The 57671-nt window shown below is 29.4% G+C and carries 46 protein-coding genes, 1 tRNA gene, 2 rRNA genes and 2 riboswitches (2 of these 51 cut by a window edge); of the genes, 8 read left to right on the top strand and 41 right to left on the bottom strand.

Features of this window, described 5'->3' with window-relative positions:
* The 11 genes from F3K33_RS04430 to polA form a co-directional block, all read right to left on the bottom strand.
* Window positions 1-745 carry the 5' portion of an AAA family ATPase gene (locus F3K33_RS04430; RefSeq protein ID WP_039771872.1) on the bottom strand. The gene continues 1562 nt to the left of window position 1, outside the view, so 745 of the gene's 2307 nt are visible here — the first part of the coding sequence; it begins with the start codon at window positions 743-745; its stop codon lies off the left edge, out of view.
* 311 nt (window positions 746-1056) lie between these two features.
* Entirely contained in the window at window positions 1057-1557 is a 501-nt protein-coding gene (locus tag F3K33_RS04425) for a TspO/MBR family protein (protein WP_023974020.1), read from the bottom strand.
* Between the two features lie 194 nt (window positions 1558-1751).
* Window positions 1752-3767 carry a sensor histidine kinase gene (locus F3K33_RS04420; protein WP_023974021.1) on the bottom strand — a complete coding sequence of 672 codons (2016 nt, stop codon included), beginning with the start codon at window positions 3765-3767 and terminating at the stop codon, window positions 1752-1754.
* 2 nt (window positions 3768-3769) lie between these two features.
* Complete coding sequence (locus F3K33_RS04415; RefSeq protein ID WP_023974022.1) at window positions 3770-5680, bottom strand: sensor histidine kinase; 1911 nt, start codon at window positions 5678-5680, stop codon at window positions 3770-3772.
* Between the two features lie 170 nt (window positions 5681-5850).
* Window positions 5851-8142, bottom strand: coding sequence for a YhgE/Pip domain-containing protein (locus F3K33_RS04410; protein WP_039773440.1), 2292 nt, complete (start codon window positions 8140-8142; stop codon window positions 5851-5853).
* Window positions 8143-8176: 34 nt separating this feature from the next.
* Window positions 8177-10474 (bottom strand): YhgE/Pip domain-containing protein, encoded by a 2298-nt coding sequence (locus F3K33_RS04405; protein ID WP_039773439.1) that lies wholly within the window; start codon window positions 10472-10474, stop codon window positions 8177-8179.
* A 287-nt stretch (window positions 10475-10761) separates the two neighbouring features.
* Complete coding sequence (locus F3K33_RS04400) at window positions 10762-12471, bottom strand: methyl-accepting chemotaxis protein (RefSeq protein ID WP_039773437.1); 1710 nt, start codon at window positions 12469-12471, stop codon at window positions 10762-10764.
* A 396-nt stretch (window positions 12472-12867) separates the two neighbouring features.
* Window positions 12868-12953 (bottom strand) — tRNA-Leu (locus F3K33_RS04395).
* A gap of 97 nt (window positions 12954-13050) precedes the next feature.
* Window positions 13051-13686 carry a lytic transglycosylase domain-containing protein gene (locus tag F3K33_RS04390; RefSeq protein WP_011968147.1) on the bottom strand — a complete coding sequence of 212 codons (636 nt, stop codon included), beginning with the start codon at window positions 13684-13686 and terminating at the stop codon, window positions 13051-13053.
* 14 nt (window positions 13687-13700) lie between these two features.
* The gene (coaE, locus tag F3K33_RS04385) at window positions 13701-14300 is read right to left on the bottom strand and encodes a dephospho-CoA kinase (RefSeq protein WP_023974027.1); all 600 of its coding nucleotides are present in this window, start codon (window positions 14298-14300) and stop codon (window positions 13701-13703) included.
* A 35-nt stretch (window positions 14301-14335) separates the two neighbouring features.
* Window positions 14336-16939 (bottom strand): DNA polymerase I, encoded by a 2604-nt coding sequence (gene polA / locus F3K33_RS04380; RefSeq protein ID WP_039773436.1) that lies wholly within the window; start codon window positions 16937-16939, stop codon window positions 14336-14338.
* Between the two features lie 313 nt (window positions 16940-17252).
* Here polA and F3K33_RS04375 point away from each other — a divergent pair, with 313 nt between their 5' ends.
* Window positions 17253-18479, top strand: coding sequence for an aminopeptidase (locus tag F3K33_RS04375; protein WP_023974029.1), 1227 nt, complete (start codon window positions 17253-17255; stop codon window positions 18477-18479).
* A gap of 53 nt (window positions 18480-18532) precedes the next feature.
* On the opposite strand, the gene F3K33_RS04370 is transcribed toward F3K33_RS04375, so the two are convergent.
* The 8 genes from F3K33_RS04370 to nadA all read right to left on the bottom strand — a co-directional run bounded on the left by F3K33_RS04370 (window position 18533) and on the right by nadA (window position 25253).
* Window positions 18533-18988: a DUF3284 domain-containing protein gene (locus tag F3K33_RS04370; RefSeq protein ID WP_017211756.1), complete on the bottom strand. Its 456-nt coding sequence runs from the start codon at window positions 18986-18988 to the stop codon at window positions 18533-18535.
* A gap of 31 nt (window positions 18989-19019) precedes the next feature.
* On the bottom strand, window positions 19020-20039 hold the full coding sequence (gene trpS / locus F3K33_RS04365; RefSeq protein WP_023974030.1) for a tryptophan--tRNA ligase: 1020 nt from the start codon (window positions 20037-20039) through the stop codon (window positions 19020-19022).
* Window positions 20040-20069: 30 nt separating this feature from the next.
* A complete protein-coding gene (locus F3K33_RS04360) occupies window positions 20070-20315 on the bottom strand; it encodes a TIGR04540 family protein (protein WP_011968141.1) in 246 nt (81 codons plus the stop codon).
* A gap of 314 nt (window positions 20316-20629) precedes the next feature.
* The gene (locus F3K33_RS04355; protein WP_011968140.1) at window positions 20630-21064 is read right to left on the bottom strand and encodes a universal stress protein; all 435 of its coding nucleotides are present in this window, start codon (window positions 21062-21064) and stop codon (window positions 20630-20632) included.
* Between the two features lie 220 nt (window positions 21065-21284).
* Complete coding sequence (locus tag F3K33_RS04350) at window positions 21285-22019, bottom strand: ATP-binding protein (RefSeq protein ID WP_023974031.1); 735 nt, start codon at window positions 22017-22019, stop codon at window positions 21285-21287.
* Between the two features lie 175 nt (window positions 22020-22194).
* The gene (gene nadC / locus F3K33_RS04345) at window positions 22195-23040 is read right to left on the bottom strand and encodes a carboxylating nicotinate-nucleotide diphosphorylase (protein WP_039773435.1); all 846 of its coding nucleotides are present in this window, start codon (window positions 23038-23040) and stop codon (window positions 22195-22197) included.
* Entirely contained in the window at window positions 23015-24322 is a 1308-nt protein-coding gene (locus F3K33_RS04340) for an L-aspartate oxidase (RefSeq protein WP_039773434.1), read from the bottom strand. Before F3K33_RS04340 ends, nadC begins: the two co-directional genes overlap by 26 nt.
* 7 nt (window positions 24323-24329) lie before the next feature.
* Window positions 24330-25253, bottom strand: coding sequence for a quinolinate synthase NadA (gene nadA / locus F3K33_RS04335; RefSeq protein ID WP_338032046.1), 924 nt, complete (start codon window positions 25251-25253; stop codon window positions 24330-24332).
* 223 nt (window positions 25254-25476) lie between these two features.
* Between nadA and F3K33_RS04330 the strand changes: the two genes are divergently transcribed.
* From F3K33_RS04330 to F3K33_RS04315, 4 genes are all read left to right on the top strand, one after another.
* Entirely contained in the window at window positions 25477-25845 is a 369-nt protein-coding gene (locus F3K33_RS04330; protein ID WP_011968135.1) for a GntR family transcriptional regulator, read from the top strand.
* A gap of 74 nt (window positions 25846-25919) precedes the next feature.
* Window positions 25920-26624, top strand: a complete 705-nt coding sequence (locus F3K33_RS04325; protein WP_171787069.1) for an ABC transporter ATP-binding protein — start codon at window positions 25920-25922, stop codon at window positions 26622-26624.
* Window positions 26618-27421, top strand: coding sequence for a hypothetical protein (locus tag F3K33_RS04320; protein WP_017211749.1), 804 nt, complete (start codon window positions 26618-26620; stop codon window positions 27419-27421). The genes F3K33_RS04325 and F3K33_RS04320 overlap by 7 nt, the downstream gene beginning before the upstream one ends.
* Before the next feature lie 256 nt (window positions 27422-27677).
* Window positions 27678-27852: riboswitch (Lysine riboswitch) on the top strand.
* Between the two features lie 151 nt (window positions 27853-28003).
* Complete coding sequence (locus tag F3K33_RS04315; RefSeq protein WP_011968132.1) at window positions 28004-29428, top strand: amino acid permease; 1425 nt, start codon at window positions 28004-28006, stop codon at window positions 29426-29428.
* A 140-nt stretch (window positions 29429-29568) separates the two neighbouring features.
* On the opposite strand, the gene F3K33_RS04310 is transcribed toward F3K33_RS04315, so the two are convergent.
* The 19 genes from F3K33_RS04310 to F3K33_RS04220 all read right to left on the bottom strand — a co-directional run bounded on the left by F3K33_RS04310 (window position 29569) and on the right by F3K33_RS04220 (window position 51108).
* Entirely contained in the window at window positions 29569-31407 is a 1839-nt protein-coding gene (locus F3K33_RS04310) for an APC family permease (protein WP_011968131.1), read from the bottom strand.
* Between the two features lie 297 nt (window positions 31408-31704).
* Window positions 31705-33342, bottom strand: a complete 1638-nt coding sequence (hcp, locus tag F3K33_RS04305; protein ID WP_039773431.1) for a hydroxylamine reductase — start codon at window positions 33340-33342, stop codon at window positions 31705-31707.
* A gap of 491 nt (window positions 33343-33833) precedes the next feature.
* Window positions 33834-34799: a sulfite reductase subunit C gene (gene asrC, locus F3K33_RS04300; protein ID WP_017211747.1), complete on the bottom strand. Its 966-nt coding sequence runs from the start codon at window positions 34797-34799 to the stop codon at window positions 33834-33836.
* Window positions 34800-34811: 12 nt separating this feature from the next.
* Entirely contained in the window at window positions 34812-35606 is a 795-nt protein-coding gene (gene asrB / locus F3K33_RS04295) for an anaerobic sulfite reductase subunit AsrB (protein ID WP_039773430.1), read from the bottom strand.
* Window positions 35599-36609 (bottom strand): anaerobic sulfite reductase subunit AsrA, encoded by a 1011-nt coding sequence (gene asrA / locus F3K33_RS04290; RefSeq protein ID WP_039773429.1) that lies wholly within the window; start codon window positions 36607-36609, stop codon window positions 35599-35601. The genes asrB and asrA overlap by 8 nt, the downstream gene beginning before the upstream one ends.
* Window positions 36610-36621: 12 nt before the next feature.
* The gene (locus F3K33_RS04285; protein ID WP_011968126.1) at window positions 36622-37389 is read right to left on the bottom strand and encodes a formate/nitrite transporter family protein; all 768 of its coding nucleotides are present in this window, start codon (window positions 37387-37389) and stop codon (window positions 36622-36624) included.
* An 80-nt stretch (window positions 37390-37469) separates the two neighbouring features.
* The gene (locus tag F3K33_RS04280) at window positions 37470-38162 is read right to left on the bottom strand and encodes a Crp/Fnr family transcriptional regulator (RefSeq protein ID WP_039773428.1); all 693 of its coding nucleotides are present in this window, start codon (window positions 38160-38162) and stop codon (window positions 37470-37472) included.
* 146 nt (window positions 38163-38308) lie between these two features.
* Window positions 38309-38989 (bottom strand): Crp/Fnr family transcriptional regulator, encoded by a 681-nt coding sequence (locus F3K33_RS04275; protein ID WP_011968124.1) that lies wholly within the window; start codon window positions 38987-38989, stop codon window positions 38309-38311.
* A gap of 54 nt (window positions 38990-39043) precedes the next feature.
* Window positions 39044-39484 (bottom strand): MarR family winged helix-turn-helix transcriptional regulator, encoded by a 441-nt coding sequence (locus F3K33_RS04270; RefSeq protein ID WP_011968123.1) that lies wholly within the window; start codon window positions 39482-39484, stop codon window positions 39044-39046.
* Window positions 39485-39658: 174 nt separating this feature from the next.
* On the bottom strand, window positions 39659-40525 hold the full coding sequence (locus tag F3K33_RS04265) for an NAD(P)/FAD-dependent oxidoreductase (RefSeq protein WP_039773427.1): 867 nt from the start codon (window positions 40523-40525) through the stop codon (window positions 39659-39661).
* 126 nt (window positions 40526-40651) lie between these two features.
* A complete protein-coding gene (locus F3K33_RS04260; protein WP_023974041.1) occupies window positions 40652-41131 on the bottom strand; it encodes a glutathione peroxidase in 480 nt (159 codons plus the stop codon).
* A 132-nt stretch (window positions 41132-41263) separates the two neighbouring features.
* A complete protein-coding gene (gene trxA / locus F3K33_RS04255; protein WP_023974042.1) occupies window positions 41264-41572 on the bottom strand; it encodes a thioredoxin in 309 nt (102 codons plus the stop codon).
* Between the two features lie 270 nt (window positions 41573-41842).
* A complete protein-coding gene (locus F3K33_RS04250) occupies window positions 41843-42610 on the bottom strand; it encodes a hypothetical protein (protein WP_039773426.1) in 768 nt (255 codons plus the stop codon).
* 108 nt (window positions 42611-42718) lie between these two features.
* Window positions 42719-43477, bottom strand: a complete 759-nt coding sequence (locus F3K33_RS04245) for an EFR1 family ferrodoxin (RefSeq protein ID WP_023974043.1) — start codon at window positions 43475-43477, stop codon at window positions 42719-42721.
* An 88-nt stretch (window positions 43478-43565) separates the two neighbouring features.
* Window positions 43566-45341, bottom strand: a complete 1776-nt coding sequence (locus F3K33_RS04240; protein ID WP_039773425.1) for a M3 family oligoendopeptidase — start codon at window positions 45339-45341, stop codon at window positions 43566-43568.
* 179 nt (window positions 45342-45520) lie between these two features.
* Complete coding sequence (yicI, locus tag F3K33_RS04235) at window positions 45521-47878, bottom strand: alpha-xylosidase (protein ID WP_039773424.1); 2358 nt, start codon at window positions 47876-47878, stop codon at window positions 45521-45523.
* Between the two features lie 129 nt (window positions 47879-48007).
* The gene (locus tag F3K33_RS04230; protein WP_023974046.1) at window positions 48008-48835 is read right to left on the bottom strand and encodes a carbohydrate ABC transporter permease; all 828 of its coding nucleotides are present in this window, start codon (window positions 48833-48835) and stop codon (window positions 48008-48010) included.
* Window positions 48835-49713, bottom strand: coding sequence for a carbohydrate ABC transporter permease (locus F3K33_RS04225; RefSeq protein WP_023974047.1), 879 nt, complete (start codon window positions 49711-49713; stop codon window positions 48835-48837). The genes F3K33_RS04230 and F3K33_RS04225 overlap by 1 nt, the downstream gene beginning before the upstream one ends.
* A 66-nt stretch (window positions 49714-49779) precedes the next feature.
* The gene (locus F3K33_RS04220; protein ID WP_023974048.1) at window positions 49780-51108 is read right to left on the bottom strand and encodes an ABC transporter substrate-binding protein; all 1329 of its coding nucleotides are present in this window, start codon (window positions 51106-51108) and stop codon (window positions 49780-49782) included.
* A 170-nt stretch (window positions 51109-51278) separates the two neighbouring features.
* Here F3K33_RS04220 and F3K33_RS04215 point away from each other — a divergent pair, with 170 nt between their 5' ends.
* Window positions 51279-53156 carry a cache domain-containing sensor histidine kinase gene (locus F3K33_RS04215; RefSeq protein WP_023974049.1) on the top strand — a complete coding sequence of 626 codons (1878 nt, stop codon included), beginning with the start codon at window positions 51279-51281 and terminating at the stop codon, window positions 53154-53156.
* Entirely contained in the window at window positions 53134-53904 is a 771-nt protein-coding gene (locus F3K33_RS04210; protein ID WP_011968111.1) for a response regulator transcription factor, read from the top strand. The genes F3K33_RS04215 and F3K33_RS04210 overlap by 23 nt, the downstream gene beginning before the upstream one ends.
* Before the next feature lie 208 nt (window positions 53905-54112).
* Here the strand turns inward: F3K33_RS04210 and F3K33_RS04205 are convergent, their stop codons facing one another.
* Window positions 54113-55402 carry an O-acetylhomoserine aminocarboxypropyltransferase/cysteine synthase family protein gene (locus F3K33_RS04205; RefSeq protein ID WP_017211732.1) on the bottom strand — a complete coding sequence of 430 codons (1290 nt, stop codon included), beginning with the start codon at window positions 55400-55402 and terminating at the stop codon, window positions 54113-54115.
* A gap of 199 nt (window positions 55403-55601) precedes the next feature.
* Window positions 55602-55715: riboswitch (SAM riboswitch) on the bottom strand.
* Between the two features lie 233 nt (window positions 55716-55948).
* On the opposite strand from F3K33_RS04205, the gene F3K33_RS04200 reads away from it, so the two are divergent.
* Window positions 55949-56416 (top strand): peroxiredoxin, encoded by a 468-nt coding sequence (locus tag F3K33_RS04200; RefSeq protein WP_039773423.1) that lies wholly within the window; start codon window positions 55949-55951, stop codon window positions 56414-56416.
* A 69-nt stretch (window positions 56417-56485) separates the two neighbouring features.
* Here the strand turns inward: F3K33_RS04200 and rrf are convergent.
* Both rrf and F3K33_RS04190 read right to left on the bottom strand, forming a co-directional pair.
* A 5S ribosomal RNA gene (gene rrf / locus F3K33_RS04195) occupies window positions 56486-56602 on the bottom strand.
* 274 nt (window positions 56603-56876) lie between these two features.
* A 23S ribosomal RNA gene (locus F3K33_RS04190) occupies window positions 56877-57671 on the bottom strand (it continues 2115 nt past the right edge of the window).

Raw genomic sequence — 57671 nt, 5'->3', positions numbered from 1 at the left:
ATTGTAATAATAAATCATCCTTATGACTCTGCATATTCTTTTTTATAAAATCTTTGTATATACTTTTAAGTTTCTTAATCGATTTTATTTCAATATCTTTTAATGTCTCTAGAATTTCTTCTGCTTCTTTTTTTAATTTTGATGCTTGTTTTTCGATACTTTCTTGAGTGTTACTTTCGAGACTGTCATATTCATTTTGAGTCATCTCATTGCCTTCATCTTTCAAAGGAATAAACACAAATCCTCCGCTAGTTGCTTTAACATCAAAATTCTTATTTTTTGCTGAATCCATAAGTTTTGTTATATAATTATTCCTTTTTTCACTTATTTCTTCAATAATATCTTCCTTTTCCTCATCTGAAGAACTACTATAAAACTCTACTATGCATTCAAAGTATTTCTCTTTTATATCATCAATCATTTCTTTTAATATATTTCCTTTACCATTTGGTAAAAACAATGCAGTAGGATTTAGTTGTTCTTGTGATGTTACATAGCAAATGTCTTTTGGTGCAGGAAGTTTTTCATATATATTTTCAACACACTCTATTAAATTCTCTAGTTTCTCTTTTGAAAATGAATCTACGTAATATATATTGTATCCTTCTTTTTCAACACTCAAGCTCTTTTTAATTCTATTTAAAGTAGATGTAAATTCGGGTACTCTATTAATATTACTTTTTTTAATGTTATCTGTACACGAAGTACAAAAAATAATTTCATTTGGAGTTAATTCTTTCTTCATATCTTATCCCACTTTGAATCTATTATATACTTAATTAAAATATTTCAAAGCAGACCCCTCCCTAAATTGATAGTATATAATATTAATATTCTTTAAATGGCAAAATAGATATATTTTTTTATAAACTAAAACATAAATAATATTAAAAGTCAGAATAAAATCACAGGCAACCATGAAATTCTAAGTTTTTTTATACCTCTGTCTTTTCCAACTCATATGAGAAAAATATAGCATTAAATAAAAAAATGATTACCTAGATATTAATCTTAGCAACCATCTTAAAAATATTAATTACATAGAATATCAACAATTTACATTTCATTTAACATCCAAATAAAAAAATTCAATACTCCTGCATACACTAACCAAGCCAAATAAGGAATTAATAAAAATGCCTTATTTCCAATCTTTTCATAAAACCTCTTTATAGTTAAAATTACAAAGATAATCAAAATAATAAGTTCTAAAAATGCTAACGCATAAAGCTTAAACCCAAAGAAAATTATAGTCCATAAAAAATTTAATAATAGTTGTATGGCATAAACAAATAATGCAGAGCTTACATCTATATTCTCATATTTTAAAATATATACTTTATATGAGCATATTCCCATAATTATATAAAGTATGGTCCACACAATCGGAAAAACCATTGCAGGCGGTGAAAAAGGTGGCTTAATTAAGCTTTCATATATTGATCTCATATTAGGAACTAATAATGTTGAAAGCCACCCTATTAAAAGTGGAATAATTATTGATACAAACAATGGAATAATTCTTATCCTTTTTTTATTCCCTGACTTTTCTGACATAAATTATACACCTCAAATTTAAGTAATTAGTTTAACATAACTAATTTAATATATGTTTATTTATGTAAAACTATGATTAATTAATAAAACTATTTATCACAAGTTTATTTATATCAAATTGTAATTATTTTTAGTACCTATAAATTTATTAAATTCATATCCACTTACTTTTTTCATTTCCTATTAAGTTAATTCTACTCAATATATATATCCGAAAACTCTATATCTATCTTTTCTTCTAATAAATTTGTTTCCCAATCTTCATTGTTGAATTTATCTTCATGTAATTGCTGAGCCATAGGCATAATTATTGTGAATTCATTTCCTCTATTATTTGATGTGAGCCGTATATTTCCTTCTTGAAGTTCAACTAAGGCTTTAGTTAGAAATAACCCTAAGCCGCTTCCTTCTTTTAGTCTATTAAAAGTTTTATTCAGTTTAGTGAATTTATCAAAAATATATGGAATGGTTTCTTTATCAATTTTCAAGCCATCATTTTTAACTTTTATAGCAACTTTGTTATCCATATAAAGCTCTACACTCACATTTATTTTTCCACCTTGCTTTCCATATTTAACAGAATTGGAAAGAATATTTAACATAATTCTTGTTACCATTTCCTTATCACACTTAACATAGATTTCCTCTTCCTGTGCATCAAATGTCAGAGTATTATTTATTAATTTTATGTACTTATTAGACGCCATCGAAACCTCTTCTACAATGTTAACTATATTATGTATTTTTAGATTCGGAATTAGATACCCCTCTGAAATTTTATTAGCATCTATAAAATTATTAATAGTCCTTATAAGCCTTAAACAATTTTGCTTTATAATCTTTCTATTCTTATTTACTCCATCTAGATTATTTTCATTAAAATAAATTTGATTAACCTGCAATGCAGAAAATATAAGATTTATAGGCGTTTTTAGTTCATGAGAAATATTAGAGAAAAATTCTTTTTTTATTTCATCCTCTTGCAAGTATTCTTCAAGAATTTCTCTCATCTTTTTATTTTCTTTAATTTCACTTATATCATGTATGTAAAGAATCTTGCTTATTTCATCTATGGAAGCCAAAAATATTTCAACTTCGAAATCAGTATGTTTCATTTTTATGCATGGAATATAATTGCCTGCTCTCTTAATATCTTCAAGCGTTATATCAAAATACATTTTTATAAAATCATTTATTTCTATTCCTAAGATCTCATCATTAGTTATGTTTAAAGTTTTTAATGTCCTCTTATTTATGTGTCGAAGCCTATCTAAGTAAAATAGAAATACACCACCATAAATAGAATCAATTAGTTCATTATTCCTATCTCCACTCTTTTTGATCATTACACTTATTTCATTTAATATAGAATTCCTTTTCCTTAATATAGAGTTAAGTTCTTTCTTTGTTTTAGTTGCATTTTCGATATTATTATTAAGTTCTTTTAATGAACCATCCACTACTTTACTTATTATGTAATCATAAAATTTATATAAAGTAATACATTTAACAATTAATATAAATTCAGAAACTTTCACATAGCTCATATAAAGGCATATAAATCCCAAATAATTAAATAATATAGAAAAAATATAAAATATTATTTGTCTAAATTCAGCAATGGTAAATTGTTTTCTTTTAGATAGCATATCTTGTGCTGTAGATATGCACAAACCTATGCTTAACAAAACACTTATGGTAATGCTCCATATAAAAAATGATAGTTCATAAGGATTATGTATTCCATTTCCTCCATTAAAGCCAATACCAAGCAGTATGATAATTACTATTTCCGATATACATATTACAAGACTCTTTCTATTATTATTTTTAACCAGGAGTCCTATTTTTATTATGCAATATTCTAAAGTAGCGTGCATGCTATAAAAAAGTATGAAGTAACTTTTAGGAATATCCTTAAATAACATTATTATCTCAGTAACATTTATAGCTAGTATCATAATAAGTATTAAATATATCACTTTGAATCTTGCTACAAAACCTTTACCGACAAACTTCCCCCTTATTATATACACATAAATAAACGCCAAAATCATAGATATTGCAATTATATTATTCAATAGCAAATAAAAATTAACATTATCAGTAAGAATAGAGCATAAAATTATTAGTACCGTTAAAAATGCATACTTCTGAACGTTTCTAATTTTTATCTTTATTTTGTCCAATGCTAAGAAACCATTATACATCTCTATATCCCTTTCATAAATTCAATACTTACAGTTGTCCCTAAATTATTATTTCTTTTTATTTCGATTTTTCCGCCTTGTAGTTCAATTAATTGTTTTACTACAAAAAGCCCTATGCCTGTCCCACTTTTTCTGTCAGGATTACAATTTCCTCCAATTGAATATCTATTAAATGCTTCGTATATAAATTCCTCATCTATTCCAATTCCATTATCTTTTACAGATATATTGACCTTATCATCAAATTCGTTTACCACCACGCATATTTGTCCACCATCTTTAGTAAATTTCACAGCATTAGAAACTAAATTTAGAATTATTCTATACATAAATTCACGATCAATATCCAAGTAACACTCTTCAGTATTAGTATCAAAAATTAAATCTATATTATTTAACTTCACATATTCTACTAATGACATTACATTGTCCTCTATGACCTCAACTATGTTCATATTCTCTAATCTTGGCGTTAAATAATGGGAATTTATCTTTGAATTATCTATTAAATTGTTGGTTAATTTAATTAAAGAGATACAGTTTTGCTTAGATATATCATTATATTTCTTTAATATATCAAAGTCTTCTTTTTCAACATATATTTTTTCTACCTGCATTGCCGAATATATTACATTTATCGGCGTTTTCAAATCATGACTTATATTTGAAAGAAATTCTCTCCTAATACTTTCTTCAATTTGTTTATTCTCAACTTCTTTCCTTATTTCATCCACAAGAACTTTAGAAGTTCTATCTTTAATCAATAGCAATTTCCATGATACATTTTCATAATAAGGCAAAAATTCTGCCTTTATAAATTTTTTTTGATTTCCTATATAGAGAATTGCATCATAATCTTTATTTTCTGCATTATTATTTACAAAATCAATATAATTGCTTATTTTTTTATTTATTATTTCTCTTTTTTTTGAGATTCCCGAAATCTTTAAAAATTGTTTATTCACAAATAATATTCTATCATTATCTGCATTCAGAATTATAATTGGATGGGGCATAAACCTAAATAATGTTGAATATAAATACTCTTTACTTCTTAATAAATTTATTGAACTCTCTAACTTAGCATTTCCTAATTCTATTTCATGATTTAGTTCATCTAGTTCCCCATTTTTATCATTCAACGAACGTGATAAGGCCTTATATGGATCTTTAACCAACCTAGATATAATAAAATTCCAAAGCATTGTAAAGTTTGCAAAATGTATGACTTCAATTAATGCATCTTTTATATATTGGCTATTGTTAAATGCATATATATTAATTAAAAATATCAGAACCGTTGAGGATATGTAAACTTTTATGATGCTCCATCCATGTTCCCTTAAGTAGTTTGATTTTTTTAAATTCATAACTATTTTTATAAATGCTGGTATCTCAATAACCGTATATATAATTTTCACAAAGAGTATAGTCAAATTAGAAAAATAACTCAGTAACGTACATGTAATAATTAAAATTAATATTCCGTAACTTTCTATCTTTAATTTTCTTCTTTCCAAATAATATTCAGTTAATACATAACTAGCAAAAGTTTCTATTAGTAATATGCTCTCTCTGCTTAAATTTATATAACTTTTAATTTCTATTAAGCTATTTGCATCATAAATTTTCATTATAAATCCAAACGATGATATAAATATCATTAATGAGAAAAATATTATTATTATCTTCGAAACATATCTTTTGTAAAATCTTCTCACTTGCTTTAATAATACAAATAAAATTATACTTAGGGTTATGTAATAAATTCTAAAAATTAAAGGTATATGTGCACTAGCATCATTAACAATAAATTTTAATATAAAATATAAAAATATACTTATCATATAAATATATATGATTATAGATTTACTCATAACAAAATCATTTGATAGTCTTTTATACTTTTCCATTTTTCCCCCTATTTTATGAAACTATAACCTTATTATATCATTTTCTTCTATTATGCCACCTTACTTTTATAAATAAATGTATACAATTAATTTTTTGCAGAAAAAAATAGCCAGCAATCAGTTGTGTTGACTATTTATTCCAATTAATAATAATTTTATTTTAACAACTATTAATGTCTCAATATTCCACTCTTTTTTAATTTCTCCATAAAATTATTTGTAATACTGTTCATAAATCCTTTTAATAATATTCCAGCAATTAATGAAACAAACATGTATATAGACAAAACTGCTATGTCTTTAATCAATATTGAATACACTATTCCCGCCATAATCTGTCTCATACCACTAATTGCATATGTAAAAGGCAAAAAAGGAAACAATTTTTGAAAAAATACTGGTGCAACTTCAATCGGAAAGTTACCACTTGCTCCTGCCATCTGAAGTACTAATATTATAACAATTGCGGCTTTCCCTACATCATCTAGTATACTTGCTGCAGTATATATAACAATTACAAATATAATACTTATAAATATACTATAAAAAATATACATTATAGGATGAACTGCATAAACCTTTAGCATAATTAAGCTACCTATACTTGCAACTAATGCTTGGCATACTCCAACTGTCAAAAATAATAATAGTTTTCCTAAATACATTTCATATGGTTTAATCCTTGTTCCATCATCAAATTTAGGTGCTTCAAGCGATAATAAAGCCGATGCCAACAATCCCCCAACCCATAAGCAAAGTACGGTATAAAATGGAGTCGTAGCTGTGCCGTAATTAGGCCATGGAAATAATCTATTATCTTCTATTTCAACTGGACTAGCTACAAAATCACTTTGATTTTCCCAATTGCTTGTCATCATGTCTAATAATTCATCAATTTTATCTTCTTCATCCATGTCCTTGATTTTATCTGACAATTCATGAATCTTATTTTTAGCGTCTGGTAACTTGCTTTTCAAACTAGTTAATTCATCGTTAGTTAAGTTGGTTGCATCCTGTGAAACACTTAGCAATTTTTCTACTTCTGGTAATGTATTTCTCCCTTCATCAATAATAGATAAGCTATCATCTAAAACCTTTCTAGTTGAATTAATGCTCTTTTCTACTCCTGGTACAATTTCTGAATCATAGTTGTCTGTAATATCTGCCACCAAACTATGTACTTCATCTACAACTTTTATAATATCCTTAAGTGTTTGCACATTTAATCCATCATTATCTATTTTCTTAATTTCTTCATCCGATATATCAGCTACTATTTGTAATTTATCTTCAATCGTATCTAGCTTATCAATATTATCTGAAATCACTTTACTTATATCTTTCAAATCATCTTGCATATTTTTTACTGAATTTAATTGTTTATCTAGTTTGTCTGTAATTAATTTTATCGAATCTATATTCGGAACATTATCACCAAATGAAGGTATTTTGATTTCTATATCACTTAATTTATCAATGAGTTTCTTTATATTTCTAAGTTTATATTTAACATTATTAATCGTCTCTTCTGTTGCAATAGCAGAATCCCTTACATTTAATAACACCTTTTTAGATACTTCTGGTAATACATTCTCATCTAGATTTTTAAGTTCTACACTTGAATTATCGAGTACATTTTCTGATTTTATTAAGTCCTGCTTTACTGTTGGAGAAATATCTGATAGTTTTCCCTGAGTATCATCTAAAACCGATTTACTATTATTTAAAAAATCACTTGATGAATCAATAGCATTAGATATTGTTGGAAGCATATCATTAGTTTTAGTTAACACATTTTTCAAATTAACTGTTCCGTTGCTTGCATCATCTAAAAGTGTTTCGATTTCTGACACATTATCATCTAACTCATATATGTTATCAACTATTTTTCTAAGCTTAGGTCTGTTGTCTTGTATATCAACTCCTCTTTCGTTACATATCCTAAACAATATTCCTGAGACTGTCTTAATTACATTTTCATCTAACTCATTTTTTACTGTTTTTACACCTGAATCTGTCATCTTGGGAGCAATCGCATTTTTCTTTTCATTTACCGTGTATATTAACTTTGGTTTATTAATATTTTTTTCTAACAATGTTGTAATGTCTTCAGAAAAATTTTCTGGAATTTCAATTGTTGCATAATACTTTTCTAGTAGCAAACCTTGCTCCCCATTTTCCTTATCTGTAAAAACCCATCCTAATTTATCATTTTCCTTAAGTTTATCAACTAAATCTTCTCCTAAATTTATATTCTTGTCCTTAAATACAGTACCTTTATCCTCATTAATAATAGCAATCTTAATTCCAGCTGTATTGGAATAAGGGTCCCATGAAGCTTTTATATTTATCAATGAGTACATAGATGGAATAATTATCATTACCATAATCATAAGTCTTGCTACCCAGTTAGTACGTATTTTATTAATATCTCTTTTATATATTCTAAATATATTCTTCATAATTGATTCCCCTAGTATTGCAATATAGATTATTTTAACTACTCATTATTGAACTTTCTCTTAATTTTTCAACAATATTTATTCTTTTTGCATTTATCGGTTCTTTAGCCAAAACTCCAATAATAATTGACCCTATCATAAACATAAATAATATAATGCTATCTTTAAATAATATTGAATATATTACTCCTGCCATAATTTGTCTAACTCCACTTATTGCATAAGTAAATGGAAGAAATGGAAATAGCTTTTGATATCCTGCCGGATTAACTTCTATTGGAAAATTGCCACTGGTTCCAGCAACTTGTATAACAAGCAATACCACACCTATAACTATTCCTCCATACCCAAAAAGACTAACAGCTGTATAAATTATGCAATTAAATACAACACTTATAAATATACAATAGAAGACAAACATTACTGGATGAACTGAATAAGAATGCAAAATAAATAATGCTCCTAAGCTAGCTACTAAAGCTTGGCCTATTCCTATGAATAAAAATAACGATAGCCTTCCAAAATATTTCTCGTACTTATTTAATTCTTTATCATTTTCTATAGAATGTGACTCTGTTCCAATTAGGACTGATAATACATATCCACCAATCCATAAGCAAAGAACTGTATAAAATGGCGTTACTGTAGATCCATAATTAGGCCATGGGAATAATCTATTATCCTGAATTTCTACAGGACTAGATAAAAAATCACTTTGAGCATTCCAATCATTTGTTATCATATCTAATAATTCATCAATATCTTTCTTGTTATCTATTTTTTTTAATCTCTGCGCAAGCTCATGTACATTGTCTCTTATATCTGGAAACTTTTCTTTTAATTTTTTTAATTCATCATTAGATAAATCTGCTGCATTCTTGAAAGTATTCAACATCTCTTGAACATCTGGCAAAGTTTTTTTTCCTTGAGCCGATAAGTTTAACCCAGTATCAATTATCTCGCTCATTGAGTCAAACCCCTTATTAATTGTTGGTACAATTTCTGAATCATAATTATCTGTTATATCAGAAACTAAATTATGCAAATCATCTAATACCTTTCTAGTATCTGTAAGATCCTGCATGTCCAATATTTTATCTCCATTATTTAATTTATCAATATCTTTATTAGTTCTATCAATTAGTTTATCAAGATTATTATCTATATTATCTAATCTATCTATGATTTTAGAAATGGTCCTACTTTCTTGCTTTAATAAATCTCTTTGATTTTCAATTACATCTGCTTGTTTATCAAAAATTTGCTGAAGCTTTTTTATTTCATCATAACTTTGTAGTGATTTGTCAATTGAAGGTTTAGGGATTTCTATTTCACTAATCTTATCAATAGCTCTTTTTATATTCTTCAATCTAGACTTAGCATCGCTAGAACTAGTTCTAATTGCTTTAGAAGTGTCTAATATCTGTAACAATGCTTTCTTTTCTACTTCCGGTGATATATTTTCATCAATATTTTTAAGCTCTGTTCCTATAATATCCAGCGTATTTTCACATTCAACAAGATCTTCTTTAATTTTTGGAGATTCATTCTGCAAATCTCCTTGTGTTTCATTTAGAAAACTTTGTGTATTATTTAAAAATTCAGCAGTTTCATCAACAGTGTCTGCTGCAGTTGGTATAAGCTCATTTGTTTTTATCATTAACTCAGAAGCACTTATTGTTCCATTAATTGCTTCATCTAGCATTTTTTCAATTTCTGGCATATTATCATCTAATTTATATACTGAATCTATTATATTTCTAAGCTCAGATCTGTTATTTTGTATATCTATACCAACCTCATCACATAATCTGAACATTATTCCCGATATACTCTTTGCTATATTCTCATCTAATTGAGTTTTGACACTTTTTACACCTGCATCAGTTATTTTAGATGCAATAACATTTTTCTTCTCATTTACAGTATATATTAACTTAGGTTTTGTAACGTCTTTCTTAACTACAGTCGTAACATCCTCTGAAAAAGCTTGTGGTATTTCAATCATTGCATAATACTTTTCATTTGTTAAACCATTTTTGGCAGTTTCTTTGTCTACAAATACCCATCCTAATTGATCATTTTCTTTGAGCTTATCAACTAATTCATCGCCTAAATTTATACTATGTTCTTTGTATACCGTTCCCTTATCTTCATTAACAATTGCAACTTCTATTCCCTTCGTATTAGAATATGGATCCCAGGATGCCTCAATATTTATTAATGAATATAAAGATGGTATTATCATTAAAACTACTACAACAAGTGCTGCCACCCAATTAGTAAATATATTCTTCATATCCCGTTTAAAAATATTTATTATATTCTTCATATTCAATGCTCCTGTCAGAAAATATTTCTTTGTATAGATTATATCACACAAAAATGACCAAGAGTCATTTTTTCTCCAATAATTATTTTCCGTACTTAAAACTTTATTTCTATTCTGGAGAAATTAACTATTATACCTTTACCTATTCAATTAAGATGAAATGTATGATAAAAAAGTAAAGAAAATGCCCTTAGCTATTATGCTAAAGGCTATAAAATTACTAATAGTTAATCAATTCTTATCTCTTCCTTCTATGTATCAGAATCTGAAATTAGCAATTACTTTTATTAAAATTTAAATGTAGATATTTTTTTAATTAATTTACTTGTACTCTCTTTAGATTCATTTATATTTAATATTATTTTATTAGTTTTCTCATTTATTTCGACTACCTTTTCTGCTATTTCAGTAGTTCCTTCTGCTCCATCTGTGGAAGCTTCTGCAACTTGATCTATTGTTTTTAAAATATCCTGTATAGATGCCAAAAGTTCCTCTGAAGTTGAGCTAAAGTCCGAAACTAAACTATTAACAAAGTCTGCATCCTTGCTATATTTATCTGCAACTTCCATCATAGATTTATAATCATTATCTACGTTATTTGAAATAAATTTCAAGAGCTTGCTTGAATTGCTTGATAAATCGCCTACAGATTCTGTAACTTTATCAGTAACATTCTTTATTTCAGTAACTACATTCTTAGATTCTTCTGCAAGTTTTCTTACCTCTTCTGCAACAACTGCAAATCCTTTTCCTGCATCCCCTGCTCTAGCAGCTTCAATAGCAGCATTCAATGCCAACAAATCTGTTTGTGCGGCAATCTCGATTATAGATTCAGATAATATACTAATTCTAGCTACAATATGAGAGTTTTCAATAGCTTTTTCAAGACCTTCTTTTGTCTCTAAAAATATCGCCTTTGCTTTTTCTTGTGACTCAATCGTATTTTTCTTAACATCATCTGCACTTTTTTGTATTCCTTCAACTGATATTAATCCATCTTGAATTTTTTCCGAGATTCCCTCTACAGCTTTTTCGATTTCATGAGATGTTGCTAGCATCTCCTCTGATGATGCAGCTGTTTCTTCCATTCCAGCAGCAATACTCTCTGTACTGCTTGAAACTTCTTCTATTGTACTTGATAGATTATCTATCTTACTATTTATATCATTATTTATATTTATAACATTTTCAGTACTCTCATTGACCTCACTAATTATTAACCTTAAGTTTGATATAAATTTATTTAAACTATTTGCAAGTCCAGCAATTTCATCCTTAGATTTAACTTTAATTTCTTGAGTTAGGTCACCACCTTTTTCTGCAAGTGCATCTAACTCATCCTTTAAACTTTTTAGTGATGCTATTATTCCTTTGATAATCATAAATGAAATAACCATTGAAAAAATAATTAATACTGAAATAATTATTATAGATATATTCTTTACTTTTTGGTATATATCACTACCCTGCTTAGAAAAATTCGCTCCCATTTCTTGATTATACTTAGATAATTCAATCAATGATCCTGATGCTGAGTCGAAGTATTTCTTTCCTTCTCCATTCATGATTTCCATGGCCTCATCAGTTCTTAAATCTCTACTCAAGGCTATAACTTTCTCATGTATCTTCAAATATTGATTCCAATCATTTTTAGCTGTCTCAAATAATTGCTTATCTTTATCATCATAAAATGTTTTTTCATATAAATTCATACTGCTTTGAATTTCGTTATTTTTTGCTTCCATATCTTTTTCTTTTTGAGCCATTTCATTTTTGTCAGTTGAGATTATATGTTCATATTCCATTATTCTAAAATCAGATGTCATCGTGTTTATATTCCCTGATTGGATTAATCCTGGAATTAATTCTGTAGACATATTAGCTGAAACTGTATTAATCACATTTAAGTTATTAATTGAATACAAACTTAAAAGAATCATTGAAATAATAAGCATAGATATAAGTGATACTAATTTACCTTTAATCGATTTGAACATTAAAACCCACTCCCCTTTTAATCACATAATAAATATCCTATAAATTTATATTGTACAAATACTTATTCGATGTTTTTTTACAAAAACCTTTTTAATTTCATTAAAATTTTAATTCCCACTTCATTATAACAACTATATTTTTATTTCCTTAATTTTTATTAAAAACTTTTCAAATCTCAATTCCACCATTTGTAATTTTAGAGATTTAATTAATCATAGTAATGAGATTATAAACAATTGTAAGATTTTAAAACAAAAAATATTTTATGTATCTTAATACACGTTTTTTTCAAAAAAATAACACATATTTAGCTATTTTCATAGCTAAATATGTGTTATATATAAGCCCTTCGCTAAGTTTCTAAAATATGAAACTCTACGAAATTCATCAAATTTTGGTGCAGGTGACGGGACTTGAACCCGTATGTCCATGTGAACACTACCCCCTCAAGATAGCGTGTCTGCCATTCCACCACACCTGCAAATATAAATTACTCACTTAATGATAATCTATTCTTATTTAAAATTCAAGTAATTTTCATAAAATATTTAAGTTAATCATTAGGCAGAGACTAATAATTAACTTAAAAAATGTACATTTAGGAAGCTTTTCATTAGATCAACTACCTTATCTGCCTCAAAATAATCGTCTTTTTTATCATAAAGATATTGATATATATGATAATATGTGTTTACCTTATCAACATATTTTTTTGTTTCCCCAAAAGGTATATAATCTACACTTTTTCCATCTGAAGAGTATTTTCTATTATCAAGCCATGATTGCACATTAGTTGGTCCTGCATTGTATGCTGCAATTGTCAAATCCATATCTTTATCAAAAGTATCATTCAAACGCCTAAGGTACCAGCATCCCATTTTAATATTATATTCTTCATTATACAGGTCTTCTTTAGAGAATGTATTATATCCCATTTCTTTCGCTGCCCATTGTCCAGTATCAACCGTTATTTGCATAAGACCTACGGCATTTTTATGTGAATGCGCATCATCATCAAATTTACTTTCAGTTTTTATAACTGCTAGTACTAGCAATGGATCTAGATTATACTGCGAACTGTACATATCAACATACTGCTGGTACTTATAAGGAAAAAACTTTTCTTTTATAATATATCTCGAACCTATGCCAATTGCTGCTACAATTACTACTAAGAATACTATTGCACAAAAGGTTTTTCTTAGAAACTTCATTATATTCTCCTTACTTAGCATATTAGTTTTATAAAATCAATAAAATCATAAACTTGCTTCTGCAATTCGATTAAATCAGTATTATTGTCAATAATAATATTCGCAAACTCTTTTTTTTCTTCCATAGACATTTGAGAATTTATTCTACTAACAGTTTCAACTTTAGTTAATTTATCTCTATTCATAACTCTTTGAATTTGAACTGAATTATCCGCATATACAAGTACAATATAATCCATTTCCTCATGCATATTATTTTCAATTAAAGTAGGAGCATCTATTATTACTATTTTTTCATTCTTTTGTTCGTGCAATTTTATCTTTTCTTCAATTGATTGTTTAATATACGGCATAATTATACTTTCATATTTTATTCTTTGTTTAGGAAATCTGAATATGTGGTTTCCAAATTCTTTCCTTCTAAATTCACCTCTCCAGTCAAAGAAACCTGCTCCAAATTGTGCCCGAACCATTTCTAATATCTTTGGATTATTTTCAAGTACTTCTTTAGCTATAGAATCTGCATCTATTATTTTTAGTCCTTCTTTACTTAAAATATTTGATACAGTGCTTTTTCCGGTGCCGATTCCACCTGTTAAACCAATTTTAACCATTTTATAAAAACCACCTTTTTTAATTCCACAATACATTATTTGGCATCGTACCATGTATCTCCAAAATTAACATCCACATCAAGTGCTACTTTTAACTTAATTGCATTTTCCATTTCATAAGCAACTAAATTTTTAACTTCTTCAAATTCATCTTTTTTTACATTTAAAATAAGTTCATCGTGTACTTGAAGGATTAATTCACTTTTTAATTCTTTTTCATTTAATCTGTTATAAACATTTACCATTGCAAGCTTTATTATATCAGCTGCACTTCCTTGAATTGGTGCATTCATTGCCAATCTATCACCCAAAGCCTTAACTATCTTATTGGAAGATTTTATCTCAGGAATAAATCTTCTTCTATTTAAAATTGTCAATACATATCCATTTTCTTTAGCTTCATCTACAACATTTTCAAGATATTCTTTTATCTTAGGATATCTTTCTAAATATATAGACATGTATTCTTCTGCTTCTTTCTTTGTGATCTTTAAATCTTCTGCAAGACTAAACGCACTTATCCCATACACTATCCCAAAATTAACTGCTTTTGCTCTACTTCTCATAAGAGAAGTAACCTCTCCTATCGGAACTTTAAATACTTCCGAAGCAGTTTTTGTGTGAATATCACTATGATGCTCAAATGCATCTATCATATTTTCATCTCCAGCAATATGAGCCAATACCCTTAATTCTATTTGCGAATAGTCACATGAAAACAGTATATCAGTTTCTTCCATTGGTATAAATACTTTTCTTATTTCTCTACCCATTTCATATTTTATAGGAATATTTTGCAAATTAGGTTCTGTGCTTGATAGTCTTCCTGTTGTAGTTACAGTTTGATTGAAGTTTGAATGGATACGCCCATCTTCATCAACCACATTTTTTAAACCTTCTACATATGTAGAATTTATCTTTGTGATTTGCCTATAATACATTATTTTAGGTATTATATCATGCTTATTCATTAGCTTCTCTAAAACTTCTTGGTTAGTTGAATATCCAGTTTTTGTTTTCTTAATGACTGGTAAATCCAATTTTTCAAATAATATTTTTCCTAGTTGCTTAGGAGAACTAATATTAAATTCCTCATCCGCTAATTCATATATTTCTTTTTGTGTCTTATCGATTTCTTTTTTAAACTTAGTCTGTAGCTCATCTAACATACCTTGATTTATGTTAAATCCAATACTCTCCATGGATGAAAGCACATAAATTAATGGATGCTCCACTTCATAATAAAGTTGATCCATATTTTCCTTATGAAGATTTTCTTTTAATTTCTCATAAATCATAGGTAAGTAACTGCAAAGAATTGCCTTAATATTGCTGTCTTCACTGTTAGGATTATCACCAATATAATGATTAACAAGTTCTAGAATTTCATATTTACTCTTTGATGAATCAATTAAATAAGCTGCTATCGCAGTATCAAAATCAAATCCCTTTATTTCAATTTGATTTTTATTTAAAAATGTAACAAAGTTTTTTCCATCATGAATAACTTTTTTAACATTATCATCTTCCATAAGATTTTTCAAAACTTTTAAAGCTTCTTCACTATCCTTAGAACTTATGTCTTTAAAATCTATAATAGTACCCTTATTTTCTTCCCCGAACATTAAATATTCAAGTTTTAATTTAGAATATTTAGATGCATCAGTTAAAGTATAATCTATATAAATTCTATTTCTCATCTCTGAGAATAATGCTTTCATATCTTCAATTGTAGTAATATTTCTCACTTCAATGTTAGATTCTTCCTGAACTGTATCATCATTAAATTTAGATAATATTGACTTCATCTCAAGTTTAATGAGCATCTTCTTAATTTCTAATATATTTTCTTTATTACTAGAACTTATATCTTCTAAATTTAATTCGATTGGAACTTCTCTCATAATTGTAGCTAATTTCTTAGAAAATATTGCTTGTTCAACATTATTTTCTAAATTTTCCTTAAGTTTTTTCCCGGAAATTTTATCTATATTTTTAATAACTTCTTCAACAGATCCATATTCCTTTATAAGCTTAAAAGCAGTCTTTTCTCCCACTCCTGGAACGCCTGGTATATTATCTGACTTATCTCCCATTAATCCTTTTACATCTATAAATTGCTCTGGAGTCACTTCAAACTCATCCATAAAGCTTTCTTTATCATAAACAGCAGTTTCACTGACACCTTTCTTAGTAATTATAATTTTAGTTTTTTCTGATGCTAGTTGAAGTGCATCACGATCTCCTGTAACTACAAATACTTCTGTATTATTGTCCTCAGCAAATTTTGATACTGTTCCAATCAAATCATCTGCCTCAAAGCCTTCAACTTCAAATATCTTAATTCCCATTAACTTAAATAGTTCTTTAATAATCGGGAATTGTTCCGCAAGTTCTGGCGGCATCTTATTCCTACCTGCTTTATATTCAGAATACTCTTTATGTCTAAAAGTTGGTGCTTTCAAATCAAAAGTAGCAATTATACTATCTGGATTAATTTCATCCTTCATTTTAAGTAGCATATTTATAAAACCATAAATGGCATTAGTATTTATTCCATCACTATTTGTAAGAGGAGGCAAAGCATAAAAAGCCCTATTCATAAGTGAATTTGAGTCTAAAACCAATAATTTTTTCATTAGAAACCTCCTGAAATTTAACATAAAAATTTACTCAACTAGAAATATTATTATCTACTTCAAGTCATTATTTAAACTCATTATACTATATTGTATAACTTAAAGTATATATGTATCTTGTTGTGTAATGAATTTATCTCATATTATTTCCATAATTATTAGTAATAATTCTTATTTTGTATATTCTTTATTTTACTATAGTAGATAACTTGCAAAAATTGTTATAATGTTAATTATAGATTGTAATTCCAAATGCAAAGTATTTTAAATTAACCAGTACTATAAAAATCTATTATGTAATGAGGTGATATAATTGTTAGATAACCTTTTATCTAAATATGCTAAACTTGCTATTATCAAAGGTGTAAATATACAAAAAGATGGACTTTTAGTTATAAATAGCCCTATTGAGTGTAGTAACTTTGCAAGGCTACTTGCGGATGAAGCCTATAAATCTGGTGCTTCTGATGTAGTTATAAATTATAATGATGAAAAATTCAATAAGATACGATTTAATAATTCTGCAAAGGAAATTCTTTCTATTACGCCAAAATTTGAAAAAGATAAATATGACTATTACGTAGAAAATAATGCAGCATTTTTGAGTATTTCCGCATCTGATCCAGATATTTTCAAAGATGTAGATTCGGAGAAAATATCGGCATATCAAAAAGGCAGACGTACAGCCTTAGAGAAATATCATAGCGCATGTACTTCCAACAAAAATGCTTGGTGCATAGTTTCAATTCCAACTGAAAACTGGGCAAAAAAAGTCTTTAGTGAATCTAACTCATGTGAAGCAATTGAAAAATTATGGGATGCAATTTTTACTGTTATGAGACTTAAAGAACAGAATCCTATAGATGCATGGAATAAACACACTAACCTTCTTCATGATAAGGTATTAGAATTAAATTCCTATAAATTTAAATATCTTCATTTTACAAATTCTCTTGGAACTGACTTAAAAATAGGATTAGTTCAAGATCATATTTGGTGCGGGGGTGAGGATATAACACAAGATGGTCTGAGATTTATTGCTAATATGCCTACAGAAGAAGTTTATACTACCCCTAAATTGGATGACGTAAACGGAATTGTTTTTAGCTCAAAGCCTTTAAGCTATTGTGGAAATTTAATAAACAATTTTTCCTTAACATTTAAAAATGGTAAAGTTGTAGCTTGTTCTGCTGAAACTGGATTAGATATTTTAACTGAGCTTCTTAATACAGACGAAGGTTCAAGATATCTAGGTGAGGTTGCCTTAGTTCCATATAATTCTCCAATTTCAAATTCAAATATAATTTTTTATAATACATTATATGACGAAAATGCTTCATGCCATTTGGCTCTTGGTTCTTCATATCCTTGCTGCATAAAGAACGGAGAAAAAATGACAAGAGAAGAATCAATTCTATCTGGTTCAAATGTATCGTTGATACATGTTGATTTTATGATAGGAACTAAAGATACAAATATAACTGGTATTACACCAGCTGGTGAAGAAATTAAAATTTTTAATAATGGTAATTGGTTTTAATATTTTTTAATAAAATAAAAATACAGGATTGATTTTACAACCCTGTATTTTTATTATTTATTTTTAGGCTTGCTTCGTTCTTTATTATTAGCATATGTCTTCAATTCATTATTGAGAGCATCTACAATATTATTATACTTTGCCTTAAAGGCGCGCCTAGCCATAAATCTTTGAATCCATAATGACATATATCCAAAAAACTTATCTGTTGACTGTTCTTCTTCAAATACTAATTTGGTTGTGCCATCTTTTTGCCCTTTGAAATTATATGTGGATATACATGTTGTAAAATCAGTTGAGGTAGTAATTTGATATTTTTCATTTTTTGCATATCCTGTTATTTCAACTGTACATTCTACTGGATTAGGTCTACCAGTATTTATACTCTTTTGAATCTTACATCCTGTCGCATCTTCTTCGTTAAAATCCGAAAAATCTTTCTTTGCATTTTTTATAAAAATATGGAACACATCTTCTACTGGATAATTTAATATTCCAATAGCTTTCATTTTGAATTCCCCCTCTAATGAATTTACTTTATTATTTTCCAGTAAAATATTCTATCCCTATTGCTTCTCGAACTTCTCTAAGAGTATTAGCTGCCACTTCTCTAGCCTTATTGCTACCATCCTTTAGCATTTTATATACCGCATCTATATCTTTTTCAAACTCAATTCTTCTATTTCTTATTGGTTCCAATTCAGCCTGTAAAATTTCATTTAAGTATTTTTTTACTTTTACATCACCAAGACCACCACGCTTATAATGCTCTTTCATTTCTTCAACAGCATTTTTATCAGTTGCAAATACATCTAGATAAGTAAATACAGTATTTCCTTCTATTTGCCCTGGATCTTCTACTCTTATATGATTAGGATCTGTATACATTGACATTACTTTTTTCTTAATCGTATCAGCATCATCAGATAGATATATACAATTTCCTATTGACTTACTCATTTTAGCTTTTCCATCCGTTCCAGGTAATCTTCCTGCATTAGAACTTGGAAGTACTGCTTCTGGCTCAACTAGAACTTCTCCATATATAGAGTTAAAACTTCTAACGATTTCCCTTGTTTGCTCAATCATAGGCAGTTGATCTTCTCCAACTGGTACTGTGTCTGCTTTAAATGCTGTAATATCAGCCGCTTGACTTACTGGATAAATAAGAAACCCTGCCGGAATACTATTTTCAAAATTTTTCTGTTTTATTTCTTGCTTAACTGTTGGATTTCTTTCTAACCTTGATAAAGTAACAAGATTTAAGTAATGCATTGTTAATTCATTTAGTTCTGGTATCTGTGATTGTACAAATATATTTGATTTGCTTGGATCAATTCCAACTGCTAAATAATCGAGTGCAACTTCCGTTAAACTATTTCTTATCTTTTCAGGATTTCTTGCATTGTCTGTTAAAGCCTGCTGATCTGCAATCATTATAAAACTTTCATATAAGCCTGATTCTTGAAGTACAACTCTATTTTTTAAAGAACCTATATAGTGTCCTATATGTAATTTACCTGTTGGTCTATCTCCTGTTAATATTACTTTCTTACCCATTCCAAATTCACTCCTAAACCGCAAAACTCATTAAACTTCTGACTTAGTTTTACTTTCAACTACTTTATTAATTACATCTACTCTTTTATCTCCTAAGACATTAGCTATCTTAACTGACATATTTTTTTCTTTATATATAGCTTCTCTATTAGCATCAACTATCTTCATAATTCTTTCTTCCATCTTTTCATATGAAATTAGGTCATCATAATATGTATCCACAATGTCCTTTAAACATGTTGCTAATTCTCTTGGATTTCTATAAACTGCTCTCATTTCTTACTCCTTAAATATAACAAAATAATTTTTATATAATTTATATCAATTCAAAATTCTCATCCCTTATCTGAAAATTATGAACTAACCGCATGTATTAATATAAGCTAAAATAAATTCCACCTTAAAATTATTATTTAATATAAATCTTTAACTTAATGTTCCATAAATACTTATATTATAACAAATAAGTTTCGCTTTATTATATCATTATACATAGTAAAATTCTATATTCAAAAATAAAGACTACCTTAAAATGCAATTTTTAAGATAGCCTATAAAATTCTAATTTTCAAACCTACTGATTAACTTGCTTATTTAATACTAATTGAAAAATCATTAGGCACTATCATTACAATACATTTGGCACGTTTGACAACATTAGTAGTTACTGAGCCAATCATTCGATTTAAACCTCTTTTAGTAGATTTAGTCATAACGATTACTCCTATATTTTCTTCATTTGCTTTCTTTATTATTTCATCTCCTGGATATCCAAAAGTAAAATAAGTTTCTGTCTTATAATCTTTCATTTTTTCTTTAGCTGCTTGTAATATTTCTTCACCCAATTCTTGTGCAAATTTTATCTCATCAGCAACTATCATTTCATTTATCAGTACTAATTCTTTAACATTCATTATTATAATTTCAATTGAATCTTTATCGGGAAATATTTCTTTTACAAATTCTAAAGAATGCATACTTCTTTCTGTTCCGTCTATTGGTATTAACACTTTCCTTTTATTCATATATACTCCCCCTTAAATATCTCGATATTATAGTATTCTACACATTAGCAATAATATCCTCTATTTCACCTTAATGAATATATAATTTTTTACTTATCTGTATAAATTCCCATTTCTAATTTAAGTATACCCTGAAATAATCATTTTTATAAATTTATAGGGCATATCTACATATAAAACTTTTTATATATGCAAATATACCCTTATTTTATTTATATTTTTATTCAATAATTTCTCCATTAGTCGAAATAGTTACTACTTGCCAAGGAATCATTTTATCACTTGCCTTTAATGCATTTTTCACAGCATTTTCTATTCCACCACAACATGGAACTTCCATTCTTACAACAGTAACACTTTTTATATCATTCATCTTCAAAATTGTCGTTAGTTTTTCTGAATAATCTCCCTCATCTAGTTTTGGACATCCTATTAATGTAATTTTATTTCTAATAAACTTATTATGAAAATCTCCATATGCATAGGCTGTACAATCTGCTGCTATAAGTAAATTAGCATTATTAAAATATGCTGCATTGGGAGAAACAAGTTTAATCTGCACAGGCCATTGATTCAATTGTGATACTATCTCACCCTCAGTTCTCGCATCCTTCACTTCAATCTTCTTATGGCTTAACATTCTAGATTGTGAACCTGGGCATCCAAATTGAATTGTTTGATTCTTGTTTAACTCTAATTTCTTTTGCTCAGTATTTCTTTTCTCCATGTTTATCTTTACAGCTTCTTCATCATAAGCAGCTGCTTCTCTCTCTTCGAAAGAAATAGCATTAGTTTCACATGAAGGAAGACAATCTCCAAGCCCGTCACAATAATCATCCCTTAATAATTTTGCCTTTCCATCTACTATACCTATAGCTCCTTCATGACAGGCGCTTGCACAAACACCACATCCGTTACATTTCTCTTCATCTATTTTAATAACTCTTCTTATCATAAAATTCTCCTCCTACATTTCATACTCATTTAAATTCACTAATCATTAATTTTTGACCATACATTAATAATTGAAATATAGCATTTAAATAAATCAATTAACTTATAGAATTATTATAATAGAATGTTCATATAAAATCCGTTTCATTTGATACAGAAATATTAATTATCAATTTTTAATTTTCTAACAATGTTAAGTTTTTTAAACTGAAGTCCAATATTTTAGCTGAGTGTGTTAATGCTCCTACAGATATGTAATCAACACCTATTTCAGCTATTTCTTTAATATTATTTAGTTCAACATTTCCTGAGAATTCTATTAAGGCTCTTTTTCCTATTATTTCAACTGCTTCTTTAGCTATCTCTAGACTCATATTGTCAAGCATTATTATATCTGCGCCTGCTAATAGTGCTTCCTGTACCATTTCTAAATTTTCAGTTTCTACCTCTATTTTTCTAACAAATGAAGAATTTTTTCTAGTTAGCTCTATAGCCCTTTTTATTCCACCAGCCGCACTAATATGATTGTCTTTAATCATTATACCATCAGATAAATTAAATCTATGATTACATCCACCTCCAATCTTTACAGAATATTTCTCTAATATCCTTAAATTTGGTGTTGTTTTTCTTGTATCTAATAATTTTGCATTTGTGTGTTTTATTTCTTGTATAAATCTATTCGTTAATGTAGCTATTCCACTCATCCTTTGAAGTAAATTTAGAGCAATCCTTTCCCCAACTAATAAGCTTCTTGTATTACCTTTTAGAAAAGCAATTCTGTCTTTTACATGTACATTATCTCCATCACGCTTATAAAATTCGATCTCCACATTTCCTAATAAATCAAATACTCTTTTAAATACTTCAAGTCCTGCAACCATGCCTTCTTCCTTGCAAATCAATTCTACTGTAGAGATACTTTCTTCTCCTATGATTGAATTTGTGGTTATGTCATCGCTTGGACAATCTTCAATAAGTGCATCTTTTATTATTTTATCTATAACTAAATAATTTATCATCTAACTTTCCACCCTTTTCTTTTATAGTTCTCACAGTTATCTCTTTATTTTCTTCTTGTAATTCATCCCATGATTTTTCTAATCTCTCCACAGGAAAAACCTTAATTTCCAAATAATCCACAATGTTGTTAATTGATATTGCAGCTCTTCTTGAAAATACAAGTCCTTCAAGTAATGAATTACTTGCGAGTCTGTTAGCACCATGTACTCCTGTACAGCTTGTCTCTCCAACTGCATATAGGCTTTTCATAGATGTTTTAGAATCCAAATCTACTTTTATTCCTCCCATAAAAAAATGCTGAGCTGGAGAAACCTTAATAAATTCTTTTGTTATATCTGTTCCTCTTTTTAAGCATTCCTCATAAATAGTTGAAAATCTATTTATTATATAATCTTTTCCCAAAAACCTTATATCTAAATTTACATAAGGTACTTCTGTCTCTTTTATCTGATTATATACTGCTTCTGATACCACATCCCTCGGCAAAAGCTCATTTATGAATCTTTCCCCTTTTATATTTGTAAGAATTCCACCTTCCCCTCTTAGAGATTCTGATATCAAAAATTTCCTCTTATTTTCACCTTCTTCATAAAATGCTGTCGGATGAATTTGAATATAATCCATATCCTTTAATTCTATACCGTGTCTTATTGCTGATGCTATTCCATCTCCTGTCAATATTCTCTGATTAGTTGAATTATTAAATAATCCACCTATGCCTCCAGTTGCCAATACAACAGCTTTTGCATAAACATTTATTTGCTCATCTTCTCTTATTAACATGGCTCCAATGCAATTATTTTCTTTTTCTATAATATCTACAAAATGAGTATTTTCATAAACACTTATATTTTCTCTCTTTTTCACTTTATCAATTAAAATTTTTGCAGCACTTTCTCCTGTATTATCCTTTGTATGGACTATCCTATTTACAGAATGAGCGCCTTCTTTTGTAAAGTTTAAACTTCCATCTTCATTTCTATCAAAAGCAATTCCCATTTCAATCAATGATTCTACGTTAACCATAGATTCATTAATTAAAGTTTCAACAGCCTCCAAATCATTTTTGTATCTTCCTGCTTTTAAAGTATCCTCTATATATAGTGGAATATCATCAACACCTTTTGCAACAGATATTCCCCCTTGTGCCAGATAAGTGTTACTACAAGTAATCTTATCTTTGCATACAATCAAGACATTTAAATCTTTCCTTAAATTTAATCCACAATAAAGACCTGATACCCCTGAACCTATTATTAGAACATCAACAAACTTATTCATATTTTTCCTAATTACTTCTAACATCTTGCGATGCAAGTAAATGCATATTTTCTAACGATTTTAACGCCTTTTTTCTAACATTTTCTTCTATAATCATTTCATTTTTCATATTCAATAAGGCATCATATAAATTTTCAAGGGTTGTCTTTTTCATGTCTTGGCAACATATTTTATCTCCTGGTATAAAGAAATTTTTATTAGGATTCTTTTTCTTTAATTCATATAAAATTCCTTCTTCTGTCGCTATTATAAAATCGGTTCCTTCATCTTTAGTCGCATAATCTATTATTCCACTTGTACTCCCTATATAATCTGCAATATCTCTGATTTCCTTTGTGCATTCAGGATGGACTAATACTTTTGCATTTATATGCTTTTCTTTTTCAATCAATATATCTTCTCTGCTTACCTTATTATGGCACCTACAAAATCCATCCCATAATATGAACTCTTTTTCTGGGAAAAACTCCGATATATATTCACCTAGATTCCTATCAGGTAAAAACATAATCTTTTTATTAGGTATCTTCTTTAATATTTTCAATGCACTTGAAGAAGTCACAGCTACATCACAATGAGCTTTCACATTACACGTTGAATTTATATAGCAAACTACATAAGCATCTGGATGCTTTTCCTTTAGTTCTAATAAAGCCTTGCCGCTTGCCATATCTGCCATAGAACATCCTGCACTAGGACATGGCATTAAAACAGTCTTATTCGGTGATAAAACTTTTGCACTCTCTGCCATAAATCTAACCCCGCAAAACATTATAACTTCCTCTTTGCAATCTCTAGCTATTTCACTTAAATAATAAGAATCTCCTACATAATCTGCTAAGTCTTGTATAATTCCTGGTTGGTAATAGTGTGCAAGAATAAGAGCATTCTTTTCTCTCTTTAACTTTAATATTTCTTTTGCTAAATCCATCGCCATGTTTATTTACACCTCTTTTAATTAATTTTACAGGTGTATATACACCATTGAAAATAATTATAACACCACAATTTTTAATATTCAACAGATTTCATTGCCTTATTTAACCTACAAAAAATCATTTTATTTTTCTTGACAGCTAAAAGTTATAGTTGTATTATTGTATTAACAACTTAGTACAACAATACAGTAGTACAATTTACGAAGGAGTGAGACTATGTCATGGGATTTTAATGACGATAGACCAATTTACATGCAGCTAATGGAACAAATACAACTTAGAATCGTTTCTGGCATATACAAAGCTGGTGAAAAATTGCCATCAGTTAGAGATATGGCAGGTGATGCAGCTGTTAATCCTAATACAATGCAGAAAGCATTAACAGAACTTGAGAGAACTGGTTTAGTATTTTCTCAAAGAACTAGTGGCAGATTTATTACGGAGGACGTTAATATGATTAAAAATATAAGAAATGGTTTAGCAAGAGATCAAATTGAAAAATTTCTTCACAACATGGAAAAAATCGGTTATACCAATCAAGAGACAATCCAACTTATAGAAATTATATCAAAGGAGATGAAATAATGGGTAATGCTGATAATAAGATATTGTATAACTCTAGCGAAAGTGATACAATATCTACTTTTACAAATAGCAATATGGATAATGTCCCTATTTTAGAATGCAAGAATTTATTTAAGACTTATTCTAATACAGAGGCATTGAAAGGGATAAATCTAAAAATTAATCGTGGCAGAATTGTTGGACTTTTAGGTCCAAATGGCAGTGGTAAAAGCACACTAATAAAGTTGGCAAATGGTCTTTTAACTCCATCAAATGGAGAAATATTAATATCAGGAAATAAACCTGGAATTGAAACAAAGAAAATTGTTTCATATCTTCCAGAAAGGACTTATCTTAATGACTGGATGAAAGTTTCAGACATTATTAGCTTTTTTCAAGACTTCTACGATAATTTCAATCCTGAGAAAGCTTACAATATGTTATCAAAACTTAACATTAATCCCAACGATAAATTAAAAACTATGTCAAAGGGTACAAAAGAGAAAGTACAACTTATTTTAGTTATGAGTAGAGAGGCCGATTTATATTTATTAGATGAACCTATCGCAGGTGTTGATCCTGCTGCCAGAGATTATATTTTAAATACAATAATCACTAATTACAATGAAAATGCCACTATAATTATATCTACTCACCTTATTTCTGACATTGAAAGAATATTAGATGATGTAGTATTTATATCATATGGAAATATATTCTTAACTAAAAGTGTTGATGAAATAAGAGAAAATGAAGGCAAGAGTGTTGATGCTCTATTTAGGGAGGTATTTAGATGTTAGGAAAATTAATGAAGTATGAGGTAAAAGCAACTGGCAGAACCCTTATACCGCTATATTTAGTATTATTAGCATTTGCTATCATTAATAAAATTTTTATCGGAACTGGTCTATCCCATAAACTTCAAGGATTTGGTTCAATCCCATTTATACTAAGCATCTTTGGATACGGATGTACTATGGCTGCTGTATTCATAGTCACCTTTTTCATAATTATCCAAAGATTTTATAAAAATCTGCTTGGTGATGAAGGATATTTAATGAACACCCTTCCAGTGAGCACCATCACAAACATTACAAGCAAACTTTCAATTGCCACTTTTTGGACTATAATAAGTGGAATTGTAGCCATACTTTCAATAATTATTATGGCATTTGACCCTAGGGCTTTTGGTCAATTCTTTTCTGAAACTTTTAGGGCTCTTTCAGAAGGTTATGCTAAAATAGGAATACAAATTTATGTAATTATTATAGAATTATTAATTGCTATGATATTTCAGTTTGTAAAATTTATTAGTATGATTTATGCTTCTATATCAATTGGGCATATATTTAGTAAGCATAGAATTCTTTCATCTTTCGGGGCATTTATAATATTAAATTTAATTGCAGGTGCAATATCATCATCTATTGGGATAGCTTTTTCATCCTCTAGACTGCCTGATTTACTAAGAAATATTGAATCTCTTTGGCCTATTAATTTATTTTTAATATCTATCACAGTATTTAATATAATCTTCATAATAGTTTATTTCATAATAACAAGCTATATATTAAAAAATAAATTAAATTTAGAATAAAAAATGCTATTTTAAATATATAATCTTAGTATAGTGCCAACTTGTATAAAAAGCTAAACACAAACACTAATACTTACCAAGATAGTATATTTATTTATAAATATTAAAAAAGCGACTATTGAAATAATTTTCGATAGTCGCTTTTAATATGCAAATTTTTTAGTCATTTTCTATGCATTTTTATAAATTGTTAAATATTTTATATTGACTTATTCCTCATTTTATTACATAATTACATATAACTTAATAGGTAAATAACTAAGATAGAGGCGCGAAATTTAAGAGTATTATTATGGAGGTAAGCTCATTGAAGTAATAAGAAAGGAACTTTCGCCGAAGTAAATAGCTGATTGCTTTAATACTATTTGCTGGGCTTGTGTAAAATATATACAAGACTGCCACAACTTATTTTGTGGAGAGCTATTTTTAATGTAAATGTCGATATTCGTCATATTTTTAAAATGTGTAACTTTCGTATTTATGTCATGAGTATGCTCTCATGGCTTTTTTTATTGTTTTAATTTTTATATTATCTTAGTTACTTGCTTATGGAAATTTAAAACCATAATGGAGGATAGAAAAATGAGTGAAGAAAATCACGAATTAAAGAGAAGTTTAAAAGCAAGACACTTAAACATGATAGCCATAGGCGGATCTATTGGTACCGGTATATTCCTTGCAATGGGTGATACTCTCCACCAAGCTGGTCCTGGTGGTGCATTAGTAGCTTATGCACTAGTAGGTATAATGGTATACTTTTTAATGACAAGCTTAGGAGAAATGGCAACTCATATGCCAATATCTGGTTCATTTAGCTCATATGCTAATAAATTTATTGATCCAGCTCTTGGATTTGCCCTTGGCTGGAACTACTGGTACAACTGGGCTATAACAATTGCAGCCGAAATGGTTGCCGGTGCTCTGTTGATGAAATACTGGTTTCCAGATGTAAATGCCCTATATTGGAGTATTTTATTTTTAGTAATTATAGTAGGCTTAAATATTTTATCATCTAGAGCATATGGAGAATCAGAATACTGGTTTGCTGGTATTAAGGTGGTTACCGTTCTTATATTCATAGTAATTGGTGTTTTAATGATTGTAGGCATAATGGGTGGAGATAAAATAGGATTTCATAACTTCACCATTGAAGATGGACCCTTCCATGGAGGAATTAAATCAATATTTTCTATTTTCTTAATTGCAGGTTTTTCATTTCAAGGTACTGAACTTATTGGAATTGCTGCAGGTGAAAGCGAAGATTCTGAGAAGAATATTCCAAAAGCTATAAAATCAATATTTTGGAGAATATTAATATTTTACCTAGGTACGATTATTGTCCTAGGAGCAATAATACCATTTACTGAAGCTGGACTTGATACAAGCCCATTTACAATGGTATTTGAAAAAGCTGGTATTGCAGGTGCTGCTTCACTGATTAATGCGATCATATTAACTTCTGTATTATCTGCTGGTAACTCTGGTATGTATGCATCAAGTAGAATGCTTTATGCAATGGCTAAAGAAGGTATGGCTCCTAAAGCTTTTGCTAAAACAAATAATAGAGGTGTACCTATAAATGCCGTACTTCTAACTACATTAATAGCTTCTGCTTGCTTTTTAACAGGTCTATATGCAGAGAGTACTGTTTATGTTTGGCTAGTTGCAGCATCTGGTCTTGCTGGATTTATAGCTTGGGTAGGTATAGCAATATGCCACTATAGATTTAGGAAAGCATATGTTTATCAAGGAAGGGATTTAAATGAGTTAAAATATAGGGCTAGTTTATATCCATTTGGTCCAATATTAGCATTATTAATGTGTATTATTATAATAATAGGTCAAGGATATTCATACATTACTCCTGAGGCGATTGATTGGAATGGATTAATTGCAGCTTATATAGGACTTCCATTATTCTTAATCTTATACGTAGGTTATAAAATAAAGAATAAGACTAAAGTTATTCCTTTAGATAAAGTTGATTTAGACTTCTCTGATAAATAGTAACAAAAAGTAAGATCATAATTTTTAAGTTTAACTTTTACTTGTACTTTCTATTTTAGCTTTAAATATTATATTTCTCTGGAAATAATAAGAGTACCTCAAATATTTTTGAGGTACTCTCCTTTCTATATTATATGATCCTATTCATTAATTATATAAGGCACAGTTACAATAACTACATTTCTCATCTTAAGTATAGATCTTCTTAAAAGTATTGACGTTTGATTATGAAGTGTCTGATGCCACCATTTATGTATGATAAATTGAGGCATTACTATTGTTATTACTTCGTGTTTCTTTAAGTGCTTATGTTTTTCTTCCACATACGCTAAAAGTTTTTCGTTAACATTTCTGTATGGCGCATTTTCTATGACCAATTGAGCTGCTATCCCAAGCTTATTATACTTTTCTATTAGTTTCTTTGTGACTTCTTCATCTGTACTAACATGATAAACTTCTATGTTCTCCCCAAGAGTTAAAGCGCAATTTAAACTCTTAATGAAAGATTTATTAATTGTTTGAACTGGCACAATAACATGTTTTGTTATTGCTTCTCTTACAATTAAACTCTCTAAACCTGTTTCTATTTTTAAGTTCTCTCTAACTTTAGTATAGTGTCTTCTAACTCTTAACATTCCTGTTACAAGTATCGGTATGCATACAAGCACAATCCATGCTCCATGCTTAAACTTCTCTACACCTATTATTATGCATGTTGCTGCTGTAACAGCTGCCCCTAACCCATTTATAAACGCTTTATGTCTCCAATGCCCTTCCTTGCTCTTAGTCCATTTTCTAAACATTCCAAATTGTGATAATGTGAATGATATAAATACACCAACCGCATATAAAGATAACAACATATGAGTACTACCATCTGCAATATAAACTAAAAGTGAGGATACTAGAAATAACAATACTATTCCATTTGAAAAACTTAATCTAGTTCCCCTTTTCCCAAGTTGTCTTGGAACATATCCATCCTTAGCTAATATTGATAACAGTAGCGGCAAATCTGAAAATGCAGTATTAGCTGCAAGTGTAAGAATAATAGCTGTCGTAGCTTGTACTATAAAAAACATTAAACTGTTTTGTCCAAAAACTTGGATCGCTATTTGTGCTATCACTGTAATATCTTGACCTGGAACTGCTTTGTACATTGTTGAGAGGTATGATATCCCACCAAATATAATAAAAACAATACAAGCTAATGTTCCTAATACTATTTTCGCATTCTTCTGAGCTGGATTTTTAAAATTAGGTATTCCATCACTTACCGCTTCGATACCTGTCAAAGCAGTACATCCTGAAGAAAAGGCCTTTAGGAATAATAACAAAGTTAAATCTCCAGCTGCTTGTGGAACTACATATAATTGCTCTGGACTTTCTTTCAACACTAATACTTTGAATACTCCTGTTATTATCATTATTATTATTGATAATATAAATAAATATGTTGGTATTCCAAATAACTTAGATGAATCCCTTATTCCTCTAAGATTTCCTAATGTTATTAACCCTATTACAAAAATAGCTATTAACGGTTGATACGGCAACAAGGCTGGAATCGCTGATGTTATTGCAGCTGCTCCTGCACAGGTACTAACTGCAACAGTTAATAAATAATCAATTATTAATGATGACGCTGCCACCAATCCTGGAAGCTTACCTATATTTTCGCTCGCAACAATATACGATCCACCCCCATGAGGAAAATTATCGATTATTTGTCTATATGAAAACACTATTATTCCTAATAAAACTGTAATTGCTATTGCTATTTCTATCATGGATCCATATGCACGCATACCAAGAATAGGTATAAGAACTAATAGTATTTCTTCACTTGCATAAGCTACCGATGAAATAGCATCACTTGATAATATTGGCAGCCCCCAAATAACACTAAATTTTTCTTCAGCTAATTCGTTAGTTTTAAGAGCTCTTCCAATCAATAATGATTGAATTTTTTTAAACATAATTCTTCCCCCATATTGTAAAAATTACTATGCAATTTCAACTTTATACAACAGGTAATAAAAAGGATTTTCCCCTCCTTTTTTATTACCTGCTATTACAACATACAGATTATATATCTATATATTATTGATGTAAATATATTTATTTTTATAAATACGTTTTCAATACAACTTTATTTTTAAATATTTTTCGACAGTACGATTTTGTCTTTGCTACTTACTGTATTCTAACTAAAAAGAAAGAAGATAACTAGTTTCATACCAGCTATCTTCTTCTATTATTTATCTTATATTAATTTATCTTAAGAACATTGCCATATCATCTTCAACATTTGTAATTCCACCTATACCAAAGTTTTCTACTAAAACATTAGCTACATTTGGTGAAAGGAATGCAGGAAGAGTTGGTCCTAAGTGAATATTCTTTACTCCTAAGTGTAATAGAGATAATAATACTATTACTGCTTTTTGTTCATACCATGCAATATTAAATGCTATTGGTAATTCATTTATATCTTCAAGACCGAATACTTCTTTAAGTTTCAATGCAATTACTGCTAATGAGTATGAATCATTACATTGTCCTGCATCTAAAACTCTTGGAATTCCACCTATGTCTCCTAAATCTAACTTGTTGTATTTATATTTTGCACAACCAGCTGTTAATATAACAGTATCTTTTGGAAGAGCTGCTGCAAAGTCTGTGTAGTATGATCTAGCTTTTTGTCTACCATCGCAACCTGCCATAACGAAGAATTTCTTAATTGCTCCAGTTTTTACTGCATCAACTACTTTATCAGCTAAAGCTAATACTTGGTTATGAGCAAATCCACCAACGATTTCTCCTTCTTCAATTTGAGTAGGTGCTGCACATTTCTTAGCTTGTTCAATAATTACAGAGAAATCTTTCTTTCCATTTTCATCAGCTGCAATATGAGAGCATCCTTCATAACCTGCTGATCCAGTAGTATATAATCTTCCTTTGTAACTATCTCTTGGAGGAACTATACAGTTTGTAGTCATAAGTATTGGTCCATTAAAGCTTTCAAATTCTTCTGGTTGTTTCCACCATGCATTTCCGTAGTTACCTACTAAGTGTGAGTATTTCTTTAAATGTGGATAGTAGTGAGCTGGTAACATTTCAGAATGTGTATACACATCTATTCCTGTTCCTTCTGTTTGAATTAATAGTTGTTCTAAGTCTTTTAAGTCATGTCCTGAAATTAATATTCCTGGATTTGTTCCAACTCCGATATTTACTTTTGTTATTTCTGGATTACCATAACTTTCTGTATTAGCTTTATCTAATAACGCCATCCCATCAACACCAACTTTTCCTGTTTCTAAAGTTAATGCTATATATTCATCTATTGTTACGTTATTATTAGCAGTTAATGATAATGCTTTTTGCATAAATGCACATATATTTTCATCTTCATATCCTAAAGCATTTGCATGTTTCATGTATGCAGATAAACCTTTTAATCCATAAGTAATAAGTTCTCTTAAACTTCTGATATCTTCATTTTCAGTAGCTAATACACCAACAGTCTCTGCTTTAGCTTCCATTTCTTCTCTTGTTTCTGCATTATATAACGCAGCTGCACTTAAGCTTTCTTTGTTAGCTAATTTTCCTAATAATTCTTCTTTTATTTTTAAAGTATCTTTTACTCTTCCGTAAAATACTTCTTTATCAAAGTTAGCATTAGTTATAGTAGTAAAAAGGTTCATAGTTACTGTAGTATTTATAGCTTGTGATACAGCAATCCCTTCTTCTCTAGCTTTTGTTGCAACTTCTGATAAACCTCTAGTTACATATATTAATAAATCTTGCATCTTAGCAAGATCTGGAGTCTTACCACACACACCTTTTACAGTACATCCTGTACATCCTGCTGCTTCTTGACATTGAAAACAAAACATTTTATTATCCATATTGAAATCTCCTCCACACACTTAATTTTTATCAAATAAATTTTTATAAATTTCTATATCAGTTAGGTACATTCCCTCGAATCACCTTATGAACCTATTTTACATTGAAATTATAAAATACTCTGTTTCATTTGTTACGATCAATAAATCTTTTGGAATTATTTTTATAAATACATAAAAATAACCTAGAATTCATATATACTCTAAGTCACCATAAATTAAAGTTATGGTAATTACTTTAATTGATAGCAATACAAAGAAATAGAATACATATATGTGGAGCAGGCATTGAAAAATAAGCTGTTGGAATATCTTAATGGCAGGTTGTTTCACTTTTGCTTGTCCTGTGCTTGCCACAGGAGCATGCAGAAGTGATGCAACCTTCCATTTAGATATTATCAGCGAGATTTTTCATAGTCCTGAGGAACATATATGTATTCTATTTCGATTGTTCGTTTCCTCATTTTAAGTTCTTTGTGATACATTTAATTCTAGCAGAAATGTATTCCACTCCAATAAATACGTTCTTTGATGATAGTTTTTTCCGGGAATTCTACATCCTTTAATGCCCACTTTTTATATTCTTCAAATCCAACTCTATCAATTATATAACCAATATGCTCTTTTCCACCTGGAGCATCTTTGTCTATATATTCTTCAACAAATTTATAAGTATTTAATATTATTTTAATTATACTTTGCTCATCAGCCCAAATTAAGAAATCTTCAGCAAGACGAGGGTTCTTCTTACCTGATCTTCCCATAAGAACTAACTTATAATATTTTTCTTTACTTCTTGTCCATGCCCCAGTAGGACACGCATTTGCACATTCACCACAACCAATACATTTTTCTTTATTTCTTACGATTTTATAGTTAATGGCTTCAAGTGCTCCTACTGATTTTTTCTTACAAGCTTTCACACATGCCATGCAACTTACACATCTATCAATATTATATTGTGGTTCTGTCATTCCAATTATCCCAAAGTCGTGTGTTCTTGCTTTAATACAATCATTAGGACATCCTGTTAATGCGATTTTAAAATGTAAATCATTTGGAAAAATAGCTTTTTCTATTTTCTTTGCAAAATTAGTTGTATTATAATTAGCAAACGGACAAACATTGTTTCCAACACATGCTGATACATTTCTAGTTCCTGCAGCAGTATATCCTTTTCCTGGTATTTCTTGATTTATTTCTAACTTTTCAATAATTGGTTGTAATAATTCATTTACTTTATCCATATCCTCAAAGCTTATACCTGGTACTTCAAAACCTTGACGTGTTGTTATATGAACAGTTCCATCACCATACTTTTGTGATATTTCTTGTATCATTCCTAATAATTCTGCATCTAAATGCCCTCCAGGAACTCTAATTCTAGAGGCAGTTATTCCTCTTTTTTTAGTGACTCTAAAAGCATTTTTCTTGATTGCCTTTGTATTTAAATCCACAACTAACCCCTCCTAATCTATTAAGAATTTGCCTTTTGAATAATTGAAAACAGGACCATCTAAACAAATATAAGTATCATCTATTTTACAGTGTCCACACTTTCCTATTCCACAACACATTTTTCTTTCTTGTGAAATCCAAACATTATTTTCATCTATACCACGTTTTAAAAACTCTGCAACAGTAAACTTCATCATAATAGGAGGTCCTACTACAATAACCACCGTATTATTAATATCCTTTATTAGCAAATCAGGAATATATTTTGTGACCATTCCAACATTTCCATTGTATCCTTCTTCTGCATTATCAACAGTTAGAATAAGATTTATATTACTTTTCCACATTTTAATATCATCTTTGAATAAAACGTCATTAGGAGATTTAAATCCTGCAATCAGAGTAAAACTTTCTGCTTCACCTGCATTTTTTGCAAAGTAATCTACAACTCCTCTTACTGGAGAAAGACCTGTTCCCCCTGCAACAACTATTAATTCTTTTCCTTTGTAATTTTCAATATCAAAGCCATTACCATAAGGTCCTCTTAGAAATAATTTATCGCCAACATAATTATTAAATATTTCATTAGTTACTTTTCCAACACGTCTTATAGTTAAGTCTACAGTGCCCTCTCCAATACCACTTACTGAAATAGGTGCTTCACCAAACTTTGGTAATGAAACTTCAAAGAACTGTCCTGGTTTTACATCACCATTAAACTCCATTCGAAAAGTATATTCTATTTCTGTATGTTTAATTACTTCTTTAATTTCTGATAAAAAAGGAATATATTCATTTTTACTCATTGTCTGCCACCTCTTTCATACCATCTTTTAATTTGTTCACACAGTTAGAGAATGATATATATTCTGGGCAGATATCATCACATCTTCCACATCCCACACACATATGATATCCCCATTTCTTTTTATAGTCATATACTTTGTGTAGTACTTTAAAACGCATACGTTGTCCTTTATCTAACCTAAAACTATGTCCTCCAGCCATATTTGTATATCCATCTACATGGCAAGATGCCCATACTCTTCGTCTTTCACCTGCTTTACCATTATCAGTATAGAAGACATCCTGCATTGTAAAGCAAGTACATGTAGGACAAACAAAATTACATCTTCCGCAAGCAATACAACGAGCACTGTACTCTTTCCACATATCTGATTTCATAACATCTAAAGAAAGATTATCTGGTATCGAAACCTTTACACTGTTTTCCGTTACAAAGTCTGGTTTAACATCTAAAGTTTCATCAACCTTAAATAGCTTTCCTAACTCCTCATCTTTAACATCTACATATACATTATCTCCATTTACTTTTAAGTATGCATTATATTCATCATTTTTATTTGTTTCCATACTTACACAAAAGCAATTTTCAAATGAGTTTTCACATCCTATTAAAATAAATTTTGCATTTTCTCTTATTCTCTTATAATAATAATCTTCTTGTCCATTTCTTAAATAAATGTCATCCATACGTTTTACCGCATGTAAGTCACAGCTTCTTAAGAAAATGATAGCACCTTTTTTAGGAGCATCTGCTTCCTTTATGGAATCTTCTGTGAAATAGAAAAGTGTTTGAGATATAGGAAGTAATACTTCCTTATATGAATATTGGGCCTTTTGATCAAAAACTATATCATCTATTGTTTTTATTTCACCATAACGTACTCTATCAGTATCAGAGAAACTACCTTCACCTTCAAATAATTTTGGTGCATATACTACATATTCTTTTGATAAATCTTCGAATACTTTATTAATATCATTTTTGCTTAATTTATATCCCATCAGCTTACTCCTTTACTTCTTTTTTGAAATTATATAATAAGGTAGTGCTAGAAATACTGCTCCACCAATCATATTTCCAAGTGTTACTACACCTATGTTATACACATAACCCATAATGCTTACACTTGCAGCTCCCGGATTAAGTAATCCTATTGTCAAAAGAGTCATATTGGCAACACTATGTTCAAAACCTGCTGTTATAAATGCAAATAAACACCAAAATATCATAATAAGCTTAGCTGATTCACTTTTTAATTTAAAACTACACCATGTAGCTAAGCAGACTAGTATATTACAAAAAATCCCACGTACTAATAATGGTAGAAATGGTACACTCATTTTAGCTGCTGATGTTTTTGCAATAAATTCTCCAACGGGTCCAGCTGTAAGTCCTGTAGCATAAAATAAATATCCTGCAATAATAGAACCAACTAAATTTCCTATAAAACAAACTATCCATATGTTAATAGTGTCTGTCCACTTTACTTCTTTTCTTAAAGAAGCAGCTGTCATAATAAAGTTGTTTCCTGTAAAAAGTTCTGATCCTGCCATAATTACTAAACTAAGGGCAACTCCAAAGGATACTCCCATGACTATTTTTGTAGCAGGTGATCCACTACCACCTAATAATCCTCCTATTGTGAATATAAGCATAATTCCCATACCCACATAAAGACCTGCAAGCATTGAACTTATGAAATATCCTAGTTTATTTGTCTTTAATAAATTAACTTTTGCCTTGGCTGCCATAATTACACTGTTAAATTCTTCACAAAACATACTATAAATTCCCCTTTCATATATACGTTTACCTATAAATTAATTATAAGTTATTAATAAATAAAGCACCGTGATATAAATCACGGTGCTTTAAAAAATTTTGATAATTTATCTTGATCAATTACTTTAATTTTTCTATTCTCATACTTAATTAATTTATTGTCCAAAAGTATTTTTAGTGATCTGGATACAGTTTCTCTTTTTGAGCCAAGTAAATCTGCTAGATATGTTACACTTATATTCATATTAATAGTTACTCCATCCTCGCACTTAACTCCATAATCTCTGCTAAGTTTCCAAAGTTTTGCCGCAAGTTTCTTTTCCATTCTTACTACACCTGTTGCATTCTTTAGCTGCCTATACAATCTTCTTACTTTCATAGCTAATGAGAACATAACATTCTTGGTAAGGGTAAAATCATCCTCCATAATCTTCAAAAATGTATATTTGTCATAACTTAATATATAAGACTCTTCAAATATCTCACAATTTATAGACGACGGTAAATCTTGTATAATAACATCATTAATCATTTTACCTCTACCCAAAATGAATATAACACGTTTATTTCCATTCTCATTTAATTTATATAGAGATATACTTCCGCTTAATACTACATATAAAGTAGATACTTCTTCTTTATCTCTAAAAAGATGATTTCCAGGCTTATACTTTTTAACTTCTCCAAAATCCTTAAGCTTGCTTAGAGATGATTTAGAAACACCATTAAAAATTTCTAACTCCTCTAACTGTTCTTCAGAAATATTTTTCATAAATAACTCCTAATTACTTACTATAAACTTAATAAAATAATATTTGCGATAGTAAGCTAACCTAATTATTCTATTATAATAAAATTATTTTATATTAATGATTTCTACGTATACCTCTGCCTTATGAAATATCAATATATATCATTTTAATCAAATAATTCTGCTTCTAACTCTTCAATATTTAAAATTTTAATTATATTTCTATCAAACTCAATATAATTTAGATCTCTAAGATTCATTAATTCTCTTGATAAAGATGGTCTAGGAATACCTAGTGAAGATGCAATTTCTTCTTTATTTTCTTTCAGTTTAACTATTTCACTTTTTTGGCTCTTTGCCTGTTCTAATATGTAGTTTATAACTTTATGTTTGATGCTTTTAAACGCTATACTTTTTATCTTTGAATTTAACATAAATATCTTATTACTCAATGAAGACATAAAGTTCCCTAATACTCTTTCATCACTTGTACATAATTTTAGTATGTCCGCTCTGCTTATATAAAGTATATTACAGTCACTAAAAGCTATAACTGTAGATGGATATTTTGATTTCTTTGAGAATACTAATGCCTCACCAAATACATCTCCATTACTTAGTCTCTTTAGAATTATTTGTTTTCCGCTAAGGTATATTCTTTGAATTTCGACTATCCCCTCTAAAACAAAACCTAAACTATTGCATTCATCTTCTTCATTAGCAATAATTTCTCCCTTTTTATATGATCTTAAATTATATCCAATATTTGAAATAAGATCCCTAATTTCCTCAACACTTAAATCTTGAAAAAATTCATTTCCCTTTAATTTATTAAGTACATCTTCCATATAGAAATTCCTCCAAAAAATATCTAATCAGGGCCCAGACAAAATCAGTCAAAGTTACTCTAAAGATTTTAATAATTCATCTAAATTTCTTTTTAATTCAATAGCACTTTCAGTTGTTATGTTAGCTTTACATACTATTTGACGTGGTACTTCTAATATGTCATCCTTTAGAAGTCTTCCTTTTTCAGTTAATTCAATAATTACTACTCTATCATCATTTGTGTCTCTATATCTTGTTATTAATCCCATTCCTTCAATCTTCTTTAATAGTGGCGTCAATGTACCAGAATCTAAGTGCAATCTTCGTCCTATATCCTTAACCGTACTCTTTTCATCTTCCCATAATACCAGCATCGCGATATATTGTGTATATGTTAGATTGAATTTATCCAGAATTGGTTTATATAATTTTATTATTTCCCTTGATGCTGCATATAAAGAAAAGCAAACTTGATTGTCTAATTTGATACTTTCATATTTTTTTGATTTATTCATAATTCATTCTCCTATAACCGCCATATCATTTATATAAATTTAATTTTAACAAACCAAAGTAAGTTTAACTTTTTTGCTTTGGCATGTCAATTTTAATATAGCACTTTTCGTCCAATACATAAAGCTTACTTATGCTCAATATTATAGATAACATATCTTATTTCTATAGCTTTACTATTTTTTAGAAACAGAATCAACATAACTTACTGCCGATAAAGTGGCTATATTGCCTTCTCCAGCTGACTTTATATATTGATATGGCTTTCCAACAATATCGCCAGCTGCGAAACATCCTTTGATACTCGTCCTCATTAATCTATCTACCTCAATATGGTTATCAACTATCTTTAATCCTGGTACCAATTGCCCTGGAGAAATGCTATCTCTAAGTATAAAAATACCATCTGTTTCAATTTCTGAATTCTTTAACTTCAGCTTGCTTACTTTATCCTCTCCTATAATTCCAACTGGTGTATCATTTATAATTTCTATAGAAGGATCTACCTCAACTTTTTCCTTATACATAGGAATATAATTTACTTTAGATGCTATTGATGCAATAAAATTAGCCTCTTCTTCCTCATGCTTATTATAAGAAACTATTGTAACTACCTTTCCTCTATATAGTGGAGCATCACAAGTTGCACAATATCCTACTCCTTTTCCAAGAAGTCTTTCTTCTCCATCAAATAATTTTCCGTATTCAACACCTGTGGCTAATATTACTGATGTAGCTTCATACATTTTTTCATTTACCATTAAAGCAAAATAGTCTCCCATGGCATATACATTATTAATTCTCTCTTCAGTTATATTTATATCCATTTCTTCTAAATGTTTATTAAACTCTTCTTGCAATTCTTTACCGCTTTTTTTATAAAAGCCTAGATAATTATTTATTTCATGAGCTTTTGCAAGCTTACTAGTAAGTTCCTTATTCCCAAATATTATAAAATTCTTTTTTCTTATTCTTGCATTCAATGCAGCTGACAAACCTGCAGGTCCACTTCCTATTATTGCTATATCATATCTTTCGCTCATCTTTTTTTCCTCCATTTACGTATATTTAATTATAAACCTATTTCTATTATAAACTATCTTATTTAAACTATATAATTATAATATATCTTCTGCACCACTTAATGTCTATTTCAAAAATGCAATAATTTAAGCATTTAACAAATTTATAATATCTTCTTTAATTTTTGATGGCTTTGTTGTTGGAGAATATCGCCCTATAACTTCTCCATCTTTATTAACTAAAAACTTAGTAAAATTCCATTTTATCTCCTTATTAAAGAGTCCTCTTTTTTTATTTTTCAAGAATTCATATAGCGGATGTGCGCTAGTTCCATTTACATCAATTTTCTCAAACATAGTAAAAGTAACTCCATAATTTAATTTGCAAAACGAATTTATTTCCTCATTGCTAGATGGATCTTGTTTGGCAAACTGATTGCATGGAAAACCTAATATTTCTAATCCCTGATCTTTATATTCCTTATAAATATCTTCTAACGCTTCAAATTGTGGTGTAAATCCGCACTTACTCGCAGTATTTACTATTAAGACTACTTTCCCTTTATATTCTTCCATTTTTACTTCTTGACCATTCATTTTATTTGCAGAAAAACTATAAAAATTCATGATTATCTCTCCTTACATAATTATGCTTAAAAAGTAAACTTTATAAAATTTAATTTTACTCAACTTATTTATTGAAAATTAAAACATAGTACATTTTAATATTGCACTATGTTTTTTAATGTAGAAAATATTTTATAGATTACTTTCAATTACTTGTTGAATTTTTTCTTTTGGTAAAAATCCTATAAGTTGCTCTGCTTTTTGTCCATCTTTGAATATTATCATTGTTGGAACGCTTGAAATTTGAAACTCATTCGCTAAGTCTAAACTTTGATCTATATCAACTTTAATAAATTTAGCCTTTCCTTCCATTTCGCCTGATAATCCTTCAAGCACTGGAGATAACATTTTACAAGGTCCACACCAAGTTGCAAAGAAATCTACAACTGTAACTCCACTCTCTATTTCATTTTTAAATTCGTTAGTATCTACTATTTTCATACTTTATTCCTCCATCTTATAAATTAAACTAAAGCTTTTTTAAACATATCTCTAGCTATTTTAAACTTTTTTATATTTACTATTCATAAAAAAAATAAATTTTTATAAATTAAATTTAACTCAATCTTTTATAATCATATTGTACTTTTTATAATATTCATTGTCAATATTTTTATTATTATTTAACTATATAAAAAATCAGCTTAAAATGCAAATATTTCTTTGCATGTAAGCTGATTTATTTGAAATACAAGAATTACTCTACATATCTTACTTCACTATAACTTTAAATTCATCAAAATTTATCTTATACTCCGTTAGCATATCTATAACAGTATCCCTAAAAGAATTTTGTGGAGATTTTTTTTCAACTGGTTTAATTGATTTCATAGTCTTATTAATATTTTTATTTTTTTTATATTGTTTTGTAAGTACCTCAGCTGTTTTAACAAGTAAGTCATCCCAATCTTCAACATCTATAATATTATCATCCAACTTTATTGCTTTAGGTTCTTTTAATGAAAAATCCTTATATATTTCTATAGCTTCTTCATTAATTAAGGTATTTTTTAATTCTTGTTTTTCTTTATCTATAGATGCTTCTTTCTTAATTTCCACCAAATCTTTTCTTATATTACAAATACTTTCTTCATCAGATTGTATATTTTTCTCATATTCATCTTGCATCCACTTAACATATTCATTTATGTTTTCAACAACGCTATATATAGCTATAGATGTATCTCTATAAGCTTTACTTAATTTAAAATCCCTATCTTTTTTAATTATTTCATTTGACTTATCTTCAATGTGGTCTATGGTATTTTCTAGTATGCTTGCCAAGTTGCTCAGACCACTTTGAATTTCAATGGACATGGATGGAAAATTTTTAATTACATACTGAATCGTATCTACATCAAAAAGAGATAAATTTTTCTTTTTAGAAATTCTTTTATCAATCTCTAAATTCTCAATTTTAGTTTCATTAGTTACTTGAACTTCTTTTTCTTGAATATCATCTTTTTTAAAAAAACCCATTACTTGACAACCCCATTCATATATTATTTATATAAATATTTTACCATATTATTACATTTATGTTATCATTTTTAGGATTTTTTTATATTATTTTTTTATCTTATATCTCTATATTAATTCCTCTCTCTTTATATATGGATTTAAATATCTGTTCTTTTTAATTGTAGACTTTCCTATATTTATTGCTTCTTTAGGGCATATATTTATACAAGCCATACAGTCTGTGCATTTTCCTAACCATTTTGGTCTATTATTTTCTATCACGATATTATCTACCGGGCAAACTTTCTTACACATATTGCAACTAATGCATTTCTCATTTACATTAAAGTTTCTATCTTTATTTCTATAAAAATCTTTCCATATCTTATATGCTAAATTTCCAATTCCAGCTTTAAAGTTAATTTCTTTAGCATCTCTTCTCTTAACTGACTCTATAAAATCCACTATCTTACTTTCATTTTCTTTTATAGTTTCCTCAGCTCTAGCTTTAGTAGGATTTCTACCTGCTCGTATATAATTAGAAATATACCTAATGGTACAATAATTACTTATTTTAACATTACTTTTTAATAATTTATTAATTTGAACAAAGCTAGTATTTGCTCCTCCTCCTCCTGAAACTCCAATTGCAAAGATATATGCATCTTTATTTATCTTTAACTTTGAGATAAATTCATTAACCACAATTGGTAGTCCTGAACAGTGGATTGGATATATAAATCCAATAATATCTTCGCAAATTTCAAGCTTGTTTTCTTTTAATGCCTTACTCATAGATACCAATTCACAATTTTTAAAACTTTCTTTTACTATTTTTGCTACATACAACGAATTACCAGTGGATGTATTATAAAATATCTTCATTTAAAATTACTCCTCTAACCCCTACTATACCTATTATTCATCAAATAAAAATATATTTATTTGATGAATAATTCCATAAAAATTTTTCTTATTTATTACTAAGATCTATAAATTCTTCTATATCCTCTTCTATAGTTTTTAAAGAATTTCTCCAGAATTCTGTATCATTTATATCTATGCCCATAACTCTTGCTACATCAGCTATTTTATTTTTTCCTGTAATTGAAAGTAATTTTTCATACTCCTTCGAAAAAGTTTTTCCTTTTTTTAAATATTCAGCATATAATCCTTTTGCAAATAATAATCCAAACGCATAAGGAAAATTATAATAATTATACTCGGCATCATAATAATGAGGTTTCCAAGTCCACATGTATGGATGTAAAAAATCAGGATCTAATCCATCTCCATATGCTTCTCTTTGAGCATCCAGCATAAGATCCTTTATTTCCTCAACACTTAAAGAACTTCCTTTTCTAGCTTCGAAAAATGATTTTTCAAATAGGAATCTAGAGTATATATCAACAATAACTTGTGTGCAATCGCTAATTTCAGTTTCAAGGATTGCTAAAGCTTCATTCTTAGAAGCATCTTTTATTGCTGCCTTTTTTATTATTGTTTCACAAAATGTAGATGCGGTTTCTGCTATCGGCATTGGATAATCTGAATTTAACGTAGTCTCATTATTTAAACACTCTTCGTGAAAACCATGACCTAATTCATGGGCGAGAGTTACTACATCTCCAAAATTATCGCCATAGTTTAGGAGTATTCTACTCTCTCCATTGAAATGTAGATTCTCGCAAAAAGCTCCACCTACTTTTCCTTCCTTTGGTTTTACATCTATCCAATGATTATCAATTGCTTTCCTTGCAAAATCTCCTAAGTTGTCACTAAATGTTCTGAAGTTTTTTTCAACAAATTTAGTACCTTCTTCGTATGTAAACTTCATATCTGCTTCGCAAACAGGTGCATATAAATCATAAAATGGTAGTCCGTTTTTATGACCTAACATTTCACCTTTTCTTCTCAAATATTTCCTAAATACCGGAAGACTTTCTTTCATAGCTAAAAACATTGCCTCTAAAGACTCTTCACTCATTCTTGAATCTATGAGTGTCTTTTCAAGTGGAGATTTATATCCCCTAAAATCACAAACTGTTAAAACTTCACCCTTTATTCCATTTAATGCCGCAGCTACACCTTCTTCTACCTTTTTATAAGATTTTATTTCTGCTTCATATGCTTTTTTTCTTACAGTTGCATCCTTATCATAGGCCATATTTAAAACCATTGTTAATGGTATATGCTTAATTTCATTATCTTCTTCAATTTCTACTAATAATGTAGAAATCAAATTATCCTTAAGTTTCGCCCAGGCATTTGAGCCTGTATTTTTCATATTAGCAATTATACTTTCTTCCTTATCGCTGAGCAAATATTGACTTTGCTCAACTATATTTTTTAACATAAATTCATGTTCCTTAAGTAGCTTAGACTTACTTATTATTTCATCCAGGCCTTCTATACTGCTAATATATCTTTCAAATTTAACTGAACTTCCAATTAAATTTGTTAATTTCTTTTCTAAAATATCTGAATACCTCAATGCATTCTTATCCTTTGTATTTACGCTTAAGCTTAGATTTATAAAAATACTAATTCTACTAGATAAGTCTGTTACTTTTGTAAATTTATTTATATAGTCCTCTAATTTTTCTACTAAGTTATCTTTATTTTTAGTAGCTTCTAATGCCCATTTATTGATTTCTTCAATAATATCTGTTAATTTATTTAAGTCTTGTTTAAATTCATCGCCATCAAATGACGGATATATTTCCTTTAGGCTCCAATTTAGTTCCATAAATATTCACTCCAAGTCTGTATTTATATTTTTTCCTAACTTTATTATATACCATTATAATATCAATTATAGGTTATAAAATATTCATTATATAATAAAAATCTAGAAGTTAACTAATAATAAATTTAGTTTACCTTCTAGATTCTTACATATATTACATGTGCTTTATATTAAAATTGTTACATGCTAAACTCTATTTTACAATTACATTTGCAATTTCCATCTGTAAATTTAATTATTGTATCCTCTCCTTGATGAATAAGTACTCCATTATCAACATTTTCTATATTAGAAAGTTTCTTGAGTACTAAAGACCATTCTCCTTCAGTACCTATAGATTCAATAATAATATTTTTTTCATTTTTTGTGACTTCCACTTCAAGAACTTTGTTGCCTTTCATGTCTACGACACTTGTAGTTGTTTTCTTATTTTCTTTTAATTCATAGGCAAAAATTGATACATTATCTCTATAATTGTAGTCCGGCTTAGAATTTTCATTTCCAACAGCAATTAAACTATTTTCTTTAACCATCATAGGTACACTTAAGTAATCATGTCTTTCTCTGATCCATCTTCCACCCTTATATTTCTTTCCACTTATGAAGTTAGTCCACATTCCTTCTGGTAAATAATAATTTGCTTCTCCCTCTTCATTAAATATGGGTGCAACTAAGATAGAATCTCCAAGCATATATTGTTTATCCAAGTAATTACAAGCTAGATCATCTTGGAATTCTAACATCATAGCTCTCATAGCTGGTATACCTCTTTTTGATGCATCATTAGCTATGTTATATAAATATGGCATTATTCTACACTTAAGTTTAGTAAAAAATCTAACCACATCACAAGCTTCTTCATCATAAAGCCATGGTACTCTATACGAACTGCTTCCATGTAACCTACTATGAGAAGATAATAATCCAAAGGCAACCCATCTCTTATATACATCAGCTGTTGCAGTACTTTCAAAACCTCCTATATCGTGGCTCCAGAATCCAAAGCCCGACATGCAAAGAGATAATCCACCTCTTAAACTTTCTGCCATTGATTCATAATTCGCTTCACAGTCTCCTCCCCAATGTACTGGGAATTTTTGTCCTCCAACAGTAGCTGATCTTGCAAATACTGCTGCCTCATCGTCTCCTAAATTTTCTTTTAAAGTCTCAAATACTACCTTATTATATATTTGAGTATAATAATTGTGCATTTTATATGGATCTGATCCATCGAAATACTCAACCTCTGTTGGTATACGTTCACCAAAATCAGTCTTAAAGCAGTCTACTCCCATATCAATTAATTCTTTAAGCTTACCTGAATACCATTTGCATGCATCTGGATTTGTAAAATCTACAATCCCCATTGCAGGCTGCCATAAATCCCATTGCCACACATCACCATTAGGTTTCTTTATGAAATATCCGTGTTCCATACCTTCATTAAATAACTTTGATTCTTGAGCAATATATGGATTTATCCAGACACATATTTTTAATCCTTTTTTCTTTAATCTTGTAAGCATTCCCTTTGGATCTGGGAATACTCTGCTATCCCATTCAAAATTACACCAATTAAAATCTTTCATCCAAAAGCAATCGAAATGAAATACTCTAAGTGGCAGATCTCTATCTGCCATGCCATCAACAAAACTATTAACCGTTTCTTCATCATAATTTGTAGTGAAAGATGTTGTTAACCATAATCCAAATGACCATGCTGGTGGAAGTGCTGGTTTACCTGTTAGTGTTGTATAATTTTCAACTACTTCTTTCATTGATTCTCCACCAATTATAAAGTAATCTAGATATTCTCCTGGAACGCTAAATTGAACTTTAGTGACTTTTTCTGAACCAACTTCAAAAGATACCCTTTCAGGATGATTTACAAATACTCCATATCCTTTATTAGTCATATAAAATGGTATGTTTTTATATGACTGCTCTGTACTTGTTCCTCCATCTTCATTCCATATATCTATGCTTTGGCCATTCTTTACTAGAGGGGTAAACCTTTCTCCAAGTCCATAAACCAATTCCCCTACGGATAATTGTAATTCTTCCTTCATGAAAACTCCTTCTTCTGGAACCTTCATAAAGACTCTTTCTTCAGCAGTATTAACATATGATAGTCCTCTTGGCATACTAGACGTTAGCTTTTTATCTCCTCTATAAAAGCTCATTTGAAATACATCTTTATCTATTACAGCTTTAAGATCTCCTGATTTAAATATTATATTTTTTTCATTTTCTTCTATTAAACTATTAACCTTCTCATCTTTATAAATTTCAAAGTTTGGAGACTTTTTTCGTTGTCCCATAAAATGATATGCTCTAACTCTTATTACATTTTCCATTGGCGAAGAGATTTTATATGTTATAACTGGCCCCTTTAATGTATCTCCTCGTTGGTTTATCTTATTACATGGTGCATAAAGAGTTACAACATCCTCTTCTATTTTAGTACTATAAACTTCTTGAGGGCTAAATATCTGATATCCTGGCTTGTCCAGCCAGCATCCATTGCTAAATTTCATATTAATACACGCTCCTACTCTGTTTCCTAAATAAGCTTTTGTCTTTAGGAACTTTATAAATTCTATTATTTTATTTATTCTTTCTATTTAAACTATGCTAAATTATCTAACTATAACATTCCTGCTCTATTAGCCTTTTACAGACCCTGCTGAAACACCACCAACAATATATTTTTGTCCTAATATAAATATAATTAATACAGGTAGCAATGTTAGTATTATATCTGCACTAACTAAATTCCATGAATTTTCAAATGCTCCAAAGAAATTATAAACCGCTAATGTCATTGGCCATTTTGCAGAATTATTTAAATAATATAAAGGCATTGTAAAGTCATTCCAAACAGCCATAAAATTCAAAACAAATAAAGTCGAAATAATCGGTTTTAATAATGGAAGTATTATTTTTATAAATAATCTAATTGGTCCACATCCATCAATAACAGCGGCTTCATCAATCTCTCTAGGTATTGTTGAAATAAACCCATATGATAAAAATAAGCTAAGAGGAATGTTTATTGCTGCATAAACAAGAATAATCCCTAATCTAGTATTTACAAGATTTAATGCCTGCAAAACTTTCATTAATGCAACATTGTTAATTGGTATCGCTATACCTGAAAGGATAAAGTAATATATAAAATTATTAATACCTTTACGATTTCTTGCAATAACAAACGCCGCTGCTGCTACTACAATTACAATTATTAAAACACTACAAGTAGCATATAAAAGGCTGTTTAAAAACGATGAGACCAATTTTCCCTGTTCGATTACTGTTTTATAGTTTGCAAATATCCATTCTTTAGGCAGAGACAGCGACATCTTATTTGATTCACCTTGACTCTTAAAAGAATTAAGAAATAAAACTACCATTGGTATTAGTACTAATAAGCTTATAAAAATTGTTACTATATTTGCGATTACGCTTCCAATTGACTTCTTTAAAGTTACCATTATGCATCTACCTCCTTATTTTCCATAGATTTTATAATGAAATATACTAATAGTAATAATGCAAAGAATAATATACTTGATAATGTAGTACCCATTGCATAATTTCCTTTAGAGAACTCCTTATAAACTGCAGTATTAATTACACCTGTTGCATTACCTGGTCCACCGTTAGTTAATGAATAAATCATATCAAATACTCTAAATCCATATGTTACATTTAATATAGTTGCATTTATAATAATTGGTTTTAATAATGGCAAGGTTATTAATCGAAACTTTTGCCAAAAATTAGCACCATCAATATTTGCTGCTTCATAATAATCAGGAGAAATAGACATCAATCCTGCAATAATTACAACCATTATGTACCCCATACCCTTCCAAGTATCTACAGACATGACAGTTGCAAAAACAATTTTTAAATCAGTCAGCCAATTCATAGCCAAGAAATCCATCCCTACAGATTTAAGAAAATTATTTACGAATCCTGTATCTGGATGTAGCATACTTTTGAAAACAAGTCCCACTACTAAGTAAGACATTACTTGAGGAGAAAATATAACCATTCTATGAAAGTTTTTTAGTTTGATAAATTTTTGTGTTAATAATAGGGCTAAAGCTAGACCAACTACCGTTTTCATGATTGTTGTAACTGTAGTAAATAATACTGTATTCCACAAATATGCACGGTATTCTGGCTTACCTTTCAATACTTCAGCATAATTTTTGAATCCTATAAAATTGATCTTATCAGTGAAATTATTCCAATCCGTGAATGAATATAATATACCTATAATTCCTGGTAAAAAACAAAGTAAGAAAAAGATTAATAGAGCCCCGCTTGTAAAGTACCACGGATATAATTTTTTTCTGTCCATTCAAATCCCTCCATTTTAATAAAATAAGGTTTCAAAAGGAGAAACCTTATTTTCATATAACCGTAATTATTTATCCCAATCAGGATCTTTTTGTAATTTAGCTTGTTCTGTTCTTCTATTCATAATTGTTTCTAATACTTGCTTTGGAGTTGATGAACCACTATACATAGCTTCTAAGTCTTTTCCAATATCCATCCATTGGCTGTCAATATATTTAACGCCAGCTTGCATAACCATTCCTTTTTGCAATGAATCAATGTATGCTTGGTCCTCTTTTGAATATTTTGATTTTACTTCAGGCCAGCATAATTCTGATAATCCTGGTTGTCCATCTAAACGTTTTTGTAAGTTCTCAGGTTTTGCTAGGAAATCAAAGAATTTCTTTGCTTCTTCTACATGCTTTCCATTTTTATTTATAAAATATGCATTACTTGCAGGATTCACACCAATTGTTTGGTTATCTCCCCAAGGCATTGCAAATATACCTAACTTATTAACGTCAAAATCAGGAAAATCCGATTTCACTTCATTTCTCCATGCTGATTCTGCTATAAACATTGCAGCTTTTCCTTTTGCCATTGCTTCTTTTGCATTTTCTACTGAATTACTTAAGTAATTATCTCCATAAAAACCTAAATCAGCACATTCTTTTAATTCATTGATTATAGTTTGTAATTCAGGTATAGAATCTAAATCAACTTCATTTTTATTAAGCTTATTGTATAAGTCTGGATGCTTTTGTTGATACATTGCTCCTGTTTCAAATAATGGAAGTACTTGATGCCATCCATTTTGAGTTCCTTCATAAATTGGAGTAACTCCTGAATCTTTTATTTTTTGACATACATTTTTGAATTCTTGATAATTAGTTGGTATTTTCAAGCCTAATTTTTCAAATATCTCTTTATTGTAAACATAGAAATACATTTTTTTACCTGGAAAAGTGATACCATAAACTTTGCTATTGTATGAGATTGAAGGAAGAACATTTGGGTCCATTCTCTTTACCCATTCTTCACTTGATACATCTAATACGTATTTTTCAGGATTAACTCTTGTTACTAGATTTAAAGGATCAGCATCCGCGCAGAAAATATCTGGTGCTTCACCAGAATCCAACTTTACTTTAAGTAAATCACGCCATTGAGCATCCGGAGAAATTTGAAAATCAATTTTAATTCCTGTTTCTTTTTCAAAATCTTTTGCCAAATCCTGTACAACTCCAGATGTTGGAAGACCTGATTGATGAGATCCAAATGTTAATGTAACTGAATCTCCACTTCCCGATGCACTTTTACTTCCATCTCCATTGCTGCTTCCACACCCTACAAAAGCACTCCCTATCAGTGCTGTCATACAAACCGCACTAACTAATTTTAATAAACGTTTACTCATTAACTATACCCCCATTAATATAAATATTTGTCCACATTTCTGATATGCTTTACATTGGCTACATGCTTATAATATCACTAAGTATATTAATTAGACATAGATAAAAAAGAACTCCGTTTTGCACTTTTTTGAACATTATTATATAATGTGTTTTGGAGAGGAGGATTATAATGAATTATAAATTACGTTATTCTCAAAAGACATACTTATTTTCTATTTATGGGTTGCTAGTAGCCTTATTATTGCTTTTATTCTTTCTTTGTTTTTATTACTTTTATAGTGATAATATTTACCAAACAGCCAAAACCAAATCTGAAACTATCAGTGCCTCTATTCATAAATCAGTATCAACCGAATTAAATAATATGTCCACAATATCCATGAATATTGTCTACTCGAATGCTATAAAAAAGAATTTTACTAGTTTTACACATAATAACACAGATACAATAAATCTCGAACATTTTACTCAATCTAGAGAAAACGTTTTAGCTATATATGATATTATTACTGCTATAATCGGTCCCTTTCAATCAGCCAGTCAAGTTAATCTTTATACACAAAATGGAATATGTATAGGATCAGGTTTCTTTCAAGGAGTAATAAATGTAGATTTGAATACGGTACCATGGTATAAGGATACATTAGATAAAAATGGTGAAAAAAATATTTTTCTTACTGATAAATTATCATACTCTCCTACTAAAATTGAAAATATGTCAAACCATCATTATCTTTCACTTTCACGTGTATTCTTTAATCGAAATAATGAACCAGAAGGTATTGTTGAAGTAGTACAAGATTGCAACACTGTATTCTCTCTAATTTCAGAATTAAAGCAAAAAAATCCTTCAACATCATTCTATATATATAATGAACATAATGAGTTAGTTTACCCCTATTCATCTGCCCCAGAAGATAATATAAATTATACTAATACTATACAAGAACACAATTTAAGTCCATCAGTTGGGTATTTTATTAATATAGATAGTAAGCATGATGTCCTGATGTCGTATCAAAAAGTCGATTCATATAATTGGACAATCATTGCCGTTGAACCTAAGGAAGTTGTTTTCAGATCATTGCACTCCTTTAAAGAAGGTTTTATTATTATAGCTATAATTTCAATCATTTTTACACTATTTTTATGTTTTATAATTTCAAGTAGATTAACTCAACCTTTAAGTACTTTAACTAATTCTACAAAGATGGTCACTATAGACAGAGTATTAAATGAAAATGAAACTCTATTAGTTCCAATTAATAGTAATATACTTGAAATTTCCGAGCTCTATCAATCGTTTTGTGATATGTATGAAAAATTAAGAGATTCTTCTCATGAAATTTTATTATTAAAATCAGAAGAAACTCGTGCAAAACTACAAGCGACCCAATCTCTTATTAATCCACACTTTTTATATAATAGTTTAACAAATATAAGTATCATGGCTGAAGAAGATATGAATAGCGAAATAATTAATATATGTCATGCATTGTGTGATTATTTCCGTTATATTACAACATGCGATGAAACTGCTGTTCATTTATCTTTAGAAATATCATATACGGAAAAATATATTGAATGTATGAAAATGCGATATGGAAGTGATTTTATTTATACTTCAAATATTCATGAATCAACAAAGAACATTTTAATTCCTAAACTAATAATACAACCTATAGTAGAAAATGCTTTTAAATATGGCTTTAGCTCCTCACCACCTTGGATTTTAGATATCAAATCTTCTATAACAAATGATCAAAAGTGGCTTATATATATCGAAGATAATGGTGGTTGTTTAAGTGATCAAGATAAAGAGAAATTATTATCTAATCTCTATAATTTAAACAGAACTAAAGAACTAAAATCATTAAGGATTGGCGGAATGGGACTTAAAAATGTATATCTAAGATTACAACTTTTATATGGTACTGAAGCTATATTTTCAATTGATAATTCTCAAAAAAATAGAACAATTTTTATAATCGGTGGACCCGTACATCTAAATAAGGAGGATTTTTATGAACAATACACACACCTATAAACTTATTGTTGTTGAAGATGAACATCTTATAAGACAGAATATAATAAAAAAAATTAATTCTTTATCTATTCCTTTTGAATTAGTAGGTGAAGCTAGCAATGGAGAAATTGCCATTCCTCTCATAGAACAGCAATGTCCATCTCTAGTTATTACTGATATAAGAATGCCTCAATACGATGGATTAGAATTAATTAAATATCTCTACAAAAATCATCCTCATATAAAGACTATGGTATTAAGTGGATACAATGATTTTAAATATGCTCAGACTGCATTAAAATATGGTGTAAAAGATTTTTTATTAAAACCAGTAAAAATAGAAGAACTTAGCACTGCTTTACAAAGCATTCTTGTTATGCTTGAGTCCGAAAGTAAAGAATTCTCTTCATTTTCAATTGATCACCACAGTCTAAAGCCTGAAAGCCTAAGCCAGTTACTTGAAAATTACTTGCTTAATAACTATGCCTCTGTGACATCAATAACCGAAATTTCTGAGAAATTTGGATTTACAAGTGAATATATAAGTAAGATTTTTAAGAAATATACCGGAGTAACTCCGATAAAATATATCACTAGAATTCGCATTAATGAAGCCAAACAGCTTTTAATTAATCAGCCTGACTTGGAAATAAAAAAGGTTGGTGAATTGATTGGTTATAAAGATGCCTTCTATTTTAGCAGAGTATTTAAATCTAATGTAGGTGTGTATCCTAGCGACTATAGAATAAAACATTTAAATTATAACTAATAATTCTATATTGTTCTCATAATATTGTGTTTTACACCATATTAATTACTATCATGAATTTATCACTCCAAAGAAAAATAGAAGGCAAACTCTCATATTGACTGTTTGCCTTCTGCCTCTTAAGTAACTAACCAAAAACTTTTAATCTATCAAAACTTTTTCTTAGAACTAAGCTGAATAATTATTTTCTTTATTAACTAAATGACTCCTAACTTTCAAATGCTTGAGATAAGTCATAAATTATATCATCAATATGTTCTGTTCCTATTGAAAGACGGATTGTATTTGGTTTAATTCCTGACTCTGCTAGTTCAGTTTCATTCATTTGAGAATGTGTTGTACTCGCTGGGTGAATTACTAATGATTTAACATCAGCTACATTTGCAAGTAGTGAGAATATTTGTAGTTTATCAATAAATTCCTGTGCTTCCTTTGCTCCACCTTTAATTTCGAATGTGAATATAGAACCTGCTCCCTTAGGAAAATATTTTTTATATAAAGCATTATCAGCGCTCTCTGGTAGCGATGGATGATTAACACTTTCAACCTTTGGATGATTCTTTAAAAATTCTACAACTTTTAAAGCATTCTCAACATGACGTTCAACTCTAAGTGAAAGAGTTTCTAAACCTTGTAATAATATAAATGCATTAAATGGACTTATGCATGCACCCGTATCTCTTAATAAAATAGCACGAATTCTTGTCACATATGCGGCAGCCCCAACTGCTTCTGCGAACTTAATTCCATGATAGCTTGGATCTGCTTCTGATAATTGTGGGAACTTTCCTGAACCTATCCAGTCAAACTTTCCTGAGTCCACAATAACTCCACCTAGTGATGTACCATGTCCACCAATAAATTTAGTTGCCGAATGAACAACTATATCTGCCCCATGTTCAATCGGTCTAAATAAGTATGGTGTTCCAAATGTATTGTCCACTATTAGTGGTATTTTATGCTTATGTGCAATTTCTGCTAATGCTTTAACATCTAAAATATTTGAGTTCGGATTTCCAAGTGATTCAATTAAAATTGCTTTAGTATTATCTTGAATTGCATTTTCAAAATTTGATAGGTCAGATGGATCTACAAATGTTGTTGTAACACCGTTTGTAGGAAACGTATGTGCTAACAAATTATAAGATCCTCCATATATAGTTTTTTCTGCAACTATGTGATCACCAGCTTTAGTTATATTTTGCAATGCATATGTTATTGCTGCTGCTCCAGATGCTACCGCAAGAGCTGCTACTCCGCCTTCCAAAGCTGCAACACGTTTTTCAAAAACATCTTGTGTTGAATTTGTTAAACGACCATATATATTTCCAGCATCAGCTAATCCAAATCTTGCTGCTGCATGTGCAGAATTTTTAAATACATATGAAGTTGTTTGGTAAATTGGTACTGCTCTAGAATCTGTTGCTGAATCAGGTTGTTCTTGCCCTACATGAAGTTGAAGTGTTTCAAATTTTAATTTTCTTTCTTGATTACTCATAATTTGTTGCCCCCATTTTATATAATTTTTATTTCTAATATATTTACTATGATTTGTACGTTACCCTAATTTTCTAGATATTATATTTAGCTTTGAATTTGATTTTTATCACGACCCTAGAGAAATATACAAATAATTAGACATTTAGATAATAAAAGAGCTACTTTCTAGATAAGAAAGTAGCAAAAAAATATGTACATTCTTATCTTTCAGATAAAGTATCTGCAGGAATTAGCACCTTAAATTAAAATAGATTTTTAATTCAGGTTGCTAGGCATCATAGGGCCAGTCCCTCCGCCTTTCTTGATAAAAATTATTATATTATATTATTCTTAGTTGTTTACTATGATATAAAGTATACATTTTATTGCTATATATGTCAACAGTATTTTAAATTTTGTATGTATTTTTTATTAATTAGTTATTTTATCTAGAATTCACAGTCATATATTCTAAATAAACCCAGTCGCAATGTTTCTTTTCTACTTTACAAATATTTAATCTTGATAGATAATAATTATTATAAACGACATGGAGGTAATAAAGATGGAAAGTTTAACTTTAGAAGAAGGAATGAAAGCTCCTGATTTCACATTAGTAGGATCTGATAAAAAAGAACATAAATTAAGTGATTATTTAAATAAAAAAGTCATCTTGTACTTTTACCCTAAAGATAATACTCCTGGCTGCTCACAAGAAGCACAAGATTTTAAAAATGGTTTGGATGATTTTGAAATGAAAAATGCTGTTATTTTAGGTATAAGCAGAGATTCTCTAGCGTCTCATGATAAATTTATTGCAAAATATGAATTGCCCTTCATTCTTCTTTCAGATGAAAAAGAGGAGGTATGTAAGCTCTACGGCGTATTAAAGGAAAAAAATATGTTTGGGAAGAAATCCATAGGTATTGAAAGAAGTACATTCGTAATAGATGAAAATGGGATTATATCAAAGATTTATAGGAAAGTTAAAGTTACAGGACATATAGAACAATTAAAATGTTCTATACAATAATTTAATTATTTAAAATATTGTATGATAATAAATAAAAAAAGATAGTTATTACAACTATCTTTTTTGCTTACCTCGCAACGTCCTACTCTGCCACACAGTCTCCCATGCAGTACCATCGGCGCTATAGACCTTAACTTTCCTGTTCGGAATGGGAAGGAGTGTTACCTCTATGCCATCATCACGAGATGCATAATTTACAGAAATCTTCGATTTCGTGTAAATTAGCACTCAGCGAACGAATGTGAGTCGAGTTTCCTTTGAAAAAAGACTCTTAGTTTACGCTTATACCACATTTACATTAATCTATTACTGTAATTATTCCTTTTTGAAAAAACTTTGTTCTTTCAAAATTGCACATAAGTGAGAGTCCAAATTTCATATTTGGTTTCTCGAACTTACTCAGCGAACGCTAGTGAGTCGAGCTTCCTCTCTATTTAATGTATATTACAACTTGACTATATTGGTCAAGCCCTCGACCTATTAGTATCAGTCAGCTAAATATGTTACCATACTTACACCTCTGACCTATCAACCTTGTAGTCTTCAAGGGGTCTTACTAGCTTATGCTATGGGAAATCTCATCTTGAGGTGGGCTTCACACTTAGATGCTTTCAGCGTTTATCCCTTCCCGACTTAGCTACCCAGCTATGCTTCTGGCGAAACAACTGGTACACCATAGGTCAGTCCATCCCGGTCCTCTCGTACTAAGGACAGCTCCTCTCAAATTTCCTACGCCCGCGACGGATAGGGACCGAACTGTCTCACGACGTTCTGAACCCAGCTCGCGTGCCGCTTTAATGGGCGAACAGCCCAACCCTTGGGACCTACTTCAGCCCCAGGATGCGACGAGCCGACATCGAGGTGCCAAACCTCCCCGTCGATGTGAACTCTTGGGGGAGATCAGCCTGTTATCCCCGAGGTAGCTTTTATCCGTTGAGCGATGGCCCTCCCACGAGGTACCACCGGATCACTAAGCCCGACTTTCGTCCCTGCTCCACTTGTAGGTGTCGCAGTCAGGCTCCCTTCTGCCTTTACACTCTTCGAACGATTTCCGACCGTTCTGAGGGAACCTTTGGGCGCCTCCGTTACATTTTAGGAGGCGACCGCCCCAGTCAAACTGCCCACCTAACAATGTCCTGTCACCAGTTTCATGGCATCCAGTTAGAACTTCAATACTATCAGGGTGGTATCCCAACAACGACTCCACCAAGGCTGACGCCCTAGTTTCCCAGTCTCCCACCTATCCTGTACAGAC

Source organism: Clostridium beijerinckii (assembly GCF_008705175.1).
In the GTDB taxonomy this organism is placed as follows: domain Bacteria; phylum Bacillota; class Clostridia; order Clostridiales; family Clostridiaceae; genus Clostridium; species Clostridium beijerinckii.
This window is presented reverse-complemented; position numbering and strand designations above follow the sequence as displayed.

What these genes read in the sequence shown, in the direction of transcription:
- F3K33_RS04425 (WP_023974020.1), bottom strand. Translation starts at nt 1,557, where the DNA reads ATGTCAGAAAAGTCAGGGAATAAAAAAAGGATAAGAATTATTCCATTG.
- F3K33_RS04420 (WP_023974021.1), bottom strand. Translation starts at nt 3,767, where the DNA reads ATGTATAATGGTTTCTTAGCATTGGACAAAATAAAGATAAAAATTAGA.
- F3K33_RS04415 (WP_023974022.1), bottom strand. Translation starts at nt 5,680, where the DNA reads ATGGAAAAGTATAAAAGACTATCAAATGATTTTGTTATGAGTAAATCT.
- F3K33_RS04410 (WP_039773440.1), bottom strand. Translation starts at nt 8,142, where the DNA reads ATGAAGAATATATTTAGAATATATAAAAGAGATATTAATAAAATACGT.
- F3K33_RS04405 (WP_039773439.1), bottom strand. Translation starts at nt 10,474, where the DNA reads ATGAAGAATATAATAAATATTTTTAAACGGGATATGAAGAATATATTT.
- F3K33_RS04400 (WP_039773437.1), bottom strand. Translation starts at nt 12,471, where the DNA reads ATGTTCAAATCGATTAAAGGTAAATTAGTATCACTTATATCTATGCTT.
- F3K33_RS04390 (WP_011968147.1), bottom strand. Translation starts at nt 13,686, where the DNA reads ATGAAGTTTCTAAGAAAAACCTTTTGTGCAATAGTATTCTTAGTAGTA.
- coaE (WP_023974027.1), bottom strand. Translation starts at nt 14,300, where the DNA reads ATGGTTAAAATTGGTTTAACAGGTGGAATCGGCACCGGAAAAAGCACT.
- polA (WP_039773436.1), bottom strand. Translation starts at nt 16,939, where the DNA reads ATGAAAAAATTATTGGTTTTAGACTCAAATTCACTTATGAATAGGGCT.
- F3K33_RS04370 (WP_017211756.1), bottom strand. Translation starts at nt 18,988, where the DNA reads ATGAAAGCTATTGGAATATTAAATTATCCAGTAGAAGATGTGTTCCAT.
- trpS (WP_023974030.1), bottom strand. Translation starts at nt 20,039, where the DNA reads ATGGGTAAGAAAGTAATATTAACAGGAGATAGACCAACAGGTAAATTA.
- F3K33_RS04360 (WP_011968141.1), bottom strand. Translation starts at nt 20,315, where the DNA reads ATGAGAGCAGTTTATAGAAATCCAAGAGAATTAGCAACATGTTTAAAG.
- F3K33_RS04355 (WP_011968140.1), bottom strand. Translation starts at nt 21,064, where the DNA reads ATGAATAAAAGGAAAGTGTTAATACCAATAGACGGAACAGAAAGAAGT.
- F3K33_RS04350 (WP_023974031.1), bottom strand. Translation starts at nt 22,019, where the DNA reads ATGATAAGAAGAGTTATTAAAATAGATGAAGAGAAATGTAACGGATGT.
- nadC (WP_039773435.1), bottom strand. Translation starts at nt 23,040, where the DNA reads ATGATAAATTATTTAGTTATAGATAAAATAATAAAAGATGCACTTATT.
- F3K33_RS04340 (WP_039773434.1), bottom strand. Translation starts at nt 24,322, where the DNA reads ATGAATAAGTTTGTTGATGTTCTAATAATAGGTTCAGGGGTATCAGGT.
- nadA (WP_338032046.1), bottom strand. Translation starts at nt 25,253, where the DNA reads ATGGATTTAGCAAAAGAAATATTAAAGTTAAAGAGAGAAAAGAATGCT.
- F3K33_RS04330 (WP_011968135.1), top strand. Translation starts at nt 25,477, where the DNA reads ATGTCATGGGATTTTAATGACGATAGACCAATTTACATGCAGCTAATG.
- F3K33_RS04325 (WP_171787069.1), top strand. Translation starts at nt 25,920, where the DNA reads ATGGATAATGTCCCTATTTTAGAATGCAAGAATTTATTTAAGACTTAT.
- F3K33_RS04320 (WP_017211749.1), top strand. Translation starts at nt 26,618, where the DNA reads ATGTTAGGAAAATTAATGAAGTATGAGGTAAAAGCAACTGGCAGAACC.
- F3K33_RS04315 (WP_011968132.1), top strand. Translation starts at nt 28,004, where the DNA reads ATGAGTGAAGAAAATCACGAATTAAAGAGAAGTTTAAAAGCAAGACAC.
- F3K33_RS04310 (WP_011968131.1), bottom strand. Translation starts at nt 31,407, where the DNA reads ATGTTTAAAAAAATTCAATCATTATTGATTGGAAGAGCTCTTAAAACT.
- hcp (WP_039773431.1), bottom strand. Translation starts at nt 33,342, where the DNA reads ATGGATAATAAAATGTTTTGTTTTCAATGTCAAGAAGCAGCAGGATGT.
- asrB (WP_039773430.1), bottom strand. Translation starts at nt 35,606, where the DNA reads ATGAGTAAAAATGAATATATTCCTTTTTTATCAGAAATTAAAGAAGTA.
- asrA (WP_039773429.1), bottom strand. Translation starts at nt 36,609, where the DNA reads ATGGGATATAAATTAAGCAAAAATGATATTAATAAAGTATTCGAAGAT.
- F3K33_RS04285 (WP_011968126.1), bottom strand. Translation starts at nt 37,389, where the DNA reads ATGTTTTGTGAAGAATTTAACAGTGTAATTATGGCAGCCAAGGCAAAA.
- F3K33_RS04280 (WP_039773428.1), bottom strand. Translation starts at nt 38,162, where the DNA reads ATGAAAAATATTTCTGAAGAACAGTTAGAGGAGTTAGAAATTTTTAAT.
- F3K33_RS04275 (WP_011968124.1), bottom strand. Translation starts at nt 38,989, where the DNA reads ATGGAAGATGTACTTAATAAATTAAAGGGAAATGAATTTTTTCAAGAT.
- F3K33_RS04270 (WP_011968123.1), bottom strand. Translation starts at nt 39,484, where the DNA reads ATGAATAAATCAAAAAAATATGAAAGTATCAAATTAGACAATCAAGTT.
- F3K33_RS04265 (WP_039773427.1), bottom strand. Translation starts at nt 40,525, where the DNA reads ATGAGCGAAAGATATGATATAGCAATAATAGGAAGTGGACCTGCAGGT.
- F3K33_RS04260 (WP_023974041.1), bottom strand. Translation starts at nt 41,131, where the DNA reads ATGAATTTTTATAGTTTTTCTGCAAATAAAATGAATGGTCAAGAAGTA.
- trxA (WP_023974042.1), bottom strand. Translation starts at nt 41,572, where the DNA reads ATGAAAATAGTAGATACTAACGAATTTAAAAATGAAATAGAGAGTGGA.
- F3K33_RS04250 (WP_039773426.1), bottom strand. Translation starts at nt 42,610, where the DNA reads ATGGGTTTTTTTAAAAAAGATGATATTCAAGAAAAAGAAGTTCAAGTA.
- F3K33_RS04245 (WP_023974043.1), bottom strand. Translation starts at nt 43,477, where the DNA reads ATGAAGATATTTTATAATACATCCACTGGTAATTCGTTGTATGTAGCA.
- F3K33_RS04240 (WP_039773425.1), bottom strand. Translation starts at nt 45,341, where the DNA reads ATGGAACTAAATTGGAGCCTAAAGGAAATATATCCGTCATTTGATGGC.
- yicI (WP_039773424.1), bottom strand. Translation starts at nt 47,878, where the DNA reads ATGAAATTTAGCAATGGATGCTGGCTGGACAAGCCAGGATATCAGATA.
- F3K33_RS04230 (WP_023974046.1), bottom strand. Translation starts at nt 48,835, where the DNA reads ATGGTAACTTTAAAGAAGTCAATTGGAAGCGTAATCGCAAATATAGTA.
- F3K33_RS04225 (WP_023974047.1), bottom strand. Translation starts at nt 49,713, where the DNA reads ATGGACAGAAAAAAATTATATCCGTGGTACTTTACAAGCGGGGCTCTA.
- F3K33_RS04220 (WP_023974048.1), bottom strand. Translation starts at nt 51,108, where the DNA reads ATGAGTAAACGTTTATTAAAATTAGTTAGTGCGGTTTGTATGACAGCA.
- F3K33_RS04215 (WP_023974049.1), top strand. Translation starts at nt 51,279, where the DNA reads ATGAATTATAAATTACGTTATTCTCAAAAGACATACTTATTTTCTATT.
- F3K33_RS04210 (WP_011968111.1), top strand. Translation starts at nt 53,134, where the DNA reads ATGAACAATACACACACCTATAAACTTATTGTTGTTGAAGATGAACAT.
- F3K33_RS04205 (WP_017211732.1), bottom strand. Translation starts at nt 55,402, where the DNA reads ATGAGTAATCAAGAAAGAAAATTAAAATTTGAAACACTTCAACTTCAT.
- F3K33_RS04200 (WP_039773423.1), top strand. Translation starts at nt 55,949, where the DNA reads ATGGAAAGTTTAACTTTAGAAGAAGGAATGAAAGCTCCTGATTTCACA.